This is a genomic window from Rhizobium moroccans, assembly GCF_057559155.1.
In genome coordinates, this window is the sequence record NZ_JBHFJG010000051.1 from 55,183 (window position 1) to 112,853 (window position 57,671).

Sequence of the window (57,671 nt, forward strand, 5' to 3'; positions counted from 1 at the left end):
GCGCCACGTAGAACCAGTCATTATCGGGAATGTTGACGTCGCGGCTGAAGGAGAGCCCGCCGGTCTTCGGTTCGCCCTTGACCGCGACATCGACCGAATGGTCGCCGGGCGGCAGAATGCGCTGCACCACGAAGGCCTGGTTAGGGTCGGTCGGAATGGCTTCCCCGAACACCTGGACATTATGGCCGGGCGGCACGTTGCGTCCATAGACGGTCACCGCCCCGCCACTGACGGGGATATTCTTGATCGCGGTGCGATCCTCGCCCATGCCGGGCGCCACGGCCTTCTCCCCTTGCGGATCGGGCCGCAAATCGCGATTGGTGCGGGCGATCGTCAGTGGCGCCGTCTCATCGAAACGGCCCTTGCCATCGTAGACGCGCAGCACATAGGCAAAATCGGCCTCCTCGGCCGCCGGCATGATCCAGCCCGCTTCGCCGTTGATGGCGACCGGTACGATCGCGACAGGCCTGTTCCTGTCCCGGCCGCCCTTGCGATCGAATATCAGGATCTCGGACCGCTCGATGAAGGCGGGATAGTTGGAGGTGGCCAGGAAGCGGACTTCCTCGCCGGCCTTGTAGGTGCGCTTGACCGGAACGGTCGAGACATTCAGCAGCGTGCCGGCTTCCAGGCCGTCGAACTTCACCTGGATGTCGACGGCGGAAAGATCGATATCCGTCTGCCGCTGCTGGTCGACCGGGCGAATGGCCGGCTTTGCCGCGCCAACCCGGTCAGCCTTGAGCGCCGGCTGGCCGGTCCTGGTAGCCGAGCTATTGCCCTCCTCCAGCTCGGCGCTCTTGTCGACGGTCTCCCCATCGACGCTGATCATGAAGGGTATGGCCGGCTGGTCGGCCGGTGTCTCCGCTTCGGTATTGGCACCGATCGGCAGCGGACGCACCGCGCTGACGGCGGCTACCCTGCCACCCTTGCCTGCTGCTTGCTGACCCGCTTCCTGGGCTGCCGCTGGCAGTGCTGCCGCAAGTCCCATGAATGCCGTGCTCGCCAGCAGTATCAGACGCAGGTTGGATTTCCGGCCACGCTCCGTGCTCGTTACAACGCTCTTCATTGTCCCGCCTCCACACGCGTCTCAATTTCCAGGGGGTAGGATCGTTTGCGTTGTCGCCACCTCTCCGCGATCAGCTCCTTGATGCGTTTGACACGCGCCTCGGCCAGATCCGGATCGCTGCCCGTGTCGAGATAGGTGAGTCTCAGCACCGACTGCTCCTGGGCCAGCACGTCGACGAGCTGGCCGACGCCTTCCGCCCAGCGCTTATCGAGCTCCACTTCGCCCGGCACGAAGGCTTCATCGGCAAGGTCGAGGCGAACCACACGTCCGATCGAGGCGCCGAAGTTCAGCTCCGTCATCTTGCCGGCGGTGAGCCGCACGACACGCGGGTTTTCCGTCGTCAGGCGATAGCCCGTCGGCAGGGTGCGGGTATCGAGCTTCATGATGAAGTTCGTCCCGATGCGCGCATCCGGCAGATCGGCGCAGGCAACGTGGAAGCGGCCGTATTTGTCGGTGGTGATCAGCCAACCCTTGACGGTCGCCACCCGAACGCCAGGCAGGCCCGGCTCGCCTTTGTCCTGATAACCATTACGGTTCTTGTCGTCGAAGACCTTGCCAATGATATCGCCGCAGTCGAAGACCGGCTCGACGATGATCTCGACCACTGCACGGGCCTGGCCGGTGATCCGCCGGCCGGATTGGTCCTCCGCATGCGCGAGGTTGACATGCTCGCCAGGTCCGGCCGTGCTGAGCGCAAGCAGCCTGAGCCTGATCTCGATCTCGGAGCGGCCGTCAACGGCGACATCGGGGAAGCGGATCTGACGCCCCGCGATCTCCGGCGTCACCTTGACTCCATCGACCGTCGCCGTGTCCTCCACGAAGCGGAAGCCGGCCGGCATGGTGTCGATGACCGTCAGTCCGGATGCCCGAGCCCCGGTATTATTGGTGACGCGGATCGTGAAGGGCGCCTGCTCGCCGCGGCGGATGAACCGAAGATTGGCCACCTTGCTGACGGTGATGTCGGTCGGCGCCGCCGCCGGCATCGTGATCACCGAGGTCGATTCATCCGAGGTGATCTCACCGGTGCTTATCCGGCCACCGGCCGTCGCGGAGTTGGCAACGCCGTCCGAAGCACCGGCCGCATTATCGATATCCTGCTGCGTCAGCGTGTAGGTCGCTGTGAACTCTTGGACCTGGCTCGGCGCGAGAGTGACAGGCTCTGGCGTAAACCTCGAAAGCGAGCCTTCAGCCGGCTTCTCATTAAAGGTCGGCCCGACATCCACCGGCCAGACATTCGTGACCGTCTGTCCGCCATCATTGGTGATGGTGAAGGTATAGGTCAGCGTGTCACCCAGGCTCGCATGCCCATTGCCGTCGACGTCGTTGAAGAGGCCGGTCTTCTGCAGCCGCAGGCTTGCAGGCTGCGGCAAGGTCACAACCGTATCCGGCGGGCTTTCGATCGGATCGCCACCCGGATTGGTCCCGGTTGCGGTGGCGGTGTTCTCCACCCTGCCCGTATCGATATCGGCCTGGCTCGGCGCATAGGTCGCCGTGAAGGTGAAGGAGGCGCCAGGAGCCAATGTCTGCGGACCCTGATCCACCGAGACCCCCGCCCTGGCGAGCAGCGGATCATTGGGGGTAACATTGGTCAGCGTCACCGCACCGGAGTTGGTCACCAGGAACGAATAGGTAATCGTCTCGCCGAGATCCAAAAGATCGTCGCCATCGCCGTCATTGAGCGTGGCCGTTTTTTCGATCCTGAGACCAGTTGCCTGATCCGGCGGCACCACCACCGTATCCGGTGGGCTTTCGATCGGCGGGCCCGACGGCGGCGTGCCGGTGGAGGTCGCGGTATTCTCGACACGGCCCGCATCGATCTCAGCCTGCGTCGGCATATAGGTCGCCGTGAACGTCGCCGTACCGCCGGGCGCCAGTGTCTGCGGACCTGGCGTCACCGAGATGCCGGCATTGGTCAGCAGCGGATCGTTCGGCGTGACATTGGTCAGCGTCACCGCGCCGGTGTTGCGCACGACGAATGTGTAGCTGATCGTCTCGCCCGCATCGAGCAACCCGTCACCATCGAGGTCGTTCAGCACGCCGGTCTTGTCGGTCGTGAGACCGGACGTCTGATCCGGCGGCACCACGACCGTATCCGGCGGGCTTTCCGTCGGCGGTCCCGATGGCGGTGTGCCGGTGGAGGTCGCGGTGTTGACCACCCGGCCGGTATCGACCTCAGCCTGCGTCGGCATATAGGTTGCCGTGAAGGTGGCGTTTGCACCGGGCGCCAAGGTCTGCGGACCGGGCGTAACCGAGATGCCTGCCTCCTGCAGCAACGGGTCGTTGGGGGTGACATTGGTCAACGTCACCGCACCGGTATTGGTCACCACGAAGGAATAGGTGATGGTCTCGCCCGCATCGAGCAGCCCGTCGCCATCGAGGTCGTTGAGCGTGCCGGTCTTGTCGGTCCTGAGCCCTGGCACCTGATCCGGCGGCACCACCACCGTATCCGGCGGGCTTTCGATCGGCGGGCCGGACGGCGGCGTACCGGTGGAGGTCGCGGTGTTCTCCACCCGGCCTGCATCGATCTCAGCCTGCGTCGGCGTATAGGTCGCCGTGAAGGTGACGCTCCCGCCTGGTGCCAGCGTCTGCGGGCCCGGCGTCACCGAGATCCCGGCATTGGTCAGCAGCGAGTCGTTGGGGGTGACATTGGTCAGCGTCACCGCACCGGTGTTCCTGACCAGGAACGAGTAGGTGATCGTCTCGCCGGGATCGAGGAGCCCGTCGCCATCACTGTCGTTGAGCCTGCCCGTCTTATCGGTTGTAAGTCCAGGCGTCTGGTCCGGCGGCACCACGACCGTATCCGGCGGGCTTTCGATCGGCGGGCCCGACGGCGGCGTGCCGGTGGAGGTCGCGGTGTTCTCCACGCGACCCGCATCGATCTCAGCCTGGGTCGGGGTGTAGGTTGCCGTGAAGGTGGCGTTTGCACCTGGGGCGAGCGTTTGGGGACCAGGCATGACCGAGATCCCGGCATTGGTCAGCAGCGGATCGTTCGGCGTGACATCAGTCAGCGTCACCGCGCCAGTATTGGTGACCACGAACGTGTAGGTGATCGTCTCGCCGGCATCGATGAGCTCGTCACCGTCGAGGTCGTTGAGCGTGCCGGTCTTGTCGGTCCTGAGACCCGTGGCCTGGTCCGGCGGCACGATGACAGTATCCGGCGGGCTTTCGATCGGCGGCCCCGATGGGGGCGTGCCGGTGGAGGTCGCGGTGTTTTCCACGCGGCCCGCGTCAATTTCGGCCTGGGTCGGCGCATAGGTCGCCGTAAACGTCGCGCTGCCCCGCGGCGCCAACGTCTGCGGTCCGGGGGTCACCGAGATCCCGGCATTGGAAAGCAGCGGATCGTTCGGCGTGACGTCGGTCAGCGTCACCCCACCCGTATTTGTCACCAGGAAGGTGTAGGTGATCGTCTCACCCGCGTCGAGAAGACCATCGCCATCAAGATCGTTCAGCACACCGGTCTTGTCGGTCCTAAGCCCCGGCGCCTGATCGGGCGGTATTACGACGGTGTCCGGAGGGCTCTCGATCGGTGGACCGGAGGGCGGCGTGCCGGTGGAGGTCGCGGTGTTCTCCACCCGGCCGGCATCGATCTCAGCCTGCGTCGGCGTATAGGTCGCGGTGAACGTCGCTGTACCACCGGGCGCCAGCGTCTGCGGTCCTGGCGTCACCGAGATCCCGGCATTGGCAAGCAGCGGGTCATTGGGGCTGACATCCGTCAGCGTCACCCCGCCCGTATTGGTCACCACGAATGAATAGGTGATCGTCTCGCCGATATCGATAAGCCCGTCACCGTCGAGATCGTTGAGCCTGCCGGTCTTGTCGGTCCTCAGACCGGGCGTCTGGTCAGGCGGCACGTTGACCGTGTCCGGCGGGCTCTCGATCGGCGGGCCCGATGGCGGCGTGCCGGTGGAAGTCGCGGTGTTCACGACCTCGCCCGCATCGATCTCAGCTTGCGTCGGGGTATAGGTCGCCGTGAACGTCGCGCTGCCGCCAGGCGCCAGCGTCTGCGGTCCGGGCGTCACCGAGATCCCGGCATTGGTCAGCAGCGGGTCGTTCGGCGTGACATCAGTCAGCGTCACCGCACCGGTATTGGTGACCACGAAGGAATAGGTGATCGTCTCGCCCGCATCGAGAAGGTCGTCGCCGTCAAGATCGTTCAGGACACCGGTCTTCTCGGTCCTGAGCCCGGTTCCCTGATCCGGGGGCACAGTGACCGTATCGGGTGGGCTTTCGATCGGCGGGCCCGACGGCGGCGTGCCGGTGGAGGTCGCGGTGTTCTCCACCCGGCCGGCATCGATTTCAGCCTGCGTCGGCGTATAGGTCGCCGTGAAGGTGGCGGTACCACCGGGTGCCAGCGTCTGCGGGCCGGGCGTCACCGAGATCCCGGCATTGGTCAGCAGCGGGTCGTTCGGCGTGACATCAGTCAGCGTCACCGCACCGGTATTGGTGACCACGAAGGAATAGGTGATCGTCTCGCCCGCATCGAGAAGGTCGTCGCCGTCAAGATCGTTCAGGACACCGGTCTTCTCGGTCCTGAGCCCGGTTCCCTGATCCGGGGGCACAGTGACCGTATCGGGTGGGCTTTCGATCGGCGGGCCCGACGGCGGCGTGCCGGTGGAGGTCGCGGTGTTCTCCACCCGGCCGGCATCGATTTCAGCCTGCGTCGGCGTATAGGTCGCCGTGAAGGTGGCGGTACCACCGGGTGCCAGCGTCTGCGGGCCGGGCGTCACCGAGATCCCGGCATTGGTCAGCAGCGGGTCGTTCGGCGTGACGTCGGTCAGCGTCACCCCACCCGTATTCGTCACCAGGAAGGAATAAGTGATCGTCTCTCCGACATCGATCAGCCCGTCACCGTCCAGATCGTTCAGTGTGCCGGTCTTGTCGGTGGTCAGCGCCGGATTGGCGATCTCATTGGTGAACAGGCATTGAATAGCCGATTGAGGTCGCACATTGGCGGCCGGTATCGTGAGCGTGGGCGTGGCAAAGCTGCCGATCACCGTCGGATTGCCGGTATTGCCCGCATTCTGGTCGGTGCACACCGCCCCGCTGGCGTTCCAGCCGGCCGGAACCACCTCGCTCAGGACAAGCTCGGTACCCGGAATGGAATTGTAGGCAGGCGAGGAAACCGCCGTGCCGGCCGTCGTCGTGGTCAACGCGGTCGAGGGCACGGCCGTGCCGTTCGCCTGCATCACATTGCTCATGTTGAAGTTGAAGCTGCCCGTTCCTTCCTCGCTCACCTTCTGCAAGGTCAAGCAGGCAGGACGGACGTAGAGCAGGTTGACGATATAGTCGGCGTTATCGACGTTGCTGGTGGTGATGGTGATGGAGGTGACGGTGTCGGCCGAATTGCCTTGCAGCGCGCCAGCCTGCTTGACGTCCCCCGAAGGATTGTAGCTCAGCACGCCGCCGCTGTAGTTCAGGTTGGTGAAGGTGGGGTGCCAGCCGGGAACGAAGGAGAAGTCGGACAGGTTTGCCGTGCTCCCCGCGCCAAGGCTGATGGTGAACCTGGCCGGCGTGCTCTGATAGCTGGTGGCACCGACATCGCTGACGATGAACTGGATCCAGTTGGCCGGTACCGGCTGTGAGAACGTCCAGCGGAAGGTGTAGTTGCCGCCGAGCGTGCTCCATGGAGAGGTGGCGTTCCAACCATTCGGCGCACCTGACTTCTGCACCGACCCGGAAACGGGTAGCGGCGTACCGTTGAAGGTGGTGTTGCCGAGGACGCGAACCGGCGAACAAACTCCGGAGGTCGGTGGCGGCGCCGCAGTATTGGTGTCGCTTGCCGTGTTGTTGCTGGTGTCCGGGTCGCTTGTTCCATCAGGTGGAGTGACGGTCGCCGTGTTCGTCAGGCTTCCCGTCTGCTCGGTCGGGATGCCCATGCTGAGCGTATAGGTGACGGAGCTGCCCGCCGGCAGGTCGGCGGTCGTGTCGATCGCCCCCGTGCCACTCGCCACACCGCATTGGGCGCCGCCCGTCGCGTTGCCGCAGGTCCAGCTCGCGGTGGTGATGCCGGACGGCAGCGGATCGCTGATCCGCGCACCTTGAACGCCGAACGGGCCATCATTGGTGACTACGATAGTGTAGGACGCATCAAGCCCCGGCGTATACGTGGTGGCGCCGTCATCCTTGGTGATCGACAGATCGGCACCGAACTCCATCGGGGAGATCGCGCACTTGGCACCATCATTGCTACCCGAACCAGGCAAATCAGAGATCAGTGTGACAGCGCCACTTGAGACATCAAACCTGTAGAAACCGCCGCTATTGTTGCCCCCGAAGACGCCATTAGAGGCGCCGAACATCGCGCCGAAGACGCGCGTTGCCTGTGGTGCACCGATCGCCGTGACACTGCCCGAACCAGGATTGATCGAGTAGAATTGACCGCTGACGGCGTCCTGCGTGTAGAGAAGCCCATTATGCCAGGCCAGGTCAAAGCCTCCGGGAGCGGCCGTCAAGGAAAGTGGAGCCGCTGTCCGGGTATCAACATCAATGCGATATAGCGTGTTGGTGTTGCTCGAGCTGCTGTAGGCATAAAAGGTGCCGTCAGCCCCAATCTCACCGGCATTATAGGTGACTCCGGTCGGCAAGTTTGCCACAGCCCCGAGATCTGCAGTGCTGCCGTCGCTACCAATACGCAGCAGCCTGTTCGTCCCAACGACAATTGCGTAGAGATAGTTGTCGCCCGGATTGTAAGCTGTGGCGTTGTAATCCGTGGTGGCTGCTCCGATCGACTGGACAGCGAATGGGTTCGACGACGCGTCCAGACGGTAAAGCCCCGTAGGGCTATTCTGCGTCAGGTACATGCTCGAGGTGCAGGCACCGAAGCTCGGCTGCGTATCGACAGTCAGGGTCGCGTTGCCCGGCGGGCTTATTCCGACGGAGGACGATATGTTTGATGCACCGTTGGTATAAGCCCCCCCAGTAGCCGCCGATACGGGCACGGTTGCGGTACAAGAAGCCAAGCCAGCAGTTAGATTCCCCGAAACGCTGATCGCTCCCCCGCCTGCCGGTGCTTCAATCACACCCGACGGGCACGTCGTGCTTACAGTGCCCGGTGCAACCGTCAGACCCGTTGGAAGTACATCAGTGAAGGACCACCCATTTTTGGCGCCGAGCTCACTTGTATTCGTAATCGTGAACGTCAATGTGGAAGTCTGACCAACGGCAACACTGGTCGGAGAGAATGATTTGTCCAACTGTGGCGTTGTATCGAGGACCCTGACGTTGTCGAAGGCGTGATCGTTGCCGGTTCCGCTGCCATTGTTGTTCACCATTCGCACGCCGAACGAAGAACCACTGATCAATACGGCGCCGTTCGAAGTATATGTGCCGGTGTTGATCGCCCCCGCGGCAGCGACCCCGAGAGCGGGCACGTTCCGTGCTGTTCCCCCGGTGCAAGCATTGATCTGCGATCCGGCAGCCGTGGCGACACCACTGTCGTTCACCAACGAGAACTGCAGCAATGGTGCGGACACGTTACAATTGACGGCGGCGACATCGACGCTGAATGACAGGAAGCGGTTGCTTGTGGGAAACGCAATGTTCGTGGCTGTCTGGAACTCCACAAGCCCCGCGCCAGGATTGCCCGATGTAAATGCCGAGACCGCATAATTTCCCTGTGCGACAGCTTGGCTCTGTCCCGTGTGCAGGCCGAGTGCCCACGACAGGCGCTGCGTCATATTCCAGATATTTTGGGTCGTACATTCCGCCACTGGAGCTGCAGCGGTGACCGACTGATTAGCTGACGCGATCCAGCCGTTGCAGCTCGTCAACCATGCTGGATTGGCAGAATAGGTCTGGCCAGTTGTGCCGGTATAGGCGTTCAGCTTTACGATCGGGTTTGGGCCGGGGCGATTCTGGAAATTATCCGTGTAAATGTTGATGGGAGCCTGTGGTACACCAGGCGTTCCTGGAGCCGCCAGCGCCGTCGCGGAAAGCGCCACGTTCGCAAGCAAGGTCGCCGACGCTAGACCGAAAAAGCGCTCGGAGCGCGACACCTGTAACCTTGCCTTCCGGGGCCTCGCATTCTCCCGTGGATCGACGGCAAGGCGAGTGGCGTGCTTTTCAGCATCCTCGCGGACTGGTTCGACAAGACGCGCGACATCGCGCAGCGAAACTGGCTTCCGCATGCAAGGCTCCCTCGAAGTCAGGTCTTCGATCGAGCCTTTTCACAGCGTACTGATGTCACCCCGTGCTGCGAATCGGACTTGACCGAAATCAAGCCGAGGAGCGCAGAAATCAAAAAAACTGTCTTTCAGGATACGTAGGTGTTTTGCAGGATCCGTAGGTTTCTGGATATATTTCGGCATGCTTTTCAGGAAACGGCTAATTTAGTGCTGTTTTTGCAACGCGGAATCCAACCGACGGTGGCGAAAAATATACGATCAAAAAAAGCCCGAGCCTGAAGTTGTGAGTTGCGCGACTGTTATCGCTGCGCGCAGCGCCGCGTGGCTGAAGCTCAGGCTTCAGCACATCAGTCCACCGCGAGCCTGGATGTCGTCGAGCATGTCGCTGATCACCGCGAAATCCATCTGCTCCGGCCAACGGTATCGGACGCAGCCTTTGCCATGGTTGAGGCCGTTCAAACGATGTTCGAAGCGAGTGAGGGCGGTCGGCCAGTATAGAAGGCGATGTGCTGTTTCTGAATGCTGAAGGCGCCGACCGAGTCTTCTCCCCCGGCGTATAAACGGGCATGCTCTACTGCACCCCCTCATACCAGCCGTGGTTCAATCTCCTTGTCCTGATCCTGTCTAAGGATCGGAGCTCGCCCGCTCCAACTCCGCCAACCGCTCCTTGCAGATCGTTTCGACAAGGCGGTGAAGATGCTCCGTTCGCTCGAGAAGCCAGGCAAGCGCCTCCTCGGTGATTTCGAAGTGCTTCGAATAGCGCGCCTTCACATAGGCCTCGTTGAGGATGTTGTACCAGGCGGTGAAGCGGTGCTGGTCGCGCGGCCAGGCTTCGATGAGCCGGCGGTCGTGATCCTCCACAAGAGCACGCAGGAATTTGAGATTGTGAGAAGGTGGGCTGTAATTGGTGAGGGTCAGGAGAAGGCACGAGTAGGCGGACTCGACAGACTGGTGGAGTTCGAACACTGCAAGGTTTAGCTCCCCCTCTGAAAGATAGAACCTGGCGCCTTTGGCAAACGACGTTGAGTATCTGAAGACTCTCTCAAAATGCTCCTTCGCCACCCTGAGCGCATCGGCGGGAGAAAGCCGCTTCGGCTCGGCCAGCGGCCGGTCGTCGAGCTCGTAGAGCACGATGCCCTCACGCAGGATATCGACGAAGAAATACTGCCCGTCGGCCAGGAAGTTGTTCACCTCCCGGGCGCCATGCACGATCAGCCCAACCGGCGTCGAGACACCCTTGTCCCATAGCAGCCGGTCGGTCGCCTTGTCCCAGTATTGCGGCTCGGCCAGTTTCTTCGAGCTGACGATGACCAGGATATCGTAATCGGAGCGGTAGCCCTTCATCGTATGCGGCTCGTCCACCCAGGTGCCGCGGGCATAGGAGCCGAACAGGATGATCTTCAGGATCCGCCCGCGCGTCTTGAAGGCGGCCGAGCTTCCCGCGAGTGTATCGGCAAACTCCTCGTGGATGATCTCGACGACGCGGGCCAGTTCCCGCTGCTTCTTCTCGGGCAGATGTTCGAGGCTCGATTTCATATCCCATCGATAGGGCAAAGGCGATTCGCCGTCTACTACCGGAATTCATGGGTTCTGCTTTATCAAAAAATAACATATTGATCTGAAGTCGTGATTAATAAACAGTTCTGAACCTAGCGGAAAAGCGTGGGAAGAACGTGGCACCTGCGCCCCTTCGTGCGTCATCGAGCGGCGAACCCGCCTTGCTACGCGTCATCCGCTGACGAGGATTGCCGCCGTCGATCCCGCCCTCAGTAATTGGAATCAACGACTGGGCTTGGCGGCGTAACCCTCGTTATGGCACGACAGCGTGTGACTTGCGCCGCCATTGCGCCCGCGCTTCTCATTCGCCCAACAACTGACGCAAGCGGAAGTCTTCTTCGCCGGCGAGGATCAGGTGCGCTTTGCCAAGGCGCTGATCGAGCCACCCGTGCCCGGCGCCCGTCTGGCTCGTGCCGCGAAGCGCCACGCCGACCTAATCGCGCCTGGTGAGCAAGGCCTGTGAGGGTGGCGCTTTCCGCGCCACCATCAACGATCAATCATAAGCATTTCATTTCACAAAATTCAAAATGCAACTTTCACCGTTTCCCTCGCGCCTGTCAGGTGCTTCCGCATGAGGGCGGCTGCGACCTCATTGTCGCCACACTCCAGCCGATCGAGGATTTCCAGATGCTCCCTGCAAGTGACAGCCACCCGGTCGGACCCATGCTGCCAATTGTAGTTCGACAGACGCCGGAGCTGGTTCTGGCGGTGCATCGCCTCTTCGATGTAGCGATTTTTTGAGGCCGCGCTGATCCCCAGGTGAAATTCCGCATTCATCTCGAACAGCGTAACGCTCGAGGTCTCCGTCCATGGGTTCGCGAGCATGGCTTCGTGCCGTTTCCTCATCGAGTTCACCCAATCTGTGGAAAGCGAAAACTCGGGCGACAGGATCGCCGCGCACTCGATCAGCAGACGAAAATTATAGCTCTCTTCCCTGGCGCGCATGTCGCGCACCGGATCGAAAAACTGCCAGCCATAGCCCTTCCTGCGCTGTATGACGCCGAGCCCTTCGAGCTTGATCAGCGCCTGGCGAACGGGTGTGCGCTCGCGCCCCGTCAGGCGCATCAGCTCGAGTTCGGCAAATTGCTCCGCCAGCTTGCCTTCCCGCCGCAGCTTGGCGATCGCGATCAGCAGCTCCTCGCCCGCTGGCGGCGCTTCCACTGCCTCGATACGAGGAGGAATGGCCGCAAGCATCATCCCCCGATTGGGCTCGTGCTGAACGAAGCCCTCTTCCTCCAAACGCTCCAATGCGATCCGCACCGGCGTTCGGGAAACGCGCAATCGGTCGGCAAGCTGGCTCTGGCGAAGCCTGGCTCCAGGCTTGAGGCCATCCTCGTGAATGACGTCGACGATGCGACGCATCAAATCCTGCTGAAGAGGCGTGCCCATGTCGGACATTTTCCGCTTGCCTTCCGATGAGTTTTGGTTTTTGTTTTGCAAAATACTTTTTTGGCGAAGTCAAATCAACCGGCCTCGCCCATCATTCGTTAGCTGGAACAGACTGTCATGATCGCGCCCCTTTCCTGCCCGCTTATCGAGGTTTCTGGTACGCCATTCGAGCGGGGTCAACAATATGGCGAGCAGGCGGCTCAGCGCATCCTCAAGGGCATCGGCCACTACAAGGACCAGCTGCAAACGTCCGGACTGAAGGACGATGACCTTGCGACGATCATCGACCGCTTCGCCGGAGCGATCGCAGACTACGGCAGCCAGTATATCGAGGAAATGCAGGGCATCGCCCGCGCGGTGAACAAGGATCTCTCCGCGGTACTCCTGCTCAATGCGAGAACGGAAATCCTCAAGCTTGCCCGCCGCCGGGAAAAAGGCCAGCAGGACTTCATCCAGTCGGACGGCTGCACCGGCGTCTTCGTCATGCCGTCCGTCAGCCGCGACAACGTGTTCATCCACGCGCAGAACTGGGACTGGAAGACCGAGTGCGCCGAAACCGCGATCGTGCTCAAGATCAAGCGCGACGATGGCCCCGACATCATCACCTTCACCGAAGCCGGCGGCCTTGCCCGCACCGGCTTCAATTCCGCCGGAATTTCGATCAGCGGCAACTATCTCGAAACAGATAGGGATTACCGCGAACTCGGCGTGCCGCTTGCCATCATCCGCCGCAAAGTGCTGGAGCAGCCGCATCTCGCAATGTCGATGCAGGCCGTTTATGGGACGCGGAAATCCGCATCGAACAACATGATGGTGGGCCACGCCCATGGGATTGCGATCGATTTCGAATGCGCCCCTGACGAGACATTCCTGATCCATCCAACAAACGGCGTCCTCGTCCATGCCAATCATTTCCAAAGCCAGGTCGCGCTGTCGAAGCTCCTCGACAAGGGCGTGGTGAATATGCCGGACAGCCTTTACCGCGACCTGCGCGTGCGCCAGCTGATCGAGCCGCATATCGGCCAGGTCACGGTAGAGACGGTCAAGAACGCACTTTCGGATACATTCGAAACGCCGTGGTCGGTGTGCCGTCCTCCGCGCAGGTCGCTTTCCAACAACCAGTCCGCAACCGTCGCGATGATCGTCATGGTTCCTGGCGAAGGCCGCCTGGAGGTTGCCCTGCTGCCAGCACTTGGGGCCCACTTCTGGAGCTACGATCTCGATATGCAGGTCAAGCCGATCGATCAGGCGGTGGCCGCACAACCTGACGCGGCCTGACCAAGAACCAATAAGGGAACAAAAACGGGAGCTTCTGATGAAATACGCTAATCTGCTGAGAATGACGGCAACGACAGCGCTGCTTGCTACGGCAGCGGCGGAGACCTCGGTCGCGCAGGAAACGTCGACGATGCGCGTGCGCATCAATGCGGACATCCGCTCGACGGATCCGGGCGTCAACCGAGACGCCAACAGCGACGCGGTCGTCCTGCATATGGTCGAAGGCCTCGTCGGGTATCGCGACGACGCATCGGTCGCTCCCCTGCTGGCGAAATCGATCGACATGTCGGCCGACGGCAAGACCTATACGTTCAAGCTGCGCGACGGGCTGAAGTTCAGCAACGGCGAGCCGCTGACATCGGCGGACGTGCTGAGCTCCTGGCAACGCTACACCGATCCGAAGACGGCATGGCGCTGCCTGAAAGACGTGACCGGCTCCGGCGTCGCCAATGTCACGAACGTGGCAGCACCCGATGCATCGACCGTGGTCTTTACCCTGGAAAAACCGACCGCTCTCTTCCTGGCGACGCTCGCCCGCACCGATTGCGGCGGCACGGGCATCTACCACAAGAGCTCGCTCGACGCCGAAGGCAAATGGGTGAAGCCGATCGGAACCGGCCCCTTCATGCTTCAGGAGTGGCGCAGCGGCCAGTATGTGCAGCTCGCGGCCAACCCCAACTATATCTCCCCCGGCGGAGAGCGGACCGGCTATGTCGGCGACAAGACGCCGAAGATCGATGCCGTGCGCTTCATGATCGTTCCGGACGACGCTGCCGCCAAGGCCGCGCTCTATTCCGGCGACATCGACGTCATTGCAGACGTCAACAATGCCGATATCGAGGAACTGACCGGAAACGAGCAGATAAAGGTCGACAAGACGGCCGCCATGGGCCTGACCGCCCTCCTGTTTCAAACCCGCGATCCTTTGCTGAAGGACGTCAGGATCCGCAAGGCCGTGCTTCTGTCGCTTGATCTTCCGCAGATCGCAGAGGCGCTGACGAATGGTCAGGCACCGGCGAGCGCCTCCGTCGTTCCGGGGCCGAGCCCTTATTCCGGCGCAGCCCAAAAGGAGGTGCCGGCGCGCAATGTCGAAGAAGCCAAGAAGCTTCTCGCGGAAGCCGGCTACAACGGCCAGCCGATCAAATGGCTCACGACCAAGCACTATCCGTCGCTGTTTGACGCCGCAGTACTCGTCCAGGCCATGGCGCAGGAAGCCGGGATCAATATCGAGGTGGAAACGCTCGACTGGGCGACCCTGCTCGACCGGTATACGACCGGCAATTACAGCGCGATGTCGTTTACCTATTCCGCGCGCCTCGATCCTTCGCTCTCCTATGACATGGTCAGCGGCAACAAGGACAAGAGTCCCAACAAGGTCTGGGACAATCCGGAAGGCCTCGAGCTGATCGCCGAAAGCACGACGATCACCGACCAGGCTCAGCGCCAGGCCATTTTCGACAAGCTCGAGGGCATGATCCGCGAAGACGTACCGCTGATCCCGCTTTATTCCGGCACGCGTATCGGCGCGGTGCGCTCCGATGTGGAAGGCTACAAGACCTGGCCGGTCGGTTATGCGCGCATGTGGGGCGTGTCCTTCGCTCCAGGTAACTGAGCCCATGCATGCCCTTTCGAAATATATCGCGAAGCGCCTGTTATGGACGCTTCCGACACTGCTCATCGTGGCCGTGATGGTGTTCTTCCTGGTCCGGATGATTCCCGGCGACCCCGCTCAGCTCATCCTGGGCGATGGGGCAAGCCCGGAAGAAGTCGCCAGCCTGCGCACCGATCTCGGCCTCGACCAGCCGGTTCCGGTCCAGTTCGTCTATTGGCTCGGCAACGTCATTCAAGGTGATCTCGGCCAATCGATCTCCAATGGCGCCGCCGTGCTGCCGTTGATGCTGGACCGTTTTCAGGTCAGCGCCACCATCGTCCTGGTGGCCGTGGGGCTCGCGACCCTTATCGCCATCCCCGCCGGCCTGATTGCCGCCTGGCGGCAGAACGATCATGTCGACATCGCCGTCGTCGCCGTATCGACGCTTTTAATGTCGGTCCCGAGCTTCTGGCTCGGTCTCGTCCTTCTGCTGGCCTTCGGGCTGAAGCTCGGCTGGCTGCCCGTGGTCGGCTTCGTGCCCTTTACCGAAAATCCCTGGACCGCGATCACCTATGTCATCCTGCCCGTCGTGACGCTTATGCTGATCGAGGTCGGCGTGCTTACTCGCATGATGCGCGCCAGCGCCATCGAAATCCTGCGGCTGGAATATGTCATGCATGCCCGCGCCAAAGGGCTATCGGAGCACAAGGTCCTGCTGCGTCATGTACTGCCCAACGCCTTTGCGCCCACCTGGACGATGATCGGCCTCGTTCTCGGCGGTCTTCTCGGCGGCATCGCGGTGCTGGAAACCGTCTTTACCCTGCCCGGCCTCGGACGTCTTCTCGTCGATGCGATCTTCGCGCGCGACTATCCGGTGGTGCAGGGATGCCTGCTGTTCACGGCCGTCATCTACGTGATCGTCAATCTGATCGTCGATCTCTGCTATCCCCTGTTCGATCCGCGGGTCACCGCCTCATGATCAGGCAACCGGCAAACATGATCATCGGCTCCATCCTGCTGATCTTCATCGGCGGCATGGCGCTTCTCGCCCTCATCTGGACGCCCTATGACCCGGCGGCGATCAAGCTCGTCGCCCGCCTCAAGCCACCATCGCCGGACTACTGGCTGGGCACGGACGAATTCGGTCGCGACGTCGTTTCCCGCCTCATGGCAGGCGCGTCGCAGAGCATGATCGTCGCGGTTCTGACCGTGGCCCTGGCGATCACCATCGGGACGATCACCGGCCTCATCGCCGGCTATACGCGCGGGCTCGTCGACAGGATATTGATGGTCTTCAGCGATGCGCTGCTGGCCTTTCCCGGCACGCTACTCGCTCTCGGCCTGATGGTGATCTCCGGCCCGAACAAATACGGCATCATCCTGGCACTCGGGATCGCCTATGCGCCATCCGTCCTGCGTGTCGTCCGCGCCAGCGTCCTGTCGGCCAGGGAACGGGAGTATGTCGAGGCGTCGCGCGTCATCGGCAATTCCGAAGCCGCCACGATGTTTTTCCATGTCCTGCCGAATTGCATCGCGCCGATCGTGGTGCTCGCCACCTCGATGTTCGGTTGGGTCGTCCTGGCGGAAAGCGGCCTGAGCTTCCTCGGTCTCGGAGTGCCGCCACCGGCGCCGACCTGGGGCAACATGCTGTCGGCAGCCCGGACTTATATCGAGAAGGCGCCCTGGCTCGGACTTGCCCCCGGCATCTGCATCTCGATGACGCTGCTCGGCATCAATCTGCTCGGCGACGCACTGCGTGATCGCTTCGACCCGAGAATGGAGCAACGGTGATGAGCGCTGAAAATTCCTCTCCGCTTCTGAGCGTCCGCGGCCTTCACGTCGCGACCTTGAACGGCCTGCCGATCCTGGACGATGTGTCCTTCGACGTCGAAGCTGGCAGCATCGTCGCGCTGGTCGGGGAAAGCGGCAGCGGCAAGACAGTTGCCGCCCGCGCCTCGATGCGGCTCCTGCCCAAGGCGATCAAGCCGATCTCGGGCGAGATCCTGTTTGAGGGACGCAACGTTCTGAAGATGTCGGAAAGCGGAATCCGCAAGGTTCGCGGCGCCGAGATCGGCATGGTCTTCCAAGAGCCAATGGTATCGCTCAATCCGGCGATGACGATCGGTGCGCAGCTTGTCGAAGGGCTGCGGCTGCACGAAAAGCTCAGCGTCGAGGCAGGCCTCGCGCGCGCCACCGAGATGCTCGAGCGGGTGAAGATCCCGGACCCTCAGGCTTGTCTTTCCGCCTATCCACACCAGTTCTCCGGCGGCATGCGCCAGCGCATCATGCTCGCCTCCGTGATGCTGCTGAGGCCGAAACTTCTGATCGCCGACGAGCCGACCACCGCGCTCGACACGCTGACCCAGCGCGAGGTCCTGGAGGTCATGGTCGACCTCACACGCACCTTCGGCACCGCGGTCCTGCTGATCACCCACAATCTCGGCCTCGTTGCACAGTATGCGAAAAAGGTGATTGTTCTCGAGCGCGGCAAGCTGATCGAAGCCGGATCGGTCGAAGACGTTCTCTATCGGCCGAAGGAGCAGTATACCCGCACGCTGATCGACGCTTTGCCGAGGCGCGACCACGATCGCAAGCCTCTTGCCGCCGCGGCGCCGCTCATCGAGGGGCGTAATGTCGAGGTCACCTTCTCCGGCGCCGGCAACATGTTCAGCACGGCACAGAAGAAACTCGCCGTCAGGGGTGTTTCGCTCAGCGTGCAGCCCGGCGAGGTGGTCGCCGTCGTCGGGGGCTCCGGTTCCGGCAAGACGACGCTTGGGCGCGCAATGCTTGGCCTGCTTCCGCTCTCTGGCGGCGACGTGCTTTTCCGCAACCGATCGATGGCCTCCGCCGACAAGGCTGCCGCGCGGGACTACCGCCTACAGTGCCAGCTCGTGTTTCAAGACCCCTACTCCTCCCTCGATCCACGCCAGAAGATCGAGGAGATCGTGGGCGAGCCTCTGGCGCATGGCCCCAAGCTCGGCCGCGCCGAAAGGGCCGAGCGGGTGAAGGAAATCCTGAACGAGGTCGGACTGACCGGGCTCGGCGGACGCTATCCGCATGCCCTGTCGGGTGGCCAGAGGCAGCGCGTGGCGATCGCCCGCGCCGTCATCCGCAATCCCGCCTTCGTCGTCGCGGACGAGCCGGTCTCCGCGCTCGACATGACGATCCAGAAACAGGTCCTTGATCTCTTCCGCAAGCTACAGGAAACCCACGGTTTTGCCTGCCTGTTCATATCGCACGACCTCGGCGCCGTCTCGCGCATCGCCGATCGGATCGTCGTTATGGAGCAGGGGCTGATCGTCGAGGAAGGTAGCGTCGGCCAGGTGCTGGATCACCCGAAACATTCCTACACGCAGGCTCTCCTGGAGGCGACACCGACCTTGGGTATCGCCGCATAGCGATCAAATATCTGGAAAACCGAGTGCATGATGAAGAACTCCGAATCCGTCTGGGCCATTGTCGACGAAAAGAGCCCGGCTTTCTTCGAACTCAGCGACCGCGTCTGGGATATGCCGGAGATCAATTACGAGGAATTCCGCTCCTGCGCCGAACATCTGCGCCTCCTGGAGGCGGAGGGTTTCCGCATCGAGCGCAATATCGCCCGCATTCCGACTGCGATCATGGGTGAGGCCGGTGAAGGCGGCCCGGTGATCGCGATCCTGGGTGAATACGACGCCTTGCCCGGCCTCAGCCAGGAAGCCGGTGTCGCCGAACAACGACCGATCGTTGCCGGCGGACATGGCCACGGATGCGGCCATAACTTGCTGGGCTCGGGCTCGATGCTCGCAGCCGCGGCCGTCAAGGATTATCTCGCCGAAAACGGCCTGAAGGGACGCGTGCGCTATTACGGATGCCCGGCGGAGGAAGGCGGCTCCTCGAAGGGCTTCATGGTGCGTGCCGGCGTCTTCGATGATGTCGATATCGCGATCTCCTGGCATCCGGCCGCCTTCAGCGGGGTCAACAACCCGATCTCGCTCGCCTGCAGCGAAATGAACTTCCACTTTTCCGGCCGCGCCTCGCACGCTGCGGCAACACCGCACCTTGGGCGAAGCGCGCTCGATGCTGTCGAGCTGATGAATGTCGGCGTGAACTTCCTACGCGAACACATGCCGACCACCGCCCGCATTCACTATGCGATTACCGATACCGGCGGATCGGCGCCCAATGTCGTGCAGGCCAATGCCACGGTGCGTTACCTCGTCCGTGCACGAACGCTTCCCGAACTCCTCGCATTGGTTGCCCGGGTAAAGCGTGTTGCGGAGGGTGCTGCCTGGATGACCGAAACGACCATGCGCCAGGAAATCATTTCCGGCGACGCCAACCTGATGGGCAACGAGCCGCTGGAGGCGTGCATGCACGCGCAGCTCGAGCGCCTCGGCCCCGCTATCTTCAGCGAGGACGACAAGGCGACGGCCCGGAAATTCCAGGCGACCTTCACGCCCGAAGACATCGCTTCGTCCTATGCGCGCTTCCATCTCAAACCGAAAAAGGACGAACCGCTCTGCGATCTCATCGTGCCGCTTTACGCCGGCGACGGATCGATGGTCGGTTCCACCGATGTCGGCAGCGTGAGCTGGGTCGTGCCGACCGTGCAGATGCGCGGCGCGACTTACGCGATCGGCACGCCTGGCCATTCGTGGCAGCTCGTTGCCCAGGGCAAGCTGCCGGCCGCTCACAAGGGCATGGCTCATGCCGCGAAGGCCATGGCGGGAACCGCGCTAGAACTCTTCCTCGATCCGGCGCTCATCGAGGCCGCCAAGGCCGACCATAGAAATCGCCTCGACGGCAATCCCTTCGTCAATCCAATCCCTGACGACGTGATGCCTCCGATACCGGGCACGGCCGGCGCATAGGCCGCAGGCTCGATCTTGCGGCATCGAAACTGACAACCACTTGAAAGACGGCAAGGCTTCTCATGGACACGCAGCAGCAACTCAATGCCAATTCGCTCGAATCCTACTGGATGCCGTTCACGGTCAACCGCGACTTCAAGAAGAAGCCTCAGATCGTGACCGGCGCCTCCGGCATGTACTACCACACGAACGATGGCCGGAAGCTGCTCGATGGCATTGCCGGCCTCTGGTGCGTGAATGCCGGACACGGACATCCGAAGATCGTCGAAGCGATCCAGAAGCAGGCGGCTCAGCTGGATTTCGCCTCGTCCTTCGGGATGGGCCACCCTCGCGCCTTCGAATATGCCAATCGCCTGACATCCATCGCGCCCGAAGGGCTCGACCACGTCTTCTTCACCAATTCCGGGTCCGAGGCCACAGATACGGCGTTGAAACTCGCCCTCGCCTATCACCACGCCTGCGGTCAGGGCCAGCGCCAGCGCATCATCGGCCGTCAGCGCGGCTATCACGGCGTCGGTTTCGGCGGCCTCTCGGCGGCCGGCATGGGGCCGCACAAGAAGCAGTTCGGCATGCTTCTACCGGGTGCCGCTCACATGCCCCATACCCATGATCCGGTGCGTAATGCCTTCAGCCGCGGCCAGCCGGGTCATGGCGTCGAGATCGCCGACGCCCTGGAACACATGCTGCAAACCTATGATCCGTCAACCGTCGCGGCCGTTATCGTCGAGCCGGTCGCTGGCTCCACGGGCGTGCTCATCCCTCCGGTGGGTTATCTCGAGCGGCTGAGAGAGATCTGCACGCGGCACGGCATCCTGCTGATCTTCGACGAGGTCGTCACTGGTTTCGGTCGCCTCGGCCGCCCGTTCGCGGCCGACCGTTTCGCCGTCACGCCCGATCTCATCGCGATCGCCAAGGGCATGACCAATGGCGCGGTGCCTATGGGAGGCGTGCTAGCATCAAACGGGATTTACGAGACGCTCATGCAAAACACCGCGCAGGGCGCTGTCGAGTTTTCGCATGGCTATACCTATTCGGGGCATCCCCTCGCCTCGGCCGCAGCGCTGGCGGCGCTGGATGTCTATCTCGGCGAGGGCGTGTTCGAGCATGCGGCATCGATCGAGCCGATCTGGCAGGAGCGGACACACGCGCTCAAGGGCCTTCCCGGCATTGTCGACATACGCAACCTCGGCCTTCTCGCGGGCATCGAGCTGAGCAAGGACGCCGCCACCGGCAAGGCGATGGCCAGAAAGGTCTACGACTATTGTTTCGAGCAAGGCGTATTGATACGACCGGTCGCCAATACAATCGTCCTTTCTCCGCCGCTTATCATCTCCGAGGCGGAAATCGACACGCTGTTTTCGGCGATCACCGATGGCCTGAAAACGCTCTAACCGTTCGGCTCACTTTGCGGTAACAGAGCTTGCAAATATACTAGGCAGATCCTTCTGTATCCAAGCAGAGGTGAGGTAGTCAGCCTTGCCAAGGATCGACCAGAACGACGCCAGTACCCTCGAAATCCCTAATATTGCGCGTTGCTACGGTCATGTCGTGAACCAGAGCAGTCGCCGCAATCAGTGCGTCCGCCTCGTTGCGCCGGTCGGGAATGTGAAGGTGCGCACAACGGGTAGCGACCGCATCATCAACCGGTAGGATGCGGCCGGCGAATTCCGGGCGTACACGGCTGTCTAGCCACGACCGCAACCGGGCGCCCTGTGCGGAATCCCGACGCTGCAAGCCAAGTACCCCCCGCTCCAACTCAAGAATCGTTATGACCGAAAGGAAGAAGCGCGCTGCATCTTCTTTTCCGGTCCACGCTACCACGTTGGCATCGGCTTTTCCGTCACCGATCTTGCGCAGTTCGAAAATGACGTTGGTATCCAAAAGATAATTCAATCCAGATCCACTTCGCGCGGTCTGATTTCAGGACGGTGCAGCTTGAGATCAATCTCTGAGAGTCCAGGCATAACGAGAGCTTCGACAAGATTACGGTGCTTGCCGGTCAAGCGTTCATATTCATCATAGGTCATTAGGACATGGGAAGGCTTACCGCGATCCGTGATGATAACCGGGCCGCTTTTTGCTGCCTTTTTGGCGCTGCTGACGTCATGGTTCAGCTCTCGGCTGGAAAGGGTCACAATGTTCACAGCACGTCTCCATGTAGGTAACTACCTACATACAGCATGAAACAAACAAATAACAAGCCAGAGGTGATATGGCGTTCAAAGAACGAGCAGCAGTCTATCGCGTATTCCTGGCGTCCATCAGCGCCGCGACGAAGGCCCGTACCAGGCTCGCCTTCTGCATGTCCGGACGAAACAGGAGATAGCTCTTGAAATAGACCGCAGGCTCCAACGGCCGCAAGGCAAGTCCGCGGTCTTCGAAGCCATCGACGGCAAGCGGATTGACGATCGCCACACCCACCCCCTCTAGCGCCAGAGCGCATGCGGTGATGGCGAACGGCGTCTCGATCACCAGATTGGGCTTCGAACCGGCTTCACCGCACAGTCGGTCGAACTGCAGTCTCGCCCTGTCTTCCGGAGAAAGGGCGACATAATCGACCTCGTGCAGATCCTCCGGCCGGATCACCTTTCGCGAAGCCAGCGGATGCCCGGGAGGAATGGCGCAGAGCGCGGGGAAACTGCCGAACACTTGGTGCTCCACGCCTGAAAGATCGACCTCGTCCGCCGCAAGTCCAAGATCGAACTCCCCATCGACGACGTGATTCCGCACGGCTGCCGAAGACATGATGTTGAGTGTCACGACGGCTGCGGGATGCGCCTGCCTGAACTTCTTCACGGCTCTCGGTACGATGGTCGACCCCGCGGCTGCGAGGCTCGCCACCCGTATCTGTCCCGATCCGAAGTCCCTGATCCGCGCAGCCGACGAGCGCAGCAGATCGAGCCCCCGAAAACTCGCGTCAACGTCGCGGTAGAACGCCTGCCCCTCGGGAGTTGGTATCAGCCGGCCCTTGACCCGGTCGAAGAGCGCAAAGCCGACAGCCTCCTCAAGTTCGCCGACCAGCCTGCTGACATTGGGCTGGGTCACACCCATCAGCTCGGCTGCGCGGGAGACGGTCCCACTCAGGATGACGGCGCGGAACGCCTCGATCTGCCGGAAGTTCATGGAACCTCATCCTATAAGCTTTTGGCATGGACTTAGACGTTCTCGTCAATTGTTTGTCTACCCCCGCCCCGCGTACAGTCGGGAAAATTCGACAATGAAGGACAGACAATGCGCGACAAGACGCTTTGCGTGAAGCGGCCCGATATATCCCATGAAGGCTTTGCGAGCCTCGCAGTCCCGACCTATCGGGCCTCCACCATCGTGTTCGATAGCGCCGAGGCCTATGCCAAGCGAAGCCAGCGCGGTCCCGACGGTTATACCTACGGGCTCCACGGCACGCCGACCTCGCGCACGCTCGAAGCCTCGATCACCGGGCTGGAGCAGGGCCTGCGCACGGTCCTCGTTCCTTCCGGTCAGGCGGCCATCACGATCGTATTCCTGTCCGTGCTGATGCCGGGCGACACCGTCCTCATACCCGATACCGCCTATCCGCCGGTGGCCGGTTTCTGTGAGAACTATCTGAAGCCCCGCGGCATCTCCTACCGCATCTACGATCCGATGATAGGCGGAGCGATCGCCGGTTTGATCGACGAGACGGTGAAGCTCATCTGGACGGAGTCGCCGGGATCGACCACGATGGAGATCCAGGACATTCCCGCGATCGTCGCCGCCGCCAGAAAAAGAGGCGTGCTGACCGGCTGCGACAATACCTGGGCGACGCCGCTCCACTTCAAGCCGCTGGCCTTCGGAATGGACTTCTCGTCGATGGCGCTCACGAAATACCTCGGCGGCCACTCGGATCTCCTGATGGGATCGATCGCCGTCAAGGACATCGACCTGCATCGCCGGCTCAAGGCCACAATGAGGATGATCGGGCTCGGAGTTTCTCCGGACGACTGCGCTCTCGCATTGCGCGGCATGGAGACGATGGGTGTCCGTCTCGCCCATTCCGGGCGCGTTGCTCTCGATTTCGCAAGGAGGATCGCGGATCGTGTTCCGGAAGATCTGGTCCTTCACCCGGCTCTGCCCGGCGCACCAGGCCACGAAACCTGGAAGCGCGACTTCACCGGGTCCAGCGGCGTGTTCAGCATCGTGATCCCTCCGCACGCCGAGGCGGCGCTGCCCGATCTGTTGACCGCCGCGAAGGTGTTCTCGATCGGCGCCTCTTGGGGAGGCACGCACAGCTTGCTTGCTCCGATGACGATCACGCGCGCAACCAAAAGCAACGCCCATCCGGGAACCATCCTGCGCATCAGCATCGGCCTTGAGGACCAGGACGACCTTTGGGCCGATCTGGAGCCGATCGTCGACCTCATCGCGACAGAACCTGCGATGGCGAGGACCGGCTGACTGACCCTAGCGATAAAACAACAAAGGGAACGAAGAACATGAAGAACTGGACAATCGCCACTATCACCCTAGGCATGCTGCTTTCGGCAAACGCAGCTCAAGCGGGGCCGACGCTGGACAAGGTCAAGGCCCGCGGACATCTCGTGTGCGGCGCCAGCCAGGGGACGGTCGGCTTCGGCGCGCCGGACGACAAGGGCTACTGGAGAGGTCTCGATGTCGAGACCTGCAGAGCGGTCGCCGTCGCCGTGTTCGGTGATAAGGACAAGGTCGAGTTCGTCCCCTTGAGCGGTCAGCAGCGGGTCCCCGCGCTTCAAACGGGCGAGATCGACATTCTCCCCCGCACCCTCACCTGGACGCTGCAGCGGGACGCCAACGGCATCAACTTCACCACGCCCAATTATTACGAGTTCACGGGCTTCATGGTTGCGAAATCGTCCGGCGTCACCAAAGTCGAGGAAATGACAGGTGCATCGGTCTGCGTACAGACGGGCTCCACCACGGAAGTCGTCGTCAACGACGTATCGACCAAGCTCAATCTCGAGCTGAAGCCGGTCGTGTTCGACAATGTTGCGGCGACACGCCAGGCTTTCTTCTCGGGACGCTGCGACGCGCTCATCACCGACGCCTCGGCGCTGGCATCGGTGCGCGCTACCCAGTCGAACAACCCGGACGACTATCTGATCTTCCCGGCGACCAAGTATATGGATGCGCTCACGCCCGCTGTGCGGCACGGGGACGACCAGTGGCTGGATATCGTCAACTGGTCGATCCAGGCTCTCCTCAATGCCGAGCTATACGGGATCACCCAAGCCAATATCGACCAGATGACGGAGTCCGACGATCCGCGCGTGAAACGTTTCCTCGGCGTCGAGCCCGGCAACGGCAAGGCGCTCGGCCTTGAGGACAAGTTCGCCTACAACATCATCAAGCAGCTCGGAAACTACGGCGAGATGTTCGACCGGAACGTCGGCAAGGACAGCCCCTTGAAGATCGAGCGCGGCCCGAACCGCCTGTTCTCCGACGGCGGCCTCATGTTCCCGATGGCCTTCCAATAAGCTTCGGAGGAGGTGCTCATGATCTCGGCTCTTCTGGACAACAGACGGTTCAGGAGCTGGGGCGGCCAGGTACTGCTGCTTGGCGGCTTTGCCGCCCTGCTCGCCTGGCTCGTCAGCAACACCGTCGCCAATCTCCACGCCCGCGGGATAAGGGTAGGCCTTGACTTCCTGTCGCGGCCCGCCAACTTTCCGATTTCGGAAAGCGTGCTGCCCTACGACCCTTCCGATACATTCCTCTGGGCTTACGTCGCCGGACTGGGGAATACGCTCACGATCTCCATTCTTGCGATCCTTCTCTCGACTGTGCTCGGGCTCGTCGTCGGGCTCGCACGGCGCTCGAAGCATCCTCTGACATCCGGTGTGGCGGGTGTTTTCGTGACGACGATGCGGAACATGCCGCTGATCGTCCACCTCCTCTTCTGGTATGCGCTGGCGACAATCGCCCTGCCGGCTCCCCGTCAGGCCTTCAATCCGCTGCCGGGCGTGTTCCTCTCACTTCGGGGCTTCTACATCCCATCCCTTCAACTGGATACCGCCGCCGTCGCTTTCCTATGTGCGATGGGAGGAGTGCTGGCGCTGTTCGCTTACTTCCGCCGCAGGTTCGCTCGGACGTGGATCGGATTTGCGATAGCCATTGTGATTGCGGTCGCCCTGGCGGCAGTCATCCGACCCTCATTCGAACTCGACACTCCCCAGATGAAGGGCTTCAATTTCACGGGCGGGCTCAGGCTATCTCCCGAATTCGCAGCTTTGATGCTCGGCCTCGTGATTTACACATCCGCCTTCATCGGAGAGATCATCCGGGGCGGCATAGACGCCGTGCCGCTCGGCCAGTGGGAGGCCGGCCGGGCCATCGGGCTGTCTGAGCGACACACGCTGACCAAGGTCGTCATTCCGCAGGCGCTGCGCATCATCATCCCGCCGATGACCTCCCAATATCTCTCGACCGTCAAGAACACGACACTTGCGCTCGCCGTCGGATACCCGGAACTCGGCCTCGTCGTAGGCACGGTCATCAACCAGACGGGTCAGGCTATCGAGAGCATCGCATTGCTGCTCGGGATCTTCCTGACCATCAGCATCGCAGTATCGCTCTTCATGAACTGGTATAACGCCCGCGTGGCCCTGGTGGAGGCACGATGACCGCTATCGACATGAACCCACCCATCGGCCACATCGAGTCGCCAGGCCCGCCCAGGCCGTCCCGCAGGTCGCTTATCCGGCTGTTCTTCGGCGACTTCGCCGCATCCTGCCTGACCGTGCTTACCGCAGCCCTACTGATCTCGATGATCCCGGCCGTCAACTGGGCCGTGTTCGATGCGGTCTGGACGACCGACGATCCCTCCGCATGCCGCGAAGGCGGAGCCTGCTGGGCATATATAGCCGCCAAGTTCCGCTTCATCATCTTCGGCGTCTACCCTCCGCAGGAGCAATGGCGCCCTCTCCTGGTGATGGGACTGGTCCTGGCAATGATCCTTGCCTCTCTGTCGCCAAGGCTCTGGGGCACGCGGCTCGTCTATGCGTGGGTCGTCGCTGTCGCCGCCATGCTCGTCCTGATGTGGGGCGGCGTATTCGGAATGACCGCCGTCTCCACCTCGAACTGGGGCGGCCTTCCCGTCACATTGCTGCTGGCCCTCCTGTCCCTTGGCCTCGGCTTCCCGTTCGCCGTCTTCCTTGCTCTGGGCAGACGGTCAGTCCTGCCGGTTCCACGCCTGCTTTCGGTCATCACAATCGAGCTCGTTCGCGGCCTTCCGCTGGTCGGTCTCTTATTCGTGGCATCGATCCTGTTGCCTCTGCTGCTTCCCGCCGGATGGTCCATCGACAAGCTCGGGCGGACGCTCGCGGCGCTCACGGTGTTCGCGGCTGCATATCTCGCCGAGGTCATTCGCGGCGGCCTGCAGGGCGTGCCTGCGGGCCAGATCGAGGCGGCGAGAGCCCTCGGCATCCCTTCCTGGAAGGCGGTTTGGCACATTGTCCTGCCGCAGGCGCTTCAGAAGGTCATCCCGCCCCTGACGAATACGGCGATCGTCATGGTCAAGAACACCAGCCTGGTGCTGATCGTCGGCGTCTTCGACATGCTGAGCGCCAGCCGGGTAGCGGCAACCGACCCCGCCTGGCCCTCGCCCTATGTCGAAAGCTACGTCTTCGTCGCCATGATCTACTTCCTGATCTGCTTCGGCATATCCAACTACGCCCGCTGGCTCGAGAGCCGCGTTCAGGCAAGGAGCTACCGATGACCGACCATCCGTCATGCGCAATCGAAATCTCGGGCCTCGATAAGTGGTACGGGAACTTCCAGGTTCTGAAGAATATCGATCTCAGCGTTGCTCCAGGAGAACGGATCGTGGTCTGTGGGCCATCCGGCTCCGGCAAGTCCACACTGATACGCTGCATCAACCGCCTGGAGGAGCATCAGGGAGGCAGCATTGCTGTCAATGGGATCTCGCTCAACGACAGCCTGAAAAACCTGGACGCGATCAGGCGTGAGGTGGGCATGGTCTTCCAGCACTTCAACCTCTTCCCGCATCTGACGGTCCGGGAGAACTGCGCCCTCCCACAGATCCTTTCGCGAGGCAAGCGGAGGAAAGAGGCTGAGGAAATGGCGATGCACTTCCTCACCAAGGTCAGGATTCCCGAACAGGCCAATAAATTCCCCGGACAGCTATCGGGTGGCCAGCAACAGCGCGTCGCCATAGCCCGGGCGCTCTGCATGACGCCGAAGATCATGCTGTTCGACGAACCGACATCGGCACTGGACCCCGAAATGGTGAAGGAGGTGCTCGATACCATGGTGGCGCTGGCCGAAGAGGGAATGACGATGATCGTGGTGACCCACGAAATGGGTTTTGCGCGTCGGGTCGCCGACCGGGTCGTCTTCATGGAAACGGGAGAGATCGTGGAGGCGGACAAGCCTACAGCGTTCTTCGATACGCCGAGACACGCAAGGACGAAGAACTTCCTGGCGAGCATCATGCATTGAAAAAGATGCCGTGTACCGCGGGATCAGCGGTTCCACCGACCCCTGGCCGGCTCTTTACGCAGTCAGAATGTTGATCGCAGTCCGGGCGAGCGCCAAGGTCCCTAAGGCTATCGCCCGCTCGTCCGGCTGATAGACGGAGCTGTGGACCTTGTCGTTTCGACCCGGCTGGGAAGAGCCTACCAGAAGCCTGAAGGATGGAACCAGGGCTGCGATGAGAGCGAAATCCTCGCCTCCCATGCTCGGTTCGTAGTCGATCGCCACATCGCCCAACTGCGCGTGGATAGCGCCAAGCGTATGCTCTACCATGCGCTCGTCATTGAAGATCGGGGGAGTACCGCGCTTGTAGAGAATTTCGCAGTCGACGCGCAGGCTTTTCGAAACCCCTTCACAGATGCGCCGGATGCTCTCTTCCGCCAGGTCTCGGAGTTCGGGTTGCCTGCAGCGGACGGTTCCCTTCATCTCGCAACGCTCGGGGATGACATTCCTGGCATCCCCGGCATGGATGGAGCCGATCGTCACCACGCAGGAATCGAGCGCCCGAACCTCGCGCGATACGATCGTCTGCACCTGGTTGACGATTTGAGCCGCGGCCACGATGGGATCGACGGCGGCATAGGGCCGAGCCGCATGCCCGGTTTTCCCGTGGATCACGATGTCGAAAGCATCCGACGACGAGTTGGCATAGCCGTGCACGATGCCAAATCGCCCGACGGGAATCTCCGGCCGATTGTGGAGGCTGAGTGCCATATCGACGCCCTCCATGATCCCTTCCGCAATCATCTCCGCAGCGCCGCCGATGGCCTCCTCCGCGGGTTGAAAGACCAGGCGGACGTTACCCGCCAGTCGATCCTTGAGGCTGTTCAGGACGGCCCCGACCCCAAGCACGGTGGCCGTATGAATGTCATGGCCGCAGGCATGCATGCGATTGGGGACCTTGCTCGCGAACGGCAGGCCGGTCTCCTCTTGAATAGGCAATGCGTCCATGTCGGCCCTGATCAGCAGCGTCGGCCCCGGCTTGGCGCCGTATATCGATCCGACGACGCCCGTGCGGCCGATCCCGGTGCGATTCTCGATCCCAAGCTCGGTCAAAGTTTCAGCGACGAGGGCAGCCGTCCGAACCTCCTCGAAGGCAAGCTCGGGATACTGATGAAGCTCGCGCCGGATCTCGATGAAACGACGTTCGTTTCCCGCAACCATATTCGCGATGACCGATGTTATGTCGCCGACACCGTCCGCGGTCGTTGTGATATCTGCCATCGAATTCTCCCCTGGGTGACTTCCTACCGACCGACAGCCGGCGCCCCGCGAACTCCGTAGGAACAACATCTCATATCGAGGCGCCTGAAGCCGCGATGGCGCCAATCCCCGCACTGGTGACGTTCTCATCGTTCAGGTGACATGCCGACCAGTGGCGAGGCGCAATCTCGCGCTTTGCCGGAGCCTCCACTCGGCAACGCTCCATCGCGAATGGACAGCGCGGGTGGAAATGGCATCCCTTGGGAGGGTTGAGAGGGCTCGGCAACTCGCCCTGGATCGCCTTGAACCGCCGCCTGGTCAGCTCGATACGGGGTATCTCCGACAGGAGCGCCTGCGTGTAGGGATGGTTGGGCCGGCGGAAGACCTCCTCCACCGGCGCCTCCTCCACGATGCGCCCGAGATACATGATCGCGACCCGGTCGGAGATATGTTCCACCACCCCCAAATCATGACTGACGAACAGATAGGTAAGGTCCAGGCGCTCGCGCAATTCCATGAAGAGGTTGATCACCTGCGCCTGGATCGACACGTCGAGAGCAGCGACGCTTTCGTCGCAGACGAGGAAATTCGGCTGGACCGCCAGCGCGCGTGCGATATTCACACGCTGGCGCTGCCCCCCTGAAAACTGATGGGGGTAGCGGCCCTTCAGCGTCGGATCAAAGCCGGCCAAGCGGAGATAGCGGTCGACATAGTCCCGACGCTCGCCCTTTGGTATCAGGCCGTGGGCACGAGGCGCCTCCGATACGATATCCTCTATGGTCATGCGCGGGTTGAGCGCCGCCATCGGGTTCTGGAAAATCATCTGCGTGGCGAGAGCCGCGGCATGGCGCTCCTTCGGCGAAAGGCTGTTGCGATCCTTGCCGCGCCAGATGATCTGCCCCTCGCTCGGCTCCAATATCCCGGCGATCACACGGCCGAGCGTGGATTTTCCGCAGCCGCTTTCGCCCACCAATCCGACAACCTCACCCTTGCGGATGCTCAAGCTGACATCGTCGAGCGCATGGACCGTCGATGGAGGCTTTGCGAGGCGCAGTTTAAGAGCTATTTTGGTTGCCAGATCCGGCTTTGCCCCAAAACGGCGGGAAATATTCCGGGCTTCGATCATTGGAGGCATCGTCTCATCGCTCATGTGTCGGTCCCTCCACGGGGTGGAAGCAGCGGTATGCGCGCGCGCCCTCCCAGCTGAGCTCAGGCATCGCCGAACAGCCCTCGGTCGCCCGATCGCAGCGCGCCCTGAAACTGCACCCGGGAGGCAGGCGGTTGATCGCAGGCGTAATTCCAGGGATCTGCCGAAGGGGTTCTCCGCGCCGATTTTGTGAGGGAACGGACATGATCAGTCCGCGCGTATACGGATGACGCGGAGTTCCGAGCACATGCGCGACACTGCCCGTCTCCACCAGCCTGCCGGCATACATGACGGCGATCTCGTCCGCGAGCCGGGAGACGATCGCCAGATCATGCGTGATCCAGATCACCGCCGTCTTCGACTGCTCAGTAAGCCGCTGGAATTCAGAAATGATCTGGCTCTGGATCGTGACGTCGAGCGCAGTCGTCGGCTCGTCGGCGATGATGAGGTCGGGACGATGGAGAAGTGCGATCGCAATCGCCACGCGCTGCCGCATTCCGCCGGAAAATTCGTGCGGATAGGCCGAAAGTCTTTCCTCCGGGCTCGGAATGCCGACCAGGCCGAGTGCATCGCGGGCACGCTGTCGGGCCACCTCCTTCGGCACGGCTTCATGGGCAAGCACCGCCTCGATCAGCTGCGTGCCCACGGTCAGTACCGGGTTGAGCGTCATCATCGGATCCTGGAAAACCATGGCGATCCGCTTGCCGCGCAGCCGACGCATCTCGCCTTCGGAGGTGGTCGCTAGGTCCACCCCGTCGAACAGGATCTGACCGGATGCGATCCGCCCTGGCTTGTCGAGCAGCCGCATGATCGAAAAGCCCGTGACGGATTTGCCTGAGCCCGATTCACCCACAAGACCCAAAACCTTGCCTCGATCGAGCGTGAAGGACACGCCGTTGACGGCAAGCAATCCGAGCCCCTTGCCGAATTCCGTGACCAGATTGCGAACTTCAAGCAGAGCGGACATCACGCATTCCTCGGATTGAGGACGTCGCGCAGGCGGTCGCCGACCAGGTTGATGGAAACGATGGTGATCAATAGTGCGATGCCGGGAAAGAAGCTGATCCAGTAAAGACCGGTGAGAAGGTATTGGTAGCCGGTCGAGATCAGCATGCCGAGCGACGGTTCGGTGACCGAGGCGCCCAATCCTAGGAAGGAGAGCGTCGCCTCGAGCCCGATGGCACGGGCGACCTGCATGGTGGCGATAACGATCACCGGCGCAAGACAGTTGGGCAAAAGGTGCCGGAACAGGATACGCCAGCGCGGCAGCCGGAAGGCCTCCGCGGCCTCGATATATTCCTTCTCGCGCTCCACCAGCGCGGTTCCGCGCACAGTTCGGGCATAGGTCGCCCATTCAGCGATGATCAGCGCGATCACCACGTTGAGAACGCCCTTGCCCAGAATGGCAAGCATCATCAGCGCCATGAGAATGGTCGGAAAGGACAGTTGCAGATCCACCAGCCGCATGATCGCGCTTTCCGTGCGGCCTCCGACATAGGCGGCGATCAGCCCGACCGTCGTTCCGATGATTGCCGCAGCAAAAGCGGAAAGCACGCCGACGATAAGCGAGGTGCGCAGCCCGTAGAGAATGCCTGAAAGGATATCCCGCCCCTGGCTGTCGGTGCCGAGATGATAGACAAGGCCGGAAAAGGATTCCGAGCCGGGCGGCAGACGGCCGTCGAGGATATCGAGTTGCGTCAGGTCATAGGGGTTCTGCGGTGCGATCACCGGCGCGAGCACGGCAAGCGCAACGATCAGAGTCAGAAGAATGACACCGACCATTGCGCCGGGCGATCGGGAGAAGTCCCGCAACTGCCGCCGCCGTCGACCGGGTTCCAGTGGAGCCGCAGTTTCGTCTGGAAGAGGAAGCTTTGTCATGTCTTTAAGCCTTCGCATCCAGCCGGACGCGCGGGTCCAGCAATGTGTAGCAGACGTCGATGATGAAGTTCAGCCCGACGAAGAGGATCACCATCATCATCAGGTAAGCCACGATGACGGGGCGATCGAGAAGATTGATCGAGTCGATGATCAGCTTGCCCATGCCCGGCCAGGCAAAAATGCTCTCGGTCACCACCGAAAACGCGATCAGAGAGCCGAACTCCAGACCGATGATCGTCACGAGCGGGATCATCAGGTTCTTGAGAACATGCACGAAGACGATCCGCCGCTCGGAAAGACCCTTGGCGCGCGCAAATTTGATATAGTCCTGGGGCAGGACTTCCTGCACGCCGGCGCGCGTCAGCCGGAGAATGAGCGAGGTCTTAAAGAGCGCCAGGTTGAACGCCGGCAGAAGCAGATGTGACAAGCCGTTCCGCGTCAGGAACGACCATTGCGCTCCAAGGAATTCCGCGGTCGCACCGCGTCCATTGGTCGGAAGCCAGCGCAGTTCCACCGCAAAGACCATGATCAGCATCAGCCCCACCCAGAAGGTGGGCAGGGAGAAGCCCAGGATGGAGCCGCTCATGATGAGACGGGAGGAGATGCGGTTAGGATAAAGCCCGGCATAGAGACCCAAGGGCAGGCCTATCACGATGGCGATCAGCAGGGCGGAAATCGCCAGCTCCAAGGTGGCCGGAAGCCTCTCCAGGATGAGGCTAAGCGCCGGACGCCCGTACACGAAGCTGTTGCCGAAGTCCCCATGCACAAGCCCCTGTAGGAACAGCATATATTGTTTCCACAAGGGCTGGTCGAGACCGTAATGCGCAATCACACGCAGTCTTTCGGCCTGGTTGGCGTCCGGATTGATCAGGATGTCGACCGGATTGCCGATGACGTTGACGCCGACGAAAACGATGACGGTCATCGCCAGGATGACGAATATCGCCTGAATCAACCGCCGTATCAGGGAGACTGCCATGATGCCTCCTTCTCCTAATCCACCGACAATGAAAGACCGTCCCGCTGGGGGTCCGCAGCGCCTGCGGACACGCCATCCTCGATCTTGATCGCATGGAGGGCCGCAAACGCATAGGTCTGCGGCGAGCGGGCCACGTCATAGCCCATCTCGCGCAATTCCTTCTCAACCGAGCGCCGGATGCGGTTGCAGATGTCGATCTTGTTGGAGACCCCGACCACCCTCGGCGCCACCACGGCCTCGAGCACCGACATGTCGAAGTCGATGACGTTCATCACGCACTGGGCGACCGTCGGCGCAATGTAGCTTCCGCCGGGAGCCCCGACCACCACAAAGGGGTCGTCGCCCTTGAAGACGATCGTCGGCGCGGCGGAGCTGGGCCGACGCTTGCCCGGCGCGATGGAACCGGGCTTGCCGGGGAATGGATTGAACCGGCTCATCGTACCGTTGTACATGAAGCCCAATCCGTCGGTGATCACGCCAGACGGGCTGCCGAGCGTGTGGGTCATCGCCACCGCGTTTCCATACTTGTCGACCACGGACACATGGGTCGTGTCACGCTGCGACCGATCCAGACGGCTGACCTCGGCACGCTCCCCTGCCTGGATGGAATGCGCGTGCGCGGCCGCATGGCCTTTCGATATCAGATGCTCGAACGGAACCTCGACATATTCCGGATCGCCCATATGCGCATCCTTGTCGACGGTCATGCGCTTCATCGCCTCGAACAATATTCTCACATGCTCGGCGCCACCATGGCGCATCGCGCCGACATCGAAATTTTCCATGATGTGCAAAAACTCGATCATCGGAAAGCCCGAGCCGGGGGGTGGCGACGTGGCGATGCGATGACCGCGATAGTCGCCCCATATGGGGGCGGTCTTCGAAAGCTCGTAAGCTGCAAGATCAGCGCGCGTGATAAGCCCGCCATGGGCGGCAAAGTCTTCGGCGATCTGTTCTGCAATCTCGCCGTGATAGAAGATGTCCGACCCGCCGCTTGCGGCAATCCGCTCCAGCGTATCCGCCATGTCCGGGTTCTTCAGGATCTCCCCGACATCGCGCAGGCTGCCGTCCGGATGGAAGTAGACGTTACGTCCCGTCCGGGAAAGCTGGAGTTTGTCGCGCGTGTTGGCGAAACCATCGGACGACTGATCCTTGCTCCAGTACCAGTGCATGTGGTTGCGGATCATGAAGCCGTTGCGGGCATAATCGATCGCCGGAGCGACGATGTCTGCCCAGTCGAAACTGCCGTAATCGCGAAGAGCCGTCTCATAGCCCTTCAGCGAACCCGGAGTGCATACCGCCAGGTAGCCGATATCAGAAATATTGCCGTCTAGGATATATCCGAAACCGTCCCGGCTCTGGCCCTGAACCTTGTCGACCCACATGTCGGGCGTCGCCGAAAGCGGCGCGCGGGCATAGAATTCGAGAATGTCATGCACCCCCTTCGAGGGCATGTAGACATGCATCGAGCCGAACCCGCCGATGCCGGCCATCTGCGGATCGACCACTCCCTGGACGAAGGCGCAGGCAAGTGCCGCATCGACGGCATTACCACCACGCTCCAGGACCGCGGCCCCGGCTTCCACGGCCTCCGGCTGCGGCGCAACGATTGTCGCATTCCTCATGCCGCGCGCCTTTCGGACAGAACCTTCGCCAGGAACGCCTTGACGTGGCCGAGCACTTTCATGCGGTCGTGGGATACGCCGGCCACCTTGTCGAGCGTGACATCGACACCGGCGGCGCGGAAGGAGGCGGCGAGTGCTTCAAGACGCTCCGGCCGGGTGGCGCCGGCATCGTTAGCGCCCTCCATGTAATAGGCGCTTCCCGACTTGTGGGTGATCTCCCAGGTTTCCAGGTCGGCATCCCCCACGACCATATGCACGGGTAGCTTGGAAAGTGCCGCGGCGTCGAACCGCTTGCCGAAGCGGGCCTCGATGTCGCGGATTCCCACCCACCAGTCGCGGTTCGGATCGAGAAGCGTGACAGAGCCGGGGGCACCGATGGAGGCGGCCCAGAGTTTCTCGGGGTGAAGAATCGCGAAGCGATGGGCGAAATGCCCGCCGCCCGAGAAACCGAATATCGCAAATTTCGACCAGTCCTGCCCGTACTTGGCCGCCATCTCGGCGACCATCGAAAGCACCGCCTGATCGTAGCGGATATCGCCTTCCTGCATATATTTGTAGCCCGATCGCGCGCCGTCACCCAGGACATTCATGGGAAAGATCGGGCACAGCACCGCGCAGTCGTTGTAAAGCCCGAATTCGGAAAAGCCGTCGCGGAAGTCGATCGCCGATGTCCGCCCAGTACCATGAACCGCCACGAGGAGATCGAGCTTTCGCCCCTCTGCCGCCGTTGGCGGGACATAGAGAAGAAGATGAAGCCTCGGATCCGCCGACGACGCGAAGATCGCCGTCTGTCCGTAGTCATAGATCGCCCGTGCCCGGGCGGCAGCACCGCTCGTACCGAGTTCCTGCATGCTGATCTCCTGAGAATGAAACGGAAAGGCGGCTTCAGCCGCCTTTCCTGCCGCGGTTATTGAGCGGGTTCCACGAAATAGGCGAGCGTGTACTTGTCGCCGCGGGGCGTATAACGGACGGATGCCTTGGCGCCGAGGACGACGTTCTCGTAATGCATCGGCAGCAGCCAGAGCTTGTCGAAAGTCAACTTCGACAATTCCTCGAGCAGCGGAAGCCGCTCCGCTTCATCGAGCGTCGAACTGGCCTTGGCCAGAACCTCGTCTATCTTCGCGTCCGAAATGCCGCCACCATTGTAGCGGCCGGTGCCCTTTTCCTCGTCGCGGGTTGCAACAAGGGCAACCGTCGGGTTCGTGGTTTCACCGGTATTGACGCCCCAGGACCCCAGGAACATGCTGAAGTCACCGTTCGCATAGGCATCGGAATACATCGACCACGGCTGGACCTCAACTTGCGTCTGGATGCCGATCCGGGCCAGCATCTGGCCGACCGCCTGGACGACTTCGCTATCCTTGACATAGCGGCCCGAGGGACCGTGAAGCGTCAGGCGGAAGCCTTCGGGATAGCCCGCTTCGGCAAGAAGCGCCTTGGCCGCCGCCGGATCGTAGCCGACCGGCTCGACCGCATCCGAGTGCCCCATATAGCCTTTAGCAACGAACTGGTCGGCGACCGTGCCGTTCTTCTGCATGACGCGCTCGACGATGGCCGGGCGGTTGATCGCCATCAGGATCGCACGGCGGACCCGCTCATCCTTCAAAGGATTGCGGTCCAGGGCCGAACCGTCGGACGCCTTGACGAAGGGCGAAACATCCTTGCTCACATCCATGCCGATATAGACGAAGCGGGAGGACTGACCGTTGATGACCTGCAGATCACTGCTCTCTTCGACGCGTGCCATGCCATCAGCCGGCAGGGCTTCGATGATGTCGATCTCGTTCGACAGAAGCGATGCCAATCGCGCGCCGTCATCGGGAAGGAAGCGAAGGGTCACGTCCGACCAGTGGGAGGCGCCCGCGAAATAGTCTTCGTTACGCTTGAGGACGAGGCGGTCGCCGGGAGAGAAGGAAGAGAAAACGTAGGCGCCGGTGCCGATGGCGCATTTGCCGTTGTCGAAATCCTGGACCGGAGCCTCGGCACAGTCCGCGCTGATGATGCGTATACGGCTGACCGAGTTCAGCAGCAGCGGGTCCGGCACGCTGGTCTCGACGACCACCGTCAGCGGGTCCTTCGCCGTGACGTTGACGATATTGCGGGTGTAGGAGGCGAAGCCCTGGCTGGGCTTGTCACGGGCCCGCAGCAGCGAAGCGATCACATCTTGCGCATCGAACGTGCTGCCGTCGTGGAATTTCACCCCTTCGCGCAGCTTGAACTCCCAATGGGTAGGGTCCACCGCCTTCCACTCTGTTGCCAGTTCCGGCTCATTGGCGGAGGTTCCCGTCAGGTCGATGAGACTGTCCCAGATATGCCGCGAGGTCGCGTTGTTCGGCGCCGAGCTGTCCTCGTGAGGATCGAGCGTCGTGGGCGTCGTCGACATGCCGATGATAAGCGGCACGCTTTGCGCCAGCGAAACGGCGGGAATAGCAACGGTTGCGAGCAGCGCCATGGCTGCCGATTTCACGATTGTGTTTGTCATTGTTCCTCTCTCGATAGGCTCGACCTGCCGCCGGTCTTGCTGCCGGCTTCCGCGGTACGACCGCTGACTGAATTGTTAGAAATCCGTCACACGGCTGTCAAACGGAAATAAATTGTGTTACGCTGTGCGAAACTCCCTTCAAAACGCAGTTTCTCCCATTCGTCCGCCTCCACAGAAAGAGCGAAACAGATCCAGGAATGACCGATAAACCCAATATAATTCAGTCCGTTGATACCGCAATCTCGGTACTCATGGAGGTGGCCAAACATCCTGGCAGCAGATTATCGGACATTGCCCGGTCATTAGGCGAAACAAAACCTCGCATCCTTCGAATGTTACGCACACTGGAACACCGTGGAATGGTGCAGAAGACCACCAAAGGGGGGTTCCGTCTCGGAAACGCCATTCTCGTCCTCGGAACGGCGGCGTCCACCCAGGTCGACCTCGTGAGAATTGCAAGCCCGATCATGGAAGATGTCGGCCAGAAGGTGAACGAAACCGTCCAGCTTCGGATCATCGACAACTCCGAAGCCCTTTGCATCGCCAAGTTCGAGCCCACCAGGGATCTGAGGGTACATGCGATGATCGGTCGGCGCCGGCCACTGCATGCTGGTTCCAGCAAGGTGCTGCTGGCATTCCTCCCGCCGCAGGTTCAAAAACAGATGCTTCCCGAGCAGCTCAGCCGCTTCACGGCCCGCACCATTACCCATCCGGTCCGGTTGGCCGCTCAGCTGCAGGCTATCCGGAAAGACGGATATTGCATCAGCCGCGGCGAAGTCAGCGACCAGCTGGTTTCAGCGGCGGTGCCGGTCCTGGCGTTCGACGGCTCGGTCGTTGCCTCCTTGAACATCGCCGCACCCGCATTCCGCACCCAAGAAGATGACCTTCAGCGTTTCGTGGTGCTCTTGAAGGATGCGGCGCAGCAAATCTCCAAGGGGATCGGCTGGTAGAAGACGGGGCGTGGGCAATTTCGGGAAATGCATGATTTCCACCCGATCCAGCATGCGCGAACCGGATCATTCCGCCTTTGACGGATTTGCTCCTTCCGCAAGATGTTTGCCTGGCGTCACATTCGGTGGGATCGGGCAGACATAGGGCTTGCCGCTGGTCTTCTCGTGCCATTCCGTCTTGGCCTCGGCCAAGAGTTCCGGCGACATCATCAGCGAAAGCCCGGTGGTTGCGAGTGCCTTGGCGGCATGCGCCATCGCCTTGTGCGCCGCCGCACTCTTGCCCTGCGCCACTACCTGCCAGGTGTGCGGATTGGTGCCGATCGCCCAAGCCGGCGTCCAGCATTGCGCGGTGGGCGTTACCCAGCTGACGTCACCTACATCGGTGGAGCCCGCACGGAAATGCGACTGACCATCGAAGTCTCTGAGGCCCAGATGTAACGGCGTGCTTCCATCGACCTTGGCGTTGGAGAAGACGTCACCCTTGATCTGATAAAGCTTGATGCTGCTTCTGATCGCCTCGTCCGTGAAGGTTTGCTGGATCGATTTCGCAAAGGCAAGATCGGCCTCGTCAAAAGCGATCGGACCGAGCTCCACCATGTTCCGGTGCATGGCTGTTTCCAGCGCTATATTGGGCAGGAGATTGGTGGAGGCGGTATCGAAGACGATCTCCACTTCTGTCTCGGTCATCATCGCGGCACCGCGCGCCACCTTCTCCACGCGGGCGGCAAGCTCCATGGCCTGCGGCATTTCCGGAGCGCGGATAAGGTAAAGAACTTCCGCACGTGCCTGCACCACATTCGCGGCTCTGCCGCCCGTATCGGTGATCGCATAATGCAGGCGGCAATCCTGCGGCATGTGTTCGCGTAGGAAATTGACGCCGACATTCATCAGCTCCACGGCATCCAGCGCGGAGCGCCCGAGATGGGCGGAATTGGCCGCATGTGCCGCAACGCCCCTGAAGCGGTAGTAATATTCGAGGACGGCCAGATTGTTGGTGGAGCGGACACCGTTGAAGGGTGCTGGATGCCAGGTCAGCGCCGTATCGACATCGTTGAACTCACCCGCCCTCACCATGAAAGCCTTGCCCGAACCGCCCTCCTCGCCGGGGCAGCCGTAGTAGCGTACGGTGCCGGAAATGCCGTTGGCCTCAAGATGCTGGGCAAGCGCGATGGCGGCCATCAGCGAGCCTACCCCGAGGAGATTGTGACCGCAGCCATGTCCCGTGCCACCGGGGTTGACGGGTCGAGGCTGCGTAAGATCGGCGGCCTGGCTCATGCCCGCCAGCGCGTCGAACTCGCCGAGAAAGGCGATCACCGGCATCCCGCTGCCATATTCACCGATGAAGGCCGTATCCATTTCCGCCACACCCCGGCGAACGGTGAAGCCGTTCTCCTCGAGCGTTCTGGCAAGGATTTCGGAAGAGCGCCGCTCTTCGAACTTCAGCTCGGCGAATTCCCAAATGCTGTCGCTGAGCGCGGCATAGGCCGGCTTCATCGCGTCGATCGCCGCGGAGATCGACATCATTGCTTCCCGCTTCATAGCATGTCCTCAAGTCCATGTGCTTGTGCCTCCGATATGGACGTAGAAGCACTGTCCGGCGGCCGCGCCGGATCGATGGTTTCCGATCGTTGGGTGAACCGCGCCAGTGTTGCCTCGGCGCGGTAGAGAGGCTCAGTCCTCTATCGAGACTTCCCAAAGCCTGGGATTGGACTGCCAGACCGGCAGGCCCTTCAGCTTCTTGGTGGCACCCCAGACATCGACCATGTCATAGAGGAAGATGCCCGGCATTTCCCGCAGCATCAATTCGTGGAACTCGTCGAAAATGGCTTGCCGCTTGGTCTCGTCGCGTTCGACGTAAGCCGCGTTCATGAGTTCGATCGCTTTCGGATCATCCCACATCAGCGATGGATCTTTCGACTTGTCGCCCACATAAAAACTGTAGGCGAAAACTGGATCAAAGCGCGGTGCGACCGACTGGGAAATCACCTGATAATTGCCGGCGCGGCGGCGCTCCACCTGGGTCGCGTAGTCGAGGACTTCAATCTGCACGTTTAAGCCAACCTGCTGCATCATCGCTTGCGCAATGACCGCGGCGGGAAAGCTCGGAACATCCCCTCGCTTGTTGGCGATGATGGTGATCGGCTCACCTTTGTAGCCGGCGTCCTCGAGCTCCTTCTTGGCTGCTTCAGGATCGTAGGGGATGCGCTTTTTCTGGACCTCGCTGAAATAGGCCGAGTGAGAAGCGATGATCGAAGCGCTGGCGCTGCCCGTGCCGTTCGATGCGGCGGCCACCAGCTCATCGAGATCCAGCGCCGCAGCCATCGCCCTGCGCACGGCCGGATTGCTGAGCACCTTGTCCTTCGTCTGCATATAAAACAGGTTCTTGCCGTTGTTCGGCGCGACGATGAGCTGCAGGGTCGGGTGGTTTCTGTATTCGGGGATGAGGCTCGGGGGAATATCGGATGCCTGCAGGACACCAGATTCCAAGCCCGCTTTCACCGTCGCACCGTCCGGAATGATCATCAGCTTCACCCGATCGACGAGCGGGCGCTTCGAGCCGACCAGGCCGTCCGGCTTGCCGTCATTTGCCGGCGAAACATAGTCGTCGAATTTCGTCAGCGTGATGTATTCGCTTTTTTTCCACTCGCCCCACCTGAACGGCCCGGTTCCGATCGGCTGTGCGAAGGTGCCGTCCGCATTTATAGACGCTTTTGACAGAATGCCCGAATAACCGCATTCGGGCCGCGACAGACTGCCAAGAAAGGCCCCGCTCGGCGAGTTGATCTTGATGACGACCGTCTTTGTATCTTTTGCCTCGACGGATTCGATCTTGGTTTTCTTGGTGCCGTTGAAGTCCGACAGGCAGCTCCATTTGGTAGCGGGGTCCAGGTAGCGCTTGAAGGTCCAGACCACATCATCGGCGGTAAGCGGACTGCCGTTATGAAACTTCACGCCATCCCGCAGCGTGAACGTGTAGGTCAGCCCATCCTCCGATGTCTCAAACCTTTCCGCGAGCAGCGGCTTGATCTCGCCGTTATCGGTAGGCCCGACGAGCCCCTCCACGATGTGCCGGATCACGCCGTCGGTGTTCCCGTCGCGATTGACGCCAGGATTGTTGCTGCGAATATCGGCATTCAGCGCGACGATGATTTCGGAGCCGAACGATGGCGCCGCCATCGCGATGAACATGTAGCTTGCCAGCAGTATCTTGCTCATGTTGTTCCCCTTTCTTGGCGTTTAGAACTAGAAGCGATCCCAGCAGGCGCGCGTGAGTCTGCCGATTGTTTCGAGTGCCATCGTATATCCGGGCGTACCGTCGGGCAGCGCGGACGGAACGTCGTCCGTATACGCGGTCATGATGAAGAGCGGAGCGCCATTGCGATAGACGATGCCGGCATCCATGCGTCCGCGCTTGCCGCGGCCGCTCTTGCTTGCAACGACCGTCTCAAATGGCAGGCGGGAATGGATGCCGTATCTCAGCACCTGGTTGCGAAGCGTCTGAAGCGACCATACGCACAGGTCTGGACTGCATCCCAGCTTCCGCTGCGCCTCGGGAGAGGTTTGGGCGTCCAGGATCGTCTGCAAAAGCAAAACCTGATCTGCGGCGGAAGTGGTCGTTACCGTTTCGAGAGGATGATCAACCGCAAGCGCGAGCGGCGGGATGAGAAAACGATGATGCGTGTTGACCATGCCGAGCGACTTGCAATAACCGTCGACTTCCTCAAGCGTCAGCCGCTCGAGTACCATCTTGGTGCAGACGTTGTCGCTCAGCACCATCATGCCGGTGATGGCGTCGCGCAGTGAAATGACGACCCCGGGGGTAAGATAGCGGAACATGCCGCTTGCAACCTCTTCGGACAAGCGCTTCTCGTAGGTGATCCGCTCTTCGAGATCGATGCGGCCTTCCGTTGCAGCCTTGAGCGCAGCCATCATGATCGAAGTCTTACGGGTGCTTCCCGATGGCGTTTCCTCGTGTTCACCCCGGCCGACCGTTTCGCCGGTCAGAAGATTTCGCGCCATGAAGCGGGTGACGAAGGGCTGTGCATCGCAGATCTCGTTAAGGGCTTTCTTCAGCGCTTCGGAATTCGTGGTCAAGGTCATGCCTCCAGGCGCCATTTGAGTGACACGCCACCCTGTGCATTCTGATCAAGGGCGGGAATGGCCGAGAGGAGGCGGCGCGTGTAAGCCTCCTTCGGACTGTCGAAAATCGTATCGCGGTCGCCCTGTTCGATGATCCGGCCGTCTTGCATGACGACGACCCGATCGGCCACCTGCTCCACGACGCCGAGATCATGGCTGATGAACAGGCAGGAGAAGCCGTAGCGCTTCTGCAGGTCGGAGAAGAGATCGAGCACCTGCGCCCGGACCGTTACGTCGAGCGCGGAAACCGGCTCGTCGGCGATCAAAAAGCGGGGCCGTCGGGCAATGGCGCGGGCGATCGCCACACGCTGGCGCTGACCGCCGGAAAGCTCGTGCGGATAACGATCGGCGTAATCCACGCCCAATCCAACTTCTTCAAGGGTTTCATGGGCTCGCTTGCGTTTGGCCTCGGCGTCAAGACCGGGCACCAATCTCAGCGCCTCTTCGACCAGCGCCTCGATCGTCATGCGCGGGTCAAGGGAGGAATAGGGGTCCTGAAACACCATCTGGCAGTTCAGGCGGTAGTCGATCCAGTCCTCGTCGCGCGAGCGCCCCTGGAACCGGATCTGTCCTTCGCTTTCCTTGACAAGGCCGGCAATGGTACGGCCAAGCGTCGTCTTGCCCGAGCCGGACCCTCCAACGAGCGCCACGACTTCGCCTTCGTGGATATCAATGCTGACGCCATGCAGCGCCCGTTTCGACCCGGCTTTCCTCAGAAGCGACTTGCGACCGGCATAATCGACGACGATATTGCGCGCCGACACCATGGGCGCCTTCGACGTGTCTATCTCACGCAACTCGCCGCGGAGCGGCAGCGAGGAGAGTAGTCTCTTGGTATAAGGGTGTTTGGGCGCCTCCAGCAGGTCCTCGGTCCTGCCCTGCTCGACGATCACGCCCTTTTCCATCACTACCATGCGGCTGGTGTACCGTGCCACCATGGGCAGGTCGTGGCTGATCAGGAGCACAGCCGTGCCTTCCGCCCGTGTCAGTTCCACCATCAGTTCCATGACATCGCGCTGGATGACCGCGTCGAGCGCAGTGGTCGGTTCGTCGGCAATCAAGAGCGCCGGCTTCAGAAGCATGACGGACGCCAGCATGATGCGCTGGCGCATCCCGCCTGAAAACTCGTGGGGGTAGGCGGTCAGCGCGCCTTCCGGATCGCCTATGCCGACACGTTTCAGCATGTCGAGAATGCGTTCTCGGCGCTCCTCCGCCGATAGTTTCGTGTGGAGGGCAAGTCCCTCCTCCAGCTGGCGGCCGATGGTCATCGACGGATTGAGCGAGGTCATCGGTTCCTGGAAGACGACGCCGATCTCTGCGCCGCGCAGGCGTCGGAGCTCGCGGCTCTTCATCCCCATTACGTCGCGCCCCTTGTAGGCGACCGATCCGCCGGTAACGGCGATCGCCTGCGGCAGGAGCGAGATCAGCGCTCGCGTGGCGAGGGTCTTGCCCGAACCGCTTTCGCCCACGATCCCGAAGATCTCGCCCGCGGCAATGTCGAAATTGACGTTGCTGACGACTGCGTGGCCGGTTCTTGCGACCTCCAGCGAGAGATCACGGACGGTTAGAAGTGTTTCCGTCGTCATTTCAGACCTCTCATGCGCGGATCGAGCCTGTCGCGAAGGGCGTCGCCCAAAAGGTTGATGCCGAGAAGGGTCAACGCGATGCAGAAACCCGGAAAGAGCCCAAGCCAGACGGCCTGCTGGATGAAGGGACGCCCCGCCGCCAGCATGTTGCCCCAGGTCGGAGCCGGCGGCGGCACGCCGAGCCCCAGAAAGCTCAGCGCGCTTTCAGACAGGATCGCCCAACCGAACATCGAGGTGGCGAGAACGGTGATCGGCGCCAGGCAGTTCGGCAGGATATGGCGGAACATCGTATAGAGCTCGTCGTTGCCCATTACCCGCGAGGCCTCGATGAACTCCCGCTCACGCAGCGACAATACTGCACCCCGCACGACGCGGGCCATGGAAGGCGTATAGGCAATGCCGAGCGCGAAGATGATGCCGTACTGATTGGCGCCGAAGACGGCCAGCAGGCCGAGCGCCAGCAAGATGCCAGGAAAGGCGAGAAGCGCGTTGTTGACCGCCATGATGAGCCCATCCGTCCAACCACGGGCATAGCCGCTGACCAGACCAATAAGCGTACCGCAGACGGTCGCAAAACCGACGGTCAACGCCCCGATCCAGACGCTGGCCCGGGCACCGATCATCAGGCGGCTGAGCACGTCACGGCCGAACTCGTCCGTGCCCAGAAGATGTTCCGCACTCGGGGCAGCAAGCCGCGCGGTGAAGGAGAGCTTCATCGGGTCGAACGGCGTCCAGAAGAGACCGATGGCGGCAGTGGCAAGCAGGATGGCGATCAAAATGCCGCCGATGAGCCCGTTGAACGTAAACTTTTTCATTCGGCAACAACACGCGGATCGAAGAGGGGATAGAGCAGGTCGACGACAAGGTTGACCAGCACGTAGGAGAGCGACACCAAGAGCAGGCATCCCTGGATGACCGGGTAATCACGGGCAAAAATGCTGTCCACCATTAACCGGCCGAGGCCCGGAATGGTGAAGACCGTTTCGATGACAGCGATGCCGCCGAGCAGATTGCCCAGGATGAGGCCGATCATCGTCCAGGTCGGTCCGAAGGCGTTCTTGAAGGCATGCCGCCAGAGCACCGCTCCTTCGGAGAGACCCTTGGCGCGAGCATGGGTAATGTAGTCGAGACGCAGCACTTCTAGCGTCGAAGCGCGGGCCATGCGGATCAACACGCCCGCCTCGTGGATCACCAGCGTCATGATCGGAAGCACGAGATAAAGCATACCGCCAATGACGTTGTCGGCGAGCGAGACATAACCCAATACCGGTAACCAGCCGAGCTTCAGGCCAAAGAGCAGCAACAACAGCAAGCCGAGCCAGAAGGTGGGGATGGAAAGAAGTACCGTTGCGGTACCGACCAAGGCCAGATCCATCAGGCTGTTCTGACGCCAGGCGGCGATTACGCCGGCCGGCACGGCGATCAGGCTGGCCAGCAGCACCGCCACGACGACGATCACGGCGCTAACCATGAAGCGCGACACCACCAGCGGCAGCACGGCCTCATCGTTGACAATGGAGCGGCCGAAATCTCCTTGCAACACATTGCCGGCCCAGATCAGGAATTGCTGCGGCATCGACTGGTCGAGGCCGAGTTCTGTGCGCATCGCGGCGATCTGATGGGGTTCGGCGCCATCGCCGAGCATCAGGGCCGCGGGGTCACCGGGGATGAAACGGATCAGCGCGAAGACCGTCACCGAAACGAATGCGATCGTCGGCAGCGCCATAAGCAGGCGGTTCAGTATAAATCGTAACATTGGTTCCCCTGCTCAGGTCCGTGCCTTGCAGCTTTTGTATGGACACTATGACGATCTGCAAAAATCCTGCAATATTATGAGATTCTTCATATCTCTATTCATTGCTGACGCGAGGCTTGACGAGAATGAACCTCAATCAACTGGAAATCCTTCGTGCCCTGATCACGACCGGCTCGACGATTGCTGCAGCCAGAGTGACCGGCTTGAGCCAATCCGGGGTCAGTCGCCTTTTGCAGCAGCTCGAGTCCGATCTTTCGATGACCCTTTTCCTGCGCGAAAAAGGCCGCCTGATCCCAACGCCTGAGGCGATATTGTTGGCGAAGGACGCGCAGGACGTCTTGATGGCGCTCGAGCGCATGTCGGCCCGGGCGGAAGATCTGAGGAAGGGGGTCTCGGGTCAGGAAACGGTTCGCGTCGGATTGCCGATCAGCATGTGGGAACACTTTGCGCCCGCAATGCTGATCGACTTCACGCACCACTTCCCCGGCGTTCGCATCGAAACGTTTTTTGAGACAACCACGGCCATAAGACGGCTTGTCGAACATCGCGTGATCGATATCGGCTTACTGAGGCTGGAAGAAAACCTCGGCTCCGGCATCGTGGTCGATGAAGTGGCGACCGGGGAAAACGTGTGCGTCCTTCCGTCAGATCATCCACTGACTGCCCGATCAGAGGTGACCCCCGGCGATCTGGTCGATGTCCCTCTGATCCTCATCGGCCGTCAAAGGCCGAACCGCCTGGTCCTCGACCAGGCATTTGCTCGAAACGGCGTCAAGCCTTTCGTCAAGATCGAAACCCACACGAACAGCTCCGCATGTTCCTACGTGGCTTCCGGTCTTGGGGTGGCAATCATCAGCAGCTTTTACGCCAATCTCTTTCGAGAGCTTCCCATAGTCCAGCGACCGTTCCGCCCAAGGTCGATCCAGAAGTTCGGAATAACACGTGTGGGAGCCGTGCCATTGTCGATCGCCGCTCTCGGTCTCTGCGAGGCATTGAAGCGGCAGATCACCCGCTCACAGGATCAAAGTCGGCCACGCCGCGCCTTCGCCAGTGCTCTTGACCGGCCTCCGCCCGAATGACTGATTACACGACTTCCCTGTTTTCGGAGCTTTCGAGGGCGTTGCGCAGGATGAGCGGCAGTATTCCGCCGGCTTGCAGGATCTTCACCTCGGTCGAGGTTTCGATCGCAGCCGTAGCCTGAAACGAAATCGTCTCGCCGTTCCGTCTCCTGATGACGATGCGCACGGGCTTTCTTGGCGCGATGTGCGTCTCCTCGGCGTCCACCTCGACGAGGTCGCCCGGCTGCAATGCAAGCCCGGAAGGCCCCCATTCCGCTGGTAGCCTCAGAGGAAGGATGCCCATGCCGATGAGGTTCCAGCGGTGAATGCGCTCGAAGCTCAGCGCGAGCACCGCCCGGACCCCGAGCAAAGACACGCCCTTGGCGGCCCAATCCCTGGACGAGCCCATTCCGTAGCGCTCTCCCGCCACCAGGACGTGGGGCTGCTGTTCGAGCCTATATCTCTCTGCCGCTTCCCAAAGCGGCATGACCTGCCCGGAAGGAACGTGCACGGTGGAGCCGGGAGGGATGTCCGATCCTAGCAGGTTGCGGACGGTCTTGTTCGTGAACAGGCCCCTGACCATGGCCTCCCAATTGCCGCGGCGGGAAGAATAGACATTGAGATCGAGCGGGTTTTCGCCGCGTTCCACCAGGTATTTCCCGGCAGCACTGCCGGCGGGAACGGCCCCGGCCGGAGAAATATGATCCGTGGTGACATCGTCTCCCAGCACCATGATCGGATGAGCCAGATAGCGGCCGAGGAGCGTGCCCTCGCCGAAGCCGGCGAATGGCGGCCGCCGGATATAGGTCGACTTGTCGTCCCATGGGAAAAGCGTCGTGGTCGGCGCGTCTAGCGCCTGCCAGGCGGGGCTGCTTTCAGCTTTCTCGTAAGCCGGCGAATAATCCCCATGATCCGACGCCGCGGCCACCGCCTCGTCGATCGCGGCTGCCGTCGGCCAAAGCATCGCAAGCGTCACAGGCTGACCATCGGCCGTCATGCCGATGGGTTCACGGGTGATATCGATATCGACCGTGCCGGCCAGGGCGAAGGCAATGACGAGCGGCGGCGAGGCCAAAAATCCGGCCTCCAATTGCGGATGCACGCGGCCTGGAAAATTGCGGTTTCCCGAGAGGACCGCGACCGGCAGAATATCCCGCTCCGACATCGCCCGCTCGATCGGCTCCGTCAATGGTCCGGAATTGCCGATACAGGTCGTGCAACCATACCCTACGATGCCGAAGCCGATCGCTTCCAGGTCTTCAAGCAGGCCCGCGCGCGTCAGGTAACGCTCGGCGGTCGGCGAGCCAGGCGCAAGGGAGGTTTTGACCCAATGCGACGGCCGCAGGCCGAACGCCCTCGCTTTCCTCGCCAATAATCCCGCGGCAAGGAGCAGCCGAGGATCGGACGTATTCGTGCAACTGGTTATCGCCGCGATCGCGACCGCGCCGTCGTTCGGCTCGCCCTCCCCTCCAGTTTTCGAGTTTTTCCTCTTCAAGGGCGCGAGGGATGCCGCAGCCTCGCCGACGGCGAGCCGATCCTGTGGCCGACACGGACCCGCAAGGCTCGCTTCGATCCTGCTCAAATCGATCGACACGACGGACGTGTAACGCGGTTCCGCCGCGGGATCGAACCACAGCCCGGCCCGACGGGCGTAGCGCTCCACCAGATCGACATGCTCGCGCGAGCGGCCCGTCGAGACGAGATAGTCCAGAGTCATTCGGTCGATGGGAAAATAGCCGCTGTTTCCGCCGAACTCGGGCGTCATGTTCGCCACCACCGCCCGCTCGCCTGCCGTCAGCGTCGAGACACCCGGCCCGAAGAACTCAACGAACTTGTCTTGCAAATCTATCTGGCGAAGGGCGTGGGTCACCGTCAGCACGAAATCGGTCGCCAGCACGCCTTCTCTTAGGCGGCCGGTGAGACGTACCCCGACAACCTCCGGCACGCGAAGAGCGACAGGCATGCCGAAGAAGACGCTTTCGGCCTCCAGCCCCCCGACACCCCATGCCAGCACCCCGATGCCGTTGATCATCGGAGTATGGCTGTCCGTGCCGATAAGCGTATCCGGCACCACCCATGGCCGGCCTTCGCTCTCCTCGGTCGCGACCACCGTCGCCAGGCGTTCGAGATTAAGGGTGTGCATGATGCCCGTGCCCGGCGGATGCACCCGAAAATCCTTCAGCGTGTTCGCCGCCCATTTCATGAAGCGGTATCGCTCGCTGTTGCGACCGTATTCGCGCTGCATGTTCACATTGAGGGCCTCGGAGGAACCGAAGGCGTCGACGGCGACCGAATGGTCCGTCGATACGTCAATGGGTACCACCGGGTTGAGCAAGGAGGGATCTCCACCTGCCTCGGCCAGCGCCGAGCGCATTCCGGCGATATCCACCAGGGCCGGGCCGCAAGTGGTGTCATGCATGAGCACCCGATTGGGCAGGAAGGGAATTTCCGCTTCGCTCGTGCCGGTATCCAGCCAGGCCAGGATCGCGGCCTTGGCGGCTTCAGCATCCTCGCCCCCGCGCCGCAGGACGTTTTCGAGCAGGATGCGATGGATGAAGGGCATCTGGTTCAGCTTGCCATCGGTTTCCTTCTCAAGGTCGATGAACTGATAGACGCACCCTTCGGCTTCCAACGTGTCGACTGCTGTCATCGTGCTATCCAACTCGCTGCCGAACCTGCTTCGGCGCTCGCTTCGTTTCTACATATTATGATAATAAAATGCAATATTCGGAGAACACAAAACCCTCTACCGGAATGTGCCTGCACGCTAAACCTGCGGGGCCTTGATCCGGCCCGCGCCCATGATGTGCGTGTAGAGAAACGCCGCAGCCTCGCTTCTTCGACCGCTCTCGATAAGGTCGAGAATGTGAAGATGCTCCTCCGTCTGTTTGGGGAGACGGCTGCGATCGATGGTGATCTGGTACTCGATCAGTCGACGCAGGCGGTTGATCCTCCTGATCGAGTCCAGGAAAAACTCGTTCTTCGACCACCCGACGAGCATTTCGTGAAACTCGTTGTTCGCCTTGAATATCTCGGCGCGGGACCAGGTCTGATAGCCGCCGGCCGATAGCACCGTCTGTGTCTGGCGGGCACGCTGCAGCTCCTCGAGATCGGGCTCGAAGCTCGGAAGCAGCATCGCCTGTTGCTCGATAACGGCGCGGAAAGCATAGCCGTCCTCGTAGCTTTGCCTGGATGTCAGCGTCTGCCTGAATGTCCAGCCATTCCCTGGTAGCCGCTCGATCCAGCCTTCGTCGGCAATACGGTGCAGGATCTTCAAAAGCCGGCTGCGCGGCAGCTCGTAGAGCCGCATGAGTTCGGCTTCGCTTACCCGCTCCGGCAGTCTGCTCGCCAGCCGGTCTTCCGCAATCCGGAAATAGACGGCGTCCTCGCCGTCTTCCCGTTCGGTCGGCCGGGAGGCGTCGCCCAGGTTTTCCGCGTCGACCGCGAGAAAATAGCCGCGGTTTGCCTCCGCGCGCACGACCCCTTCGCCTTCGAGGCGGCGCAGGGCGCTCATCACGGGCGCGCGGGAAACGCGAAACGCGTCCGCCAGCATCTGGAGGGGAAGGTGTTCGCCTTTCCGCATCTCCTTCGATTTCACGAACTCGATGATGCTGTTGCTGATCTGAGGAGACAGACTGTTTCTTGCCATCTAGATACCTGCGCTTTTCCAATCCCGCCGGGCTCGGCCGATATGGCGTGAGCCCGGAGGTATTCCAGTATCCCCTAGTCTTCATCCTGCTGGAAGCGGGACAGGCCCTTGAAGATGAACGGCGCGACCAGCGCGATGGAGGCTATCCCCGTCATGATCGCCGAACTTGGATGCTGCAGGAAGACCATGGGATCGCCAAGACTCATCTGGAGCGATCTTCTGAGCGCATTATCGGCAAGTGGACCAAGTATCAATCCGACGACTGCGGGAGCGATGGGATAATCATAGCGCCGCATGAGGAAGCCGACCACGCCGAAGCCAGTCAGCAGGAGAAGTTCCACCACCGACGGATTGGCGGCGATCGTTCCCATAGAGGCGAAGACGAGAATTCCCGCATAGAGCCAGGGCAAAGGAATTGCCAACAGTCGCACCCAAAGACCGATCAGCGGCAGGTTCAGCACCAGAAGCATGACATTGGCGATGAACAGGCTGGCGACCAGACCCCAGACCAGATCGGCATGCTGCGCAAACAGGAGAGGACCGGGTTGGATGTTGTACTGCTGGAAACCCGCCAGCATAACCGCCGCTGTCGCCGACGTGGGAAGTCCAAGCGTCAGAAGGGGCACGAGAGTCCCCGCCGCCGAGGCGTTGTTTGCCGCCTCCGGGCCGGCAACGCCCTCGATCGCCCCCGAACCGAATTCCTCGGACTTCCGACTGAGCTTTCTCTCGATATTGTAGCTGAGAAACGTCGGAATCTCCGCGCCGCCCGCAGGAAGCGCCCCGATGGGAAACCCGATTGCCGTTCCGCGAAGCCATGGCTTCCAGGATCTTGCCCAGTCTTCCATGCTCATCCAGATCGAGCCTTTGATGGGGATCGGCTTTTCGGGTTTGTAGAGATGACGCGAGGCCACCACCAGGGCCTCGCCGATTGCAAACAGGCCTACGGCAAGCGTGGTGACTTCGATCCCGTCGAGAAGCTCGGGCACGCCGAAGGTGAGACGCGCTTGACCGGTCAACTGGTCGATCCCCATCAGTCCGAGCCACAGGCCGAAAGCCAGGCTCGTCAGGCCGCGCAGGGGAGAAGACCCGAAGGTTGCCGAGACGGTCACGAAAGCGATCAGCATCAGCCCGAAATAATCCCAGGGCGCGAACTTCACCGCGATCTTGACCAGAAGCGGCGCCAGGAATGCCAGGGCAATCGTTGCGATGAACGCGGCGACGAAGGAACCGATCGCCGCCGTTGCCAGCGCCGGCCCGCCGCGGCCGGACCGGGCCATCCGGTTGCCTTCCAAGGCCGTAACGACGGAAGCGCTTTCCCCCGGTGTGTTCAGCAGGATCGCCGTTGTGGAGCCGCCATACATCCCACCATAATAAATGCCCGCGAACATGATGATGGAACCGCCCGGATCGAGCTTGAACGTCACCGGAAGAAGAAGCGCCACGGTCAGCGCCGGGCCTATACCAGGGAGAACGCCAACCGCCGTGCCGATGATGACACCGATTGCCGCATAGACCAGATTGGCCGGCTGGGTCGCCAGCGAAAATCCGTCGAAGAGAAGAGCAAAAGATTCCATCATCGCACCTTAGAAGCTGTCTCTTATACGAGCGGCCCCTGGGGCAGGGCCAGCGTCAGGAGCTTGTTGAACAACAGGAAGATCAGGATCGCGAGCACGGCGCCAAGACAAATGTCTGCCAATAGGGCCCTTCGACCGAAGGCGCGCGCCGTGAATGCGAAGAGCAGGGTCGAGCCCACAATGAAACCGCCGCCGAGCCAGATGGACCCGATGAGCGAAGCAAGCGCCAAACCTATCCAGCCGATGGCTTTCCAGTCGGATGCTTCCGCCTCCAGATCGAAAGGCTTGAACGCGCTGACGAGATGCCCGACGCCAAGCGCGACGAACAGCACCGCGACGAAATAAGACGTCGCGTTTGCGCCCATTCCATAGCTGGCGCGGACCGTCATCGCACTCGCATCCCAATAGGTGATGAAAGCGATGGCGAAGAGTATGACCGCCGCCACGGCGGCGGGGCGATTGGGAGTGTGTAGGGTCTTGCCGCTCATAACGTCCTCTTGGGCGCAGGAAGGATGCCCCTCCCTGCGCCTCCCGAATTAGTCCGCCAGTCCGATCGACTTCAGGATGCCGTGAACGCGATCCGTTTCCGAAGCGACGAAGGTTTTGAATTCGTCGGAGGGAGCGTAGTAATCCGTCCAGCCGCGAGCCTTGAGAAGCTCCTTCCATCTGTCGGAGGTGACCGTCTTCTCGATGGAGGCCTTCAGCGCCTCCAGGTCTGCACCCTCAACGCCGGGTCCGGCGAAAACGCCACGCCAGTTCACGAGCTCGATATCGAGACCTTGGGCTTTCAGCGGCTTCGCCTCGATACCTTCGATCGGTTCGGGATAGGAAATCGCCAGGGCCCTCAGGTCGCCGGACTCGATCTGACCCTGCCATTCTCCGTAGCCGGAAATACCCGCGGCTGCCTGGCCGCCCAGCATGGCTGCCAGCGCTTCGCCCCCTCCGGAATAGGCGACATAATTGATCTTGCTGGGATCTTCTCCGGCCGCCTGGGTGACGAGCGCCGCAAGTATATGGTCCGCGCCGCCCGCCGAACCGCCGACCCAGATCGCCTTGGCAACATCGCTCTTGATGGTCTTCAGGAGTTCGTCGATCGTCTGGATCGGCGAATCCTTCGGCACGACAATGACCAGCGGATCGCCGGTCAGCCGCGCAAGCGGCGTTACCTGGGTAAGGTCGACGGGCGACTTGTTGGAGATGCTTGCACCGACCAAGGTGATACCGGCAACCAGCAACTGGTCGGGGCTGCTCTTCGCCGAACCGACGAACTGGGCAAGACCCACGGTGCCGCCGGCGCCCGGAACATTGACGACCTGCACGCTTTTTGCGGCACCCGTCGCCATCATCACTTCCTGAAGCGAACGGGATGCAGCATCCCATCCCCCACCAGCTCCGGCGGGTGCCGTGATCGTCAGCTCGAGCCCCTGAGCCGAAACGGAAATTGCGCCAGCGGCAAGCGAGCTGCCGATTATCGCGGCCATGAGGCCGTGCCTGAAGAAATTACGCATGAGCGATTGCCCTCCTCACGTTCTTGTCAGCTCCCCTCCGGAGCCGAGATGAAGAGATTTGCATTATATAATAACAAAAGTAAATAGCGTCATCGCAAAGGACGGCCGCAGCACGGCTTGAGGAAGACCTGGCTTTCCCGCTTCGAACGGAGTGCCGCACTTCGGGTTCAACGAAGATCCATGGGATGTTGAGACCGGGTAGAGAGGCCCTTGCAGACTATAACGACTTCAAACCGAGCGTGACGCTAAACGCATCATTGTGGATGTACCTGGCTTTGCGGCGGCGATGCGCCTTGCGCCGCGACGTTCACGGTGGGTGAGCAACACAGAATGCCGAGGGCTAAGAATCTTGGAAAAGCGAATGCCTTTCGATCGAATCCGAGGCGAGAACGCCCCGGAATGAGCTTCGAACGGCAGCAGAGGTGGCATTCTTAGGCGAGATATTTGCCGAAGTGTTGCGCCACGGCGTGCGCGGCTTCCGGCACCTTCCCGCCGTCATAGAAATCGAAATGATTGCCGTCAGTCCAGTGAAGGGTTTTGGGGCCCTGCAGCAGATCATAGGCCTTGCGTGCCTGATCTGGTAACGCGCATCCGTCGGAGTGGACGATCAGCGCCGGTGTCGTTATCCGCCCAGTTTCGCGAATGGGATCGAACGCAAGCCACGGCTCCCACGACATGACGGCGAAGGCGTTCGTCCATTCGATCACGCCACCGCCGCGAGTCTCGTCCATGTAGTATTCCATCGGCCCGACATGAGAGGCACTCGGATCAGAGTTGTGGTAAGCAGGAATCATCCGATTTTGACCTGTGCGCTCGTACTCCGCGCGGGCTGTTCGGCCTGCTGCGCGGCGCTGTTCTACCCCTTCCGGTCCGCCGTAGAGCAAGGGATTGGTTACCGCAGGCTCTGCCAGATGGCTGGCGACAGAAGCAATCGCCGCAATTCTATCGTCGCGGGCAGCTGCATAAAGGACCGTTCCGCCCGAGGTGCATATGCCAAGAAGGCCAATACTCTCCGGGCGCACGTCCGAGCGCGACGCGAGAAAGGTAACGGACGCTGCATGATCCTCGGCCTTGGCCTCCGGATCCTCGTACTGGCGAGCCCTACCACCACTTTCGCCGTAATGGCGATAGTCAATACTAAGCGCAATATACCCGCGTCTTGCCATCTCGGCTGCATAGATGCCGCCCATCATCTCCTTGACCGCAGTCAGCGATCCGCCAACTACGATGGCAGGGTAGCGGCCGTCGGCGCGGTAGTTGGCTGGCATGTAGAGGTTGCCGACAAGAAAGCTGTCGCCAGCCGCAAAACGGACCTTGTGAACCGCGACTTCGTCAGCATTGGCCAAGGGAGCCGCTTTGGCAAAGGTGGAGAAGCCGAAACTCGCGACGGACGCCAGTGCAAAGGCGGATTGCCCGAGGAAAACTCGGCGAGTGGGCACAAGAAGGTTGGAGGTCATCATTGGTCTCCTATTCGATTGGACACCACACGGCGTCGAGAAGACCTTGCCTCCTTTTATTATCCTGAAAAATCGCCTACCTTTTACATGCCTATTCGGGAAAACCTTATAATGCGACTTGATCAACTCAGCGGTATCGTCGCCTTTCTGAAGGTCGCAGAGACAAAAAATTTCACGCGAGCCGCAGCCGAACTCGGTGTCACACCGCCTTCCCTGAGCGAAGCGGTAAAGGGACTTGAGGAGCGGCTCGGTATAAGACTGCTGAACCGCACGACGCGCAGCGTCGGCTTGACCGAGGCCGGGGCTGCTTATCTCGCCAGAGTGCGCCCGGCGGCCGAGGAAATTCAGGCAGCCGGCCTTGCCCTCGCGGAAGCCAAAGATCGTCCTGCAGGCACGCTGCGTCTCAGTCTGCCATGGATTGCCGGGCCGCTGCTGATAGAACCGCTAATGGGCAGGTTCCTGGCGGCCTATCCCGATATACGGCTCGATCTCGTCTTCGACGACACCTTTGTCGATATCGCAGCCGTGGGCTTCGACGCAGGCGTCCGTATTGGCGAACTTCTGGACGCGGACATGATCGCCCTCCGGGCAACCGGTGCACTGAAGAACGCCGTTCTGGCGAGTCCCGCCTATCTTGCTGAGCACGGCACACCTCTGTGTCCAGCCGATCTCGTGGATCATCGCTGCATCGCCTACCGCTTTTCATCGACACGCACCGTCTCGCAATGGGACCTGGTGGAGGACGGCCGCGAATACGGTTTCACGCCCGATCCCCACTTTTCGGCCAACACCATGCCACTCGTGGTGGAAGCGGCGGCACAGGGGGTCGGACTCGCCTACACCACCGAGCGCCTCGCAAGCAGGCACTTGCATGACAGAAGCTTAGTGAAGGTCTTGGAGACGTTCTGTCCGACGCTCGATCCGCTCTACGTTTACTATCCAAGTCGACGGCTCGTCCCGCCCAAACTGCGGGCTTTTCTCAACTTCATTCGCGCGGAGCCCAATTGAGCGTTCCAGGTTTCGATGACAAGCTCGGAAGCTACGAGGAGCCCGATCTTGGAACCGCATGAAGAAGCAATGTCCAAGGTACCATCCTATTGGATGAGGATCGCTCTGAAATCGTTGATATTGGTGCCCGTCGGGCCCGGCACGAACAGGTCGCCCAGCCGCGAAAAGGCCGTCCAGCTGTCGTTGCGAACAAGGAATTCGGCGGCGTCCGCCTGGCGTTCGGCAAGGCGCGCGACGGTCGTGCCGTCGGCAAACGCGCCGGCATTGTCCTCCGAGCCATCGATACCGTCAGTATCGGCTGCAAGAGCGGAAACGCCCTCCAGACCGTCGATGCCACAGGCCAGCGAGAGCAGGAATTCGCTGTTTCGCCCGCCCTTGCCCTTACCCTTGATCGTCACCGTCGTCTCGCCGCCGGAGAGAATGACGGTGGGCTTTCGGAACGGTCGGTTGCGGCGAACCACTTCCGCGGCGATCGCCGCATGAACACGCCCAACCCCGGATGCTTCCCCCTCGATGGCATCGGAAAGGATGACCGCTTCGACACCCGCCTTGCGTGCGGCTTCCGCGGCAGCCTCCAGCGAAACAGCGGCAGATGCGACAAGCTTCACCTCGTTGCGGGCAAACCGAACATCGGATGGCAAGGGTGGGGCGTCGCTGTTCTCGCGGATATGGCGCATGATCGCTTCAGGCAGATCGAGGCGGTAACGCTCGATGAGGCGCAGCGCATCGGCGCGGGTCGTCGCATCCGCAATGGTGGGCCCAGAAGCCACAAGGGCGGGATTGTCGCCAGGAATATCGGAGACGACGAGCGAGACGACACGCGCCGGATGGGCGAGCGCCGCAAGGCGGCCACCCTTGATGCGCGAGACCTGCTTGCGCACGGCATTCATCGCGCTGATCGGCGCACCGGAGGCGAGCAGCGCCCGATTGACGGCAATCTCATCCTCGAGCGTCAACTCGCCCGCGGGTGCGGGCAGAAGCGCAGAACCGCCGCCACAGACGAGCGCGACGACGAGGTCGTCTTCCGTCAAGCCCCGCACGGCAGCCATCAGCCGGCCGGAAGCCATCAAACCGTTCTGGTCGGGCACCGGATGGGCGGCTTCCAGAACCTCGATCCGTTCGCAGGGAATGGAATAGCCGTAACGGGTAACGACGACGCCGGAAAGCGGCGCGTCCCAAAGCCGTTCGAAGGCCCGCGCCATCTGTGCCGCACCCTTGCCGGCCCCGATCACCATCGTCCGGCCCTTCGGCCTTTCCGGCAGATTGGCGGCCAGCACCTTCTCCGGATCGGCAGCAGCGACCGCTACATGGAAAAGCGCTTCCAGAAAGGCGCGCG

43 protein-coding genes and 2 pseudogenes (1 of these 45 running past the window's edge) are annotated in these 57,671 nt (G+C 61.5%); 16 read left to right on the top strand and 29 right to left on the bottom strand.

The window, feature by feature from the left end:
* From ACE04I_RS24905 to ACE04I_RS24915, 3 genes and pseudogenes are all read right to left on the bottom strand, one after another.
* Positions 1-1,063: pseudogene (locus ACE04I_RS24905) on the bottom strand (TonB-dependent receptor); the annotation flags it as partial.
* Positions 1,060-7,863 carry a DUF7507 domain-containing protein gene (locus tag ACE04I_RS24910; protein WP_487207734.1) on the bottom strand — a complete coding sequence of 2,268 codons (6,804 nt, stop codon included), beginning with the start codon at positions 7,861-7,863 and terminating at the stop codon, positions 1,060-1,062. The pseudogene ACE04I_RS24905 and the gene ACE04I_RS24910, both read right to left, overlap by 4 nt.
* 48 nt (positions 7,864-7,911) lie before the next feature.
* Positions 7,912-8,334 (bottom strand): annotated as a pseudogene (locus tag ACE04I_RS24915) (DUF7933 domain-containing protein); the annotation flags it as partial.
* Between ACE04I_RS24915 and ACE04I_RS24920 the strand changes: the two are divergent.
* Positions 8,303-8,671 (top strand): hypothetical protein, encoded by a 369-nt coding sequence (locus ACE04I_RS24920; RefSeq protein WP_487207738.1) that lies wholly within the window; start codon positions 8,303-8,305, stop codon positions 8,669-8,671. The pseudogene ACE04I_RS24915 and the gene ACE04I_RS24920 overlap by 32 nt on opposite strands.
* 1,139 nt (positions 8,672-9,810) lie before the next feature.
* On the opposite strand, the gene ACE04I_RS24925 is transcribed toward ACE04I_RS24920, so the two are convergent.
* Entirely contained in the window at positions 9,811-10,722 is a 912-nt protein-coding gene (locus ACE04I_RS24925) for a nucleotidyltransferase and HEPN domain-containing protein (RefSeq protein WP_487207691.1), read from the bottom strand.
* 543 nt (positions 10,723-11,265) lie between these two features.
* Positions 11,266-12,132, bottom strand: a complete 867-nt coding sequence (locus ACE04I_RS24930) for a GntR family transcriptional regulator (protein WP_046797490.1) — start codon at positions 12,130-12,132, stop codon at positions 11,266-11,268.
* Positions 12,133-12,249: 117 nt separating this feature from the next.
* Here ACE04I_RS24930 and ACE04I_RS24935 point away from each other — a divergent pair, with 117 nt between their 5' ends.
* The 7 genes from ACE04I_RS24935 (at position 12,250) to aptA (ending at position 21,245) form a co-directional block, all read left to right on the top strand.
* Entirely contained in the window at positions 12,250-13,410 is a 1,161-nt protein-coding gene (locus tag ACE04I_RS24935; protein ID WP_487207692.1) for a C45 family autoproteolytic acyltransferase/hydrolase, read from the top strand.
* 37 nt (positions 13,411-13,447) lie between these two features.
* Entirely contained in the window at positions 13,448-15,022 is a 1,575-nt protein-coding gene (locus tag ACE04I_RS24940; protein ID WP_487207693.1) for an ABC transporter substrate-binding protein, read from the top strand.
* A 4-nt stretch (positions 15,023-15,026) separates the two neighbouring features.
* A complete protein-coding gene (locus ACE04I_RS24945; protein ID WP_487207694.1) occupies positions 15,027-15,980 on the top strand; it encodes an ABC transporter permease in 954 nt (317 codons plus the stop codon).
* Positions 15,977-16,792, top strand: a complete 816-nt coding sequence (locus ACE04I_RS24950) for an ABC transporter permease (protein ID WP_487207695.1) — start codon at positions 15,977-15,979, stop codon at positions 16,790-16,792. Before ACE04I_RS24945 ends, ACE04I_RS24950 begins: the two co-directional genes overlap by 4 nt.
* The gene (locus ACE04I_RS24955) at positions 16,792-18,399 is read left to right on the top strand and encodes a dipeptide ABC transporter ATP-binding protein (protein WP_487207696.1); all 1,608 of its coding nucleotides are present in this window, start codon (positions 16,792-16,794) and stop codon (positions 18,397-18,399) included. Before ACE04I_RS24950 ends, ACE04I_RS24955 begins: the two co-directional genes overlap by 1 nt.
* Positions 18,400-18,429: 30 nt before the next feature.
* Positions 18,430-19,854 (top strand): M20 family metallopeptidase, encoded by a 1,425-nt coding sequence (locus ACE04I_RS24960; RefSeq protein WP_487207735.1) that lies wholly within the window; start codon positions 18,430-18,432, stop codon positions 19,852-19,854.
* Between the two features lie 62 nt (positions 19,855-19,916).
* Positions 19,917-21,245 carry an omega-aminotransferase AptA gene (aptA, locus tag ACE04I_RS24965; protein WP_487207697.1) on the top strand — a complete coding sequence of 443 codons (1,329 nt, stop codon included), beginning with the start codon at positions 19,917-19,919 and terminating at the stop codon, positions 21,243-21,245.
* Between the two features lie 79 nt (positions 21,246-21,324).
* Here aptA and ACE04I_RS24970 read toward each other — a convergent pair whose 3' ends face one another.
* The 3 genes from ACE04I_RS24970 to ACE04I_RS24980 all read right to left on the bottom strand — a co-directional run bounded on the left by ACE04I_RS24970 (position 21,325) and on the right by ACE04I_RS24980 (position 22,977).
* The gene (locus ACE04I_RS24970) at positions 21,325-21,747 is read right to left on the bottom strand and encodes a PIN domain-containing protein (RefSeq protein ID WP_487207698.1); all 423 of its coding nucleotides are present in this window, start codon (positions 21,745-21,747) and stop codon (positions 21,325-21,327) included.
* Positions 21,744-21,998: a type II toxin-antitoxin system Phd/YefM family antitoxin gene (locus ACE04I_RS24975; protein WP_046797483.1), complete on the bottom strand. Its 255-nt coding sequence runs from the start codon at positions 21,996-21,998 to the stop codon at positions 21,744-21,746. The genes ACE04I_RS24970 and ACE04I_RS24975 overlap by 4 nt, the downstream gene beginning before the upstream one ends.
* A 94-nt stretch (positions 21,999-22,092) precedes the next feature.
* A complete protein-coding gene (locus ACE04I_RS24980) occupies positions 22,093-22,977 on the bottom strand; it encodes a LysR substrate-binding domain-containing protein (RefSeq protein ID WP_487207699.1) in 885 nt (294 codons plus the stop codon).
* A 108-nt stretch (positions 22,978-23,085) separates the two neighbouring features.
* Here ACE04I_RS24980 and ACE04I_RS24985 point away from each other — a divergent pair, with 108 nt between their 5' ends.
* From ACE04I_RS24985 to ACE04I_RS25005, 5 genes are read left to right on the top strand one after another with little or no spacing between them, the layout of a single operon-like run.
* The gene (locus tag ACE04I_RS24985; RefSeq protein ID WP_046797382.1) at positions 23,086-24,267 is read left to right on the top strand and encodes a trans-sulfuration enzyme family protein; all 1,182 of its coding nucleotides are present in this window, start codon (positions 23,086-23,088) and stop codon (positions 24,265-24,267) included.
* 38 nt (positions 24,268-24,305) lie between these two features.
* Entirely contained in the window at positions 24,306-25,322 is a 1,017-nt protein-coding gene (locus ACE04I_RS24990) for an amino acid ABC transporter substrate-binding protein (protein ID WP_046797381.1), read from the top strand.
* Positions 25,323-25,340: 18 nt separating this feature from the next.
* The gene (locus ACE04I_RS24995) at positions 25,341-26,465 is read left to right on the top strand and encodes an amino acid ABC transporter permease (RefSeq protein ID WP_487207700.1); all 1,125 of its coding nucleotides are present in this window, start codon (positions 25,341-25,343) and stop codon (positions 26,463-26,465) included.
* A complete protein-coding gene (locus tag ACE04I_RS25000; protein ID WP_046797379.1) occupies positions 26,462-27,559 on the top strand; it encodes an amino acid ABC transporter permease in 1,098 nt (365 codons plus the stop codon). Before ACE04I_RS24995 ends, ACE04I_RS25000 begins: the two co-directional genes overlap by 4 nt.
* Entirely contained in the window at positions 27,556-28,302 is a 747-nt protein-coding gene (locus ACE04I_RS25005; protein WP_046797378.1) for an amino acid ABC transporter ATP-binding protein, read from the top strand. Before ACE04I_RS25000 ends, ACE04I_RS25005 begins: the two co-directional genes overlap by 4 nt.
* 54 nt (positions 28,303-28,356) lie before the next feature.
* Here ACE04I_RS25005 and ACE04I_RS25010 read toward each other — a convergent pair whose 3' ends face one another.
* The 8 genes from ACE04I_RS25010 to ACE04I_RS25045 all read right to left on the bottom strand — a co-directional run bounded on the left by ACE04I_RS25010 (position 28,357) and on the right by ACE04I_RS25045 (position 37,649).
* Entirely contained in the window at positions 28,357-29,559 is a 1,203-nt protein-coding gene (locus ACE04I_RS25010) for a M20 metallopeptidase family protein (protein ID WP_046797377.1), read from the bottom strand.
* A gap of 70 nt (positions 29,560-29,629) precedes the next feature.
* A complete protein-coding gene (locus ACE04I_RS25015) occupies positions 29,630-30,688 on the bottom strand; it encodes an ABC transporter ATP-binding protein (RefSeq protein ID WP_046797376.1) in 1,059 nt (352 codons plus the stop codon).
* A complete protein-coding gene (locus tag ACE04I_RS25020; RefSeq protein ID WP_046797375.1) occupies positions 30,678-31,652 on the bottom strand; it encodes an ABC transporter ATP-binding protein in 975 nt (324 codons plus the stop codon). Before ACE04I_RS25020 ends, ACE04I_RS25015 begins: the two co-directional genes overlap by 11 nt.
* Positions 31,652-32,563: an ABC transporter permease gene (locus tag ACE04I_RS25025; protein ID WP_487207701.1), complete on the bottom strand. Its 912-nt coding sequence runs from the start codon at positions 32,561-32,563 to the stop codon at positions 31,652-31,654. The genes ACE04I_RS25020 and ACE04I_RS25025 overlap by 1 nt, the downstream gene beginning before the upstream one ends.
* Positions 32,564-32,567: 4 nt before the next feature.
* Complete coding sequence (locus ACE04I_RS25030; protein ID WP_046797373.1) at positions 32,568-33,542, bottom strand: ABC transporter permease; 975 nt, start codon at positions 33,540-33,542, stop codon at positions 32,568-32,570.
* Positions 33,543-33,556: 14 nt separating this feature from the next.
* Complete coding sequence (gene ggt / locus ACE04I_RS25035; RefSeq protein WP_487207702.1) at positions 33,557-35,167, bottom strand: gamma-glutamyltransferase; 1,611 nt, start codon at positions 35,165-35,167, stop codon at positions 33,557-33,559.
* Positions 35,164-36,018 carry an alpha/beta hydrolase gene (locus tag ACE04I_RS25040; protein WP_046797371.1) on the bottom strand — a complete coding sequence of 285 codons (855 nt, stop codon included), beginning with the start codon at positions 36,016-36,018 and terminating at the stop codon, positions 35,164-35,166. Before ACE04I_RS25040 ends, ggt begins: the two co-directional genes overlap by 4 nt.
* 56 nt (positions 36,019-36,074) lie before the next feature.
* Positions 36,075-37,649, bottom strand: a complete 1,575-nt coding sequence (locus ACE04I_RS25045; protein ID WP_046797370.1) for an ABC transporter substrate-binding protein — start codon at positions 37,647-37,649, stop codon at positions 36,075-36,077.
* A gap of 197 nt (positions 37,650-37,846) precedes the next feature.
* Between ACE04I_RS25045 and ACE04I_RS25050 the strand changes: the two genes are divergently transcribed.
* Positions 37,847-38,599 carry an IclR family transcriptional regulator gene (locus ACE04I_RS25050; protein WP_487207703.1) on the top strand — a complete coding sequence of 251 codons (753 nt, stop codon included), beginning with the start codon at positions 37,847-37,849 and terminating at the stop codon, positions 38,597-38,599.
* 66 nt (positions 38,600-38,665) lie between these two features.
* Here the strand turns inward: ACE04I_RS25050 and ACE04I_RS25055 are convergent, their stop codons facing one another.
* The 6 genes from ACE04I_RS25055 to ACE04I_RS25080 all read right to left on the bottom strand — a co-directional run bounded on the left by ACE04I_RS25055 (position 38,666) and on the right by ACE04I_RS25080 (position 46,081).
* Entirely contained in the window at positions 38,666-40,138 is a 1,473-nt protein-coding gene (locus ACE04I_RS25055; RefSeq protein WP_487207704.1) for a M20 family metallopeptidase, read from the bottom strand.
* Positions 40,139-40,270: 132 nt separating this feature from the next.
* A complete protein-coding gene (locus tag ACE04I_RS25060) occupies positions 40,271-41,815 on the bottom strand; it encodes an ABC transporter substrate-binding protein (RefSeq protein WP_487207705.1) in 1,545 nt (514 codons plus the stop codon).
* A 27-nt stretch (positions 41,816-41,842) separates the two neighbouring features.
* A complete protein-coding gene (locus ACE04I_RS25065) occupies positions 41,843-42,619 on the bottom strand; it encodes a serine hydrolase (RefSeq protein ID WP_487207736.1) in 777 nt (258 codons plus the stop codon).
* 77 nt (positions 42,620-42,696) lie between these two features.
* Complete coding sequence (locus tag ACE04I_RS25070) at positions 42,697-44,325, bottom strand: ABC transporter ATP-binding protein (protein WP_487207706.1); 1,629 nt, start codon at positions 44,323-44,325, stop codon at positions 42,697-42,699.
* Positions 44,322-45,140, bottom strand: coding sequence for an ABC transporter permease (locus ACE04I_RS25075; protein ID WP_487207707.1), 819 nt, complete (start codon positions 45,138-45,140; stop codon positions 44,322-44,324). Before ACE04I_RS25075 ends, ACE04I_RS25070 begins: the two co-directional genes overlap by 4 nt.
* A complete protein-coding gene (locus ACE04I_RS25080) occupies positions 45,137-46,081 on the bottom strand; it encodes an ABC transporter permease (RefSeq protein ID WP_487207708.1) in 945 nt (314 codons plus the stop codon). Before ACE04I_RS25080 ends, ACE04I_RS25075 begins: the two co-directional genes overlap by 4 nt.
* Positions 46,082-46,206: 125 nt before the next feature.
* On the opposite strand from ACE04I_RS25080, the gene ACE04I_RS25085 reads away from it, so the two are divergent.
* Positions 46,207-47,160 carry a LysR family transcriptional regulator gene (locus tag ACE04I_RS25085; protein ID WP_046797362.1) on the top strand — a complete coding sequence of 318 codons (954 nt, stop codon included), beginning with the start codon at positions 46,207-46,209 and terminating at the stop codon, positions 47,158-47,160.
* Between the two features lie 4 nt (positions 47,161-47,164).
* On the opposite strand, the gene acnA is transcribed toward ACE04I_RS25085, so the two are convergent.
* The 6 genes from acnA to ACE04I_RS25115 form a co-directional block, all read right to left on the bottom strand.
* Positions 47,165-49,789 carry an aconitate hydratase AcnA gene (acnA, locus tag ACE04I_RS25090; RefSeq protein WP_487207709.1) on the bottom strand — a complete coding sequence of 875 codons (2,625 nt, stop codon included), beginning with the start codon at positions 49,787-49,789 and terminating at the stop codon, positions 47,165-47,167.
* Positions 49,790-49,906: 117 nt separating this feature from the next.
* Positions 49,907-50,788, bottom strand: coding sequence for a GntR family transcriptional regulator (locus ACE04I_RS25095; RefSeq protein ID WP_487207710.1), 882 nt, complete (start codon positions 50,786-50,788; stop codon positions 49,907-49,909).
* Positions 50,789-50,862: 74 nt separating this feature from the next.
* On the bottom strand, positions 50,863-52,362 hold the full coding sequence (locus tag ACE04I_RS25100) for a tripartite tricarboxylate transporter permease (RefSeq protein WP_487207737.1): 1,500 nt from the start codon (positions 52,360-52,362) through the stop codon (positions 50,863-50,865).
* A 23-nt stretch (positions 52,363-52,385) separates the two neighbouring features.
* A complete protein-coding gene (locus tag ACE04I_RS25105; protein WP_487207711.1) occupies positions 52,386-52,850 on the bottom strand; it encodes a tripartite tricarboxylate transporter TctB family protein in 465 nt (154 codons plus the stop codon).
* Between the two features lie 48 nt (positions 52,851-52,898).
* The gene (locus ACE04I_RS25110; protein ID WP_487207712.1) at positions 52,899-53,870 is read right to left on the bottom strand and encodes a Bug family tripartite tricarboxylate transporter substrate binding protein; all 972 of its coding nucleotides are present in this window, start codon (positions 53,868-53,870) and stop codon (positions 52,899-52,901) included.
* A gap of 431 nt (positions 53,871-54,301) precedes the next feature.
* A complete protein-coding gene (locus ACE04I_RS25115) occupies positions 54,302-55,330 on the bottom strand; it encodes an alpha/beta hydrolase (RefSeq protein WP_487207713.1) in 1,029 nt (342 codons plus the stop codon).
* A 108-nt stretch (positions 55,331-55,438) separates the two neighbouring features.
* Here ACE04I_RS25115 and ACE04I_RS25120 point away from each other — a divergent pair, with 108 nt between their 5' ends.
* Positions 55,439-56,335 (top strand): LysR family transcriptional regulator, encoded by an 897-nt coding sequence (locus tag ACE04I_RS25120; RefSeq protein WP_487207714.1) that lies wholly within the window; start codon positions 55,439-55,441, stop codon positions 56,333-56,335.
* An 86-nt stretch (positions 56,336-56,421) separates the two neighbouring features.
* Here the strand turns inward: ACE04I_RS25120 and ACE04I_RS25125 are convergent, their stop codons facing one another.
* On the bottom strand, positions 56,422-57,671 hold the 3' portion of the coding sequence (locus tag ACE04I_RS25125) for a glycerate kinase type-2 family protein (protein WP_487207715.1). Its footprint extends 19 nt past the window's final position; 1,250 of the gene's 1,269 nt are visible here — the last part of the coding sequence; its start codon lies beyond the right edge, outside the window — the gene reads right to left on this strand; its stop codon occupies positions 56,422-56,424.

What these genes read in the sequence shown, in the direction of transcription:
- ACE04I_RS24960 (WP_487207735.1), top strand. Translation starts at nt 18,430, where the DNA reads ATGAAGAACTCCGAATCCGTCTGGGCCATTGTCGACGAAAAGAGCCCG.
- ACE04I_RS25095 (WP_487207710.1), bottom strand. Translation starts at nt 50,788, where the DNA reads ATGGCAAGAAACAGTCTGTCTCCTCAGATCAGCAACAGCATCATCGAG.
- ACE04I_RS24980 (WP_487207699.1), bottom strand. Translation starts at nt 22,977, where the DNA reads ATGAACTTCCGGCAGATCGAGGCGTTCCGCGCCGTCATCCTGAGTGGG.
- ACE04I_RS25060 (WP_487207705.1), bottom strand. Translation starts at nt 41,815, where the DNA reads ATGAGCAAGATACTGCTGGCAAGCTACATGTTCATCGCGATGGCGGCG.
- ACE04I_RS25080 (WP_487207708.1), bottom strand. Translation starts at nt 46,081, where the DNA reads ATGTTACGATTTATACTGAACCGCCTGCTTATGGCGCTGCCGACGATC.
- ACE04I_RS25015 (WP_046797376.1), bottom strand. Translation starts at nt 30,688, where the DNA reads ATGAGCGATGAGACGATGCCTCCAATGATCGAAGCCCGGAATATTTCC.
- ACE04I_RS25055 (WP_487207704.1), bottom strand. Translation starts at nt 40,138, where the DNA reads ATGAAGCGGGAAGCAATGATGTCGATCTCCGCGGCGATCGACGCGATG.
- ACE04I_RS24995 (WP_487207700.1), top strand. Translation starts at nt 25,341, where the DNA reads ATGATCTCGGCTCTTCTGGACAACAGACGGTTCAGGAGCTGGGGCGGC.
- ACE04I_RS25110 (WP_487207712.1), bottom strand. Translation starts at nt 53,870, where the DNA reads ATGCGTAATTTCTTCAGGCACGGCCTCATGGCCGCGATAATCGGCAGC.
- ACE04I_RS25040 (WP_046797371.1), bottom strand. Translation starts at nt 36,018, where the DNA reads ATGCAGGAACTCGGTACGAGCGGTGCTGCCGCCCGGGCACGGGCGATC.
- ACE04I_RS25065 (WP_487207736.1), bottom strand. Translation starts at nt 42,619, where the DNA reads ATGGCGCGAAATCTTCTGACCGGCGAAACGGTCGGCCGGGGTGAACAC.
- ACE04I_RS25025 (WP_487207701.1), bottom strand. Translation starts at nt 32,563, where the DNA reads ATGACAAAGCTTCCTCTTCCAGACGAAACTGCGGCTCCACTGGAACCC.
- ACE04I_RS25020 (WP_046797375.1), bottom strand. Translation starts at nt 31,652, where the DNA reads ATGTCCGCTCTGCTTGAAGTTCGCAATCTGGTCACGGAATTCGGCAAG.
- ACE04I_RS25050 (WP_487207703.1), top strand. Translation starts at nt 37,847, where the DNA reads ATGACCGATAAACCCAATATAATTCAGTCCGTTGATACCGCAATCTCG.
- ACE04I_RS25070 (WP_487207706.1), bottom strand. Translation starts at nt 44,325, where the DNA reads ATGACGACGGAAACACTTCTAACCGTCCGTGATCTCTCGCTGGAGGTC.
- ACE04I_RS24985 (WP_046797382.1), top strand. Translation starts at nt 23,086, where the DNA reads ATGCGCGACAAGACGCTTTGCGTGAAGCGGCCCGATATATCCCATGAA.
- ggt (WP_487207702.1), bottom strand. Translation starts at nt 35,167, where the DNA reads ATGAGGAATGCGACAATCGTTGCGCCGCAGCCGGAGGCCGTGGAAGCC.
- ACE04I_RS24940 (WP_487207693.1), top strand. Translation starts at nt 13,448, where the DNA reads ATGAAATACGCTAATCTGCTGAGAATGACGGCAACGACAGCGCTGCTT.
- ACE04I_RS24925 (WP_487207691.1), bottom strand. Translation starts at nt 10,722, where the DNA reads ATGAAATCGAGCCTCGAACATCTGCCCGAGAAGAAGCAGCGGGAACTG.
- ACE04I_RS25085 (WP_046797362.1), top strand. Translation starts at nt 46,207, where the DNA reads ATGAACCTCAATCAACTGGAAATCCTTCGTGCCCTGATCACGACCGGC.
- ACE04I_RS25115 (WP_487207713.1), bottom strand. Translation starts at nt 55,330, where the DNA reads ATGATGACCTCCAACCTTCTTGTGCCCACTCGCCGAGTTTTCCTCGGG.
- ACE04I_RS24910 (WP_487207734.1), bottom strand. Translation starts at nt 7,863, where the DNA reads ATGTACCTGACGCAGAATAGCCCTACGGGGCTTTACCGTCTGGACGCG.
- ACE04I_RS24935 (WP_487207692.1), top strand. Translation starts at nt 12,250, where the DNA reads ATGATCGCGCCCCTTTCCTGCCCGCTTATCGAGGTTTCTGGTACGCCA.
- ACE04I_RS25010 (WP_046797377.1), bottom strand. Translation starts at nt 29,559, where the DNA reads ATGGCAGATATCACAACGACCGCGGACGGTGTCGGCGACATAACATCG.
- ACE04I_RS25075 (WP_487207707.1), bottom strand. Translation starts at nt 45,140, where the DNA reads ATGAAAAAGTTTACGTTCAACGGGCTCATCGGCGGCATTTTGATCGCC.
- ACE04I_RS24950 (WP_487207695.1), top strand. Translation starts at nt 15,977, where the DNA reads ATGATCAGGCAACCGGCAAACATGATCATCGGCTCCATCCTGCTGATC.
- ACE04I_RS25045 (WP_046797370.1), bottom strand. Translation starts at nt 37,649, where the DNA reads ATGACAAACACAATCGTGAAATCGGCAGCCATGGCGCTGCTCGCAACC.
- ACE04I_RS25120 (WP_487207714.1), top strand. Translation starts at nt 55,439, where the DNA reads ATGCGACTTGATCAACTCAGCGGTATCGTCGCCTTTCTGAAGGTCGCA.
- ACE04I_RS25000 (WP_046797379.1), top strand. Translation starts at nt 26,462, where the DNA reads ATGACCGCTATCGACATGAACCCACCCATCGGCCACATCGAGTCGCCA.
- acnA (WP_487207709.1), bottom strand. Translation starts at nt 49,789, where the DNA reads ATGACAGCAGTCGACACGTTGGAAGCCGAAGGGTGCGTCTATCAGTTC.
- ACE04I_RS24955 (WP_487207696.1), top strand. Translation starts at nt 16,792, where the DNA reads ATGAGCGCTGAAAATTCCTCTCCGCTTCTGAGCGTCCGCGGCCTTCAC.
- aptA (WP_487207697.1), top strand. Translation starts at nt 19,917, where the DNA reads ATGGACACGCAGCAGCAACTCAATGCCAATTCGCTCGAATCCTACTGG.
- ACE04I_RS25105 (WP_487207711.1), bottom strand. Translation starts at nt 52,850, where the DNA reads ATGAGCGGCAAGACCCTACACACTCCCAATCGCCCCGCCGCCGTGGCG.
- ACE04I_RS25030 (WP_046797373.1), bottom strand. Translation starts at nt 33,542, where the DNA reads ATGGCAGTCTCCCTGATACGGCGGTTGATTCAGGCGATATTCGTCATC.
- ACE04I_RS24990 (WP_046797381.1), top strand. Translation starts at nt 24,306, where the DNA reads ATGAAGAACTGGACAATCGCCACTATCACCCTAGGCATGCTGCTTTCG.
- ACE04I_RS25100 (WP_487207737.1), bottom strand. Translation starts at nt 52,362, where the DNA reads ATGGAATCTTTTGCTCTTCTCTTCGACGGATTTTCGCTGGCGACCCAG.
- ACE04I_RS24930 (WP_046797490.1), bottom strand. Translation starts at nt 12,132, where the DNA reads ATGGGCACGCCTCTTCAGCAGGATTTGATGCGTCGCATCGTCGACGTC.
- ACE04I_RS24945 (WP_487207694.1), top strand. Translation starts at nt 15,027, where the DNA reads ATGCATGCCCTTTCGAAATATATCGCGAAGCGCCTGTTATGGACGCTT.
- ACE04I_RS25005 (WP_046797378.1), top strand. Translation starts at nt 27,556, where the DNA reads ATGACCGACCATCCGTCATGCGCAATCGAAATCTCGGGCCTCGATAAG.